The organism is Variovorax davisae (assembly GCF_030316845.1).
GTDB classification, from domain to species: domain Bacteria; phylum Pseudomonadota; class Gammaproteobacteria; order Burkholderiales; family Burkholderiaceae_C; genus Variovorax; species Variovorax davisae.
This window is the reverse complement of sequence record NZ_JASZYS010000026.1, coordinates 1-44,408: the sequence shown is the minus strand read 5'-3', so window position 1 is coordinate 44,408 and position 44,408 is coordinate 1. Positions and strand designations below refer to the sequence as shown.

The following is a 44,408-nucleotide window of genomic DNA, read 5'->3' as shown; positions in this document are numbered from 1 at the left end:
GGCGAAGATCAAGGTCGGCGACGCGCTGGCGCAGGGCACCGACATCGGTCCGGTGTCCTCGAAGTCGCAGCTCGAGCAGGACCTGGAATACATCGCGATCGGCCAGGGCGAGGGCGCCACGCTGGCCGCGGGCGGCGAGCGGCTCAAGCTCGAGACCGACGGCTACTACATGTCGCCGGCGCTGTTCAGCGAGTCGGCCGCGTCGATGCGCATCAACAAGGAAGAGATCTTCGGGCCGGTGGCGAGCGTGATCCGGGTGAAGAACTACGAGGAAGCGCTGGCCACGGCCAACGACACCGAGTTCGGGCTGTCGGCGGGCATCGCGACCACCTCGCTGAAGCACGCGACGCACTTCAAGCGCCACAGCCAGGCCGGCATGGTGATGGTCAACCTGCCGACGGCGGGGGTGGACTACCACGTGCCCTTCGGCGGGCGCAAGGGGTCGAGCTACGGGCCGCGGGAGCAGGGGCGGTATGCGCAGGAGTTCTTCACTGTCGTGAAGACGGCGTACACGCTCGCCTGAGGTCGACGGAATCAGGCTGCGGCCTGAGCCTGGCTACAGATAGTGCTGGCTCCAGGTCGCGATCAGGTTCGCGGCATAGACGGCGTCTTCCTTGCGGCTCAGCAGATGATCGGCCTTGTCCAGCGAGATGAAGCTCTTCGGATGCTTGGCCGCCAGGTAGATGCTGGTGGCGTTCGAGATGTCCACTGTCGTGTCGGATGGGGCATGCATCACCAGCAGGGCCTTGCGGAGCGCGGCCACCTTCTGGTCCAGGCTGTGTGCGGCCACGTCGACGAGAAAGTCGCGCTTGATCCGGAACGGCCGGCCCGCCAGTTGCACCTCGGCCTCGCCCTGGGACTGGATCGCATCGAGGCTCTGGCGAAACAGCCCCGTGACATGCGAAGGATCACTGGGCGCGCACAGGGTCGCCACGGCCCGCACTTCCGGCATCCGTGAGGCGCAAGCCAGCACGGCGGCGCCGCCCAGGCTGTGGCCGATCAACAGGCGGGGTGCCTCGTGCTGTTGCCGCAGGTGCTCGGCCGCCGCGACCAGATCGGCGATGTTGGAAGAGAAATTGGTGTTCGCGAACTCACCCTCGCTCGCGCCGAGGCCGGTGAAGTCGAAGCGCATCACGCCGATGCCATGCTCCGTCAAGGTCTGCGCGATGCGACTTGCAGCGAAGATGTCCTTGCCGCAAGTAAAGCAATGGGCGAAGAGCGCGAAGGCCCGCACGGGGCCGTCCGGGGTGTCGAGCCGCGCTGCCAGGCGTTGGCCGTCGGCGCCGGGAAAGTCCTCGCGCTGTATTTGCATGGGCATCGCTCCGAGTTGATCGGACCCATGTTGCGCGCGCGGCGAGCGTCGCGTCAAGCGCCCGGCAGCGCGCGCGCCTCGCTCTCATACCCCGGGAAGGACGCCTTCATCACCGCCCCGTTCAGGATCATCTCGGCCACCAGCACGCGCGTGGCCGCGTCGTACACGCGGGTGCGCACCCAGACCGATTCGGTGCGGGCGCTTTCGCTGAGCGCGATGATCTCGCGCTCGAGTTCGTAGTCCTGGTCGACGAAAAGCGGACCGTTCACCAGCCGGATCTCCTGGCCGGCGAACAGGCCGACCGCCGGCTTGCGTCCGCTCAGGCCCGACTGCGCCGAGGTGGCGCCGAGCAGCACGCTGATCATTTCGGTCGGGATGATCGGCCGGCCCCAGGGCGACTCGCCGCCCGACTCCCGCGTGTACCAAGGGCTCGGCTCGGTGATGACCTTCAGCTTGTCGGCCAGCGTGAAGGGATAGTGGTCGCCCATGTGGGTGTCGAAGCCCATGCGAACTTTCTCGACCACCGCCCCGCGCTGCCCGACCCGGAGGTCGCGGTTGATGACCAGCGCCGTCGGCGGCCGGAGCTTGGCGATGCGCAACTGCAGCTCGTGGGGCAGGCCCGTGGCGTCGCCGATGGACGCGGTGCCGGTCAGCACCGGCGTGCCGTCGCGCTTCTCCGCATGCAGGCGCACGAAGCGCTGCTGCGAGGGGTCGCGCTCGACGAAGGCCCGCACCTCCTCGCCTTCGACCACCATGTTCTGGTAGTGCGCGCTGATGCATCCGCTTTCGAACCAGGCCTGGCCGAACACGTGGTGCAGCAGGGGGTCGAACTGGCTGAAATGGGTCGGCCCTTCGATCGGACCGGCGCGCAGCCCCAGCCCCTCGGCCATGGCATCGTCGTGGATCGACTTGTGGCCGTCGTAGCGCTGCTCGGCGAGCATCTGTCGCGGCTGGCGCCACGGCCCGCAAAGGGCGGGGGCTTGGGTGAAGGCTTCGGTCATCGGTCGGGCCCTGGCTGGAGGTCGGCGATTCTAGGACGCCAGACCCCGCAGCCGAAGTCGCCCGCGAGACCGGGCCGCTCAGCCCCGGGCGCGCGCTGCGTTGCGCAGGTCGCGGATCTGGTCGTGGTTGCGCTGCGCGCCCGCAGCCTGCCGTTCGACCAGGGTGCGAACGTCGGGCGGCAGGTTCTGCTTCAACGCCTTGCGGTAGCGCGCGATGGCCGTGTCCTCGCCCCGCTCGCAGGACTCCAGGATCGACAACTCGCTGTTGGCGCCGAGCGATCCCTTCACGTGGACCCAACCGCGATGCAGCGCACCGGCGGCGGTGCCGCCATCGGCCGGCGTGCCGCCATAGGCGGCGATCATCTGCAGCAGTTCCGCCTCGGCCTGGCGGCAACCTTCGGCGCGGCTCGCGAACAGTTGCTTGGCCGCCGGAGATTCGACCTCCTCGGCGCAGGCCAGGAAGCCGTAGCCGCCATCGCGCGTGTTCTCCAGCAGATCGTTGAGGACATCGACGACCTCGTCGTTGGCCAGGGGTTCGCCGCGGGTGTCGAGCATGTCGTTGTCGAGTGCCATGGTGTCGTTCCTTTCAGGAGCCTTCACTTCAGTGAGCGAAGGCCGGTTGGGGACTCGAGGAGACTTCCTCGAGACATGGACTCACCATCGCCGCAATCCCGGGCCCGGGCCGTCAGCCGCGGGGCCCGGCGCGTGTAGAGCCATCCCCTACAGCGTCTTGGTCAGCATCAGGATGAAGCGGGTCTTGTTGGGCGAGAAGGTGCTCTGGCCGAAGGTGACGCCGTTGACGTCCACGCCCGGGTTGGTGACCACGTTGAACGCGCTCTGCTCGCTGCCGCCCTGGATGTAGCCGCCCAGCGTCAGGCCGCTGCCGAAGTCGTAGGCGGCGCCGACGTTGTAGTCGAGGTAGTCCTTGTAGCCCAGGCTGCGGATGTCGCTGGTGAAGAAGGTGTAGCCGACCGCCGCCTTGAACGTCACCTTGGGAACGATCTCCTTGGTGTAGGCCAGGTTCAGGTAGCCGGTGTTGGTGCCGTCCAGGCCCGAGCCGCCCTTGTTGCCGGCGTAGTTGAAGTAGTCCTTGGACACGGTCCACGAATACTTCGCGGTGAAGGCGCCGAAGGACTCGTTGGCCCAGGTGCCCGCGCCGTAGATCTCGGTCGTGTTGCCGGCGGTGCTGCCCGGGTAGACATAGGTCAGGACGCCGACGTCCCAGTCAATCGGGCCGCCCTTGAACTTGTAGCCGCCGTAAAAGTCCATCTCGATCGAGTTGCCCTTCATCCAGTTGACGCTGGAGTTCCAGTTGCCGACATAGAAGCCGCTGTCGCCGAAGGCGTAGTCCAGGCCGCCCTGGATCGCCGGCTTGAAGTAGCTGTCCTTGGCGAAGTCGTTGTTGCCGATCATGTCCTGGTCCTGGCCACGGAACTTGTAGTTGGTCGTCAGCGCGACGTTGCCCGCGAGCTGGGCGCTCGCGAGCATCGGCAGGCTCATCAGGGCGGCGATCGAAAGGATTCTGGCTGTCACGTGGTGCATGGCTCGAAGAGCGAATTGAAGAAGCAGCGAGCCTACGATCGCGCGCATCAAAACCGCGTAAAGAACGAGGCCCTCCGCGTAAGGATTCCTTCGGGAAAATCCGGGTGTCTCGCACACGACGAAGCGGCGACGCCGCCTCGAAAGAAGGAGTACAAATGCGTCGAGGGAAGAGGAAAGACGCAGACGCCTCTTCAGCGCAGGGTCCAGTGAAAGGAGGGCAGTCATGGCCAGACATCTCGCGGTCGGGGATTCATCCGGACCGCTTGCCATCGCGAGCGCCAGCTACTACAACCCGACCGGCGTGCTGCTGACGCCCGGCGAGACCTACGAGATCGCCGCCGACGACAGCCGATGGGTCGACTGGCACCTGGCCTCCAGCGCCGACGGCCGCATCGAGCCCAGCCTGATCCAGTCGATGGCGCATTGGGCGCTGCGTTGCAAGGAGGGCCGCTGGTTCCAGCTGATCGGCGCCGTCGGGCGCTCCGACGCCTGCATGTTTCCGATCGGCATGCATGCCGCCTGGACCTACACCGGGCAGAGCGGCGACGCCGACCCCGAGCTGTGCCTGTTCGCCAACGACGCCTGGTTCGCCTACCTCAACAACCACGGCTCGGTGAAGGTGACGATCAAGCGCGTCGGCTAGGACGTGGCCTCGGTCGGAAGCGCGGGTCCGGCGACGGCCGACCGATCGATAGAATCCAGCCGGCTTCTTTCCATTCAACGGACCGGAGGATTCGAACATGACCGTGCGCCAGGGGGGCAGATTGCTGGTGGTGGCCGTCGCGGTGCTTGCCGCGGCGTCGACGCAGGCGAGGCCGTTGAATCTGTTCAACGCGATGCGTGACACGCCCATCACCCGATTCAGCAGCGCCGATGTCGACCTCATGACCCGCACGGTCCACCAGGCGCTCGACAGCGGCGCGGACGGCGTGGCGGTCACCTGGGAAAACCCGCGCGGCAGCAGCGGCGGCAGCGTCACGCCGGGCAAGGACCCCCAGGACAGGGCGAATTGCCGGGTGGCGCGGATCGAGAACCGGCACCGAAGCCTGCAGAACGCCGGCAGCTATCTGTTCTGCAGGAGCAAGGGCCAGCCCCAAGGGGCGTGGCAGGTGGTCGAACTCTTGCCCCGCTGAGGCACCGGCGCCGGGCGCCCGGCCGGCGGTCCGAGTTGCTTGAAGACGACTCCATTGCCAATTTTTCATCCGAATTGAGGATGGGTGTCCTGTTCCGTATTGCGCTGCGGACCGGAGCGTCTTAACTTGTCATCATGGCCGGCAATGCCGCCGGCTGCGACAGTCACGTTTGCAGCGAGGCTCCGTCATGATGATTGCAATGCTGGTTTTGATGGCCTTGGCCCTGCGCGCTTTCTACCTGGAAGCCTGGCTGGCCAGTTCGGTCCCGATCCGCAAGGACCGACGGGGCTGCCTCGGCGTCGAGGTCCGGCGCCGGGTGGGCATGCACGAGATACCGGGCCATGTCTCGGAATTCCCGGTGCCGCGCGAAGAGCGAATTCGGGTATCTCGCCTGCTCGGGATCGCGCTCTGGCACGACGAAATGAGCGTCGCCTTGCCGAGCACGGCTTGCGAGTGCTTCGAGAACATCGCCCCGCAGGACTTCGACCGCCAATTCCCCGACTGGCTGCGGCTGGCGCGCCATTCGGCCTAGGCGCATACTGGTGCGGCGCGGCGCCATGGCCGCCATGGCGCGCGTCGACCGTCCGAGGATTCACATGCCGCTCTTCATCATCGAACGCAATTTCGCCGAGCAGCTCGAGATCGACGACGACGGCGTGGTCGCCATCACGAGGATCAATGGCGACGTCGGCGTCAACTGGCTGTTCTCGTTCCTGAGCGCCGACAAGCGCAAGACCTACTGCCTCTACGAAGCCAAGGATCCCGAGGCGATCCGCGAGGCCGCCCGGCGCGCCAACGTGCCGGCCGACGTGATCGTCGAGGTCTCGCAGGCCTACGGCGCGGCGATCGGCGGGCTGCGGGCGCAGGCCGCGGCGGGCGCCGCGGGCTGATAGTCAATCCGGCCGCGGCCGATGGTCAGGTCTGACTATTTGCGTGCGGCCCGGCGGAGCCTACAACGGAGCCCGTGGTTCACGTTCCTCCGGACGTGCCACCCACCGGAGATCCGCCATGCTGAACCCAGAGCAACTGACCCCGTTTTCCGCCTCCCTGCGCGGGCGCATCGTGCAGCCCGGGGACGCCGACTACGATGCCTCGCGCCGCGTCTACAACGCGATGATCGATCGCCGCCCGCGCCTGATCGTCCATTGCCGCGACGTCGCCGACGTGATGCACAGCGTCGACTTTGCCCGCGAGCAGTCGCTGCTGCTGGCCGTGCGCGGGGGCGGCCACAACGGCGGCGGCCTGGGCACCTGCGACGACGGGCTGGTGATCGACCTGTCGGGGCTGAACGGCATCCGCGTCGATGCCGCGGCCCGCACCGTGCGGGTCGAGGGCGGCTGCACCTGGGCCGACGTGGACCACGCCACCCACGCCTTCGGCATGGCCACCCCCTCCGGCATCATCGGCACCACCGGCGTGGGCGGGCTGACGCTGGGCGGTGGCCTCGGCCACCTGACGCGCCGCTGCGGCCTGTCGGTGGACAACCTGCTCGAGGCCGACGTGGTGCTGGCCGACGGCACGCTGGTCACCGCCAATGCCGAGCAGCATTCCGAGCTCTATTGGGCGCTGCGCGGCGGCGGCGGCAACTTCGGCGTCGTGACCTCCTTCCTGTTCCGGCTCCACCCCATCGACACGGTGGTCGCCGGGCCGACCTTCTGGGCGCTGGAGCAGGCCGGCGACGTGATGCGCTGGTACCGCGACTTCATCCTGGCGGCGCCGGAGACGCTGAACGGCTTCTTCGCCTACCTGACGGTGCCGCCGGTCGATCCCTTCCCCGCTGCGCTGCAGGGCCGCAAGGTGTGCGGTGTCGTCTGGTGCTTCACGGGCGACCTGGCGGAGGCCGACGCCGTGTTCAGGCCGGTCGCCGAATTCGGGCCGCCGCTGATGCACGGCGTCCAGCCGATGCCGTTTCCGGCGCTGCAGGGGGCCTTCGACGCCTTGTTCCCGCCCGGCGACCAATGGTATTGGCGCGCCGATTTCGTCAACCAGCTGAGCGATGCGGCGATCGCCGAGCACCAGCGCTTCGGCCCCGAGATGCCGACCCCGCAGTCGACCATGCACCTCTATCCGATCGACGGCGCGGCACACCGGCCGAAGGCCGGCGACACGCCGTTCGCCTACCGCGAAGCGAACTGGGCCGAAGTCATCGTCGGCGTCAGCCCGGATCCGAAGGATGCCGCGCGCATCACGGCCTGGACCAAGGACTACTGGAACGCCCTGCATCCCCATTCGGCCGGCGGGGCCTACGTGAACATGATGATGGACGAAGGCGACGAGCGGATCCGCGCCTCGTACCGCGACAACTACCCGCGGCTGGTGGCCGCCAAGCGTCGCTACGACCCGAAGAACTTGTTCCGCGTGAACCAGAACATCCGCCCCGAGTAGGCGGCTACGGCTTCAGCAGGCCCTCGCGGTTGGCGAAGGCCGCCGCCTCGGTCCGGTTGGCGGTGTAGGTCTTCTCGAGGATGCTGCGCACGTGGTTGGCCACGGTGTTCGGGCTGATCCCCAGCACCTGGCCGATCTCGCGGTTGTTGCGGCCCATCGCGATCAGGCGCAGCACGCCGACCTCGCGCTCGGTGAGCCCGCAGGGATGGCCGGCGGCGGGGATGGCCACCGCTTCGTCCAGCGCCTGCGCCAGCGCCTCGATGCGCGGCGTCAGCGCGTTCATCCCCAGGGCCACGCTGTCGGCGAGCGCATCGGCGAGCAGGGCGCGCGCCTGCTCCCGGTCGCCGGGTTCGGCCCGCCGATGCAGCATCTGCGCGTAGTCGTGGCGGCCGTGGGCGAGCCAGACGCGCGCGCCGGTCTGGCGGTCCATCGACAAGGCGGCCTCGAAATGGAGCTGGGCGAGGTCCCACTGCCCCATCACCGAGGCCAGGCCGCCGAGCAGCCGGTCGGTCGAACCCATGCAGGGACCGCTGGAGTCGCCGAGCAGGTTGGCGCCCGCGTGGCCGCGCAGCTGGCCGTACATCAGCGCGGCATGCTCGGCATGGCCCAGGTGGACGCAGAGCTCGGCCGCGAAGATGACCAAGGTCAGCGTGCCGCCATCGGTGGGCGGGCGCGACAGGCGGGCCCAGGGGAGGGTGTCGAACACGGCCTGGCACTCGTCGCGCATGCCGAGCTCGGCATACAACAGCGCCAGGCCGGGCAGCCAGGTCTGCGAGGCCGGCGTTTCGCGCACGAACTGCTGCAGCATCGGCAGCGCCTCGCGCAGCCGGCCCTGCTCGCGCCGCAGGCAGAACATCTGCATGCCGAAGGCGCCGACGGCCTTGTCCTCGGCGACGCGTCTCCCGACCTCCAGTGCCTGGACGGCCCAGCGCTCGGCATCTTCGAAACGCCCCTCGTTGAGGGCCACCAGCACCTCGATGTGCCGGCAGAGCGAGAGCCAGTAATGGGCGCGCCACTGCGCCGACAGCAGCAGGCCCTGGTCGCGCACGCGGCCGAGCGCGGCGACGTCGCCGACCCGGATCAGGTCGCACAGGTAGAACGCCAGCAGGCTCGGGATGCGCTCCGGCATCGCCAGCTCTTCCGCGATCGCCCAGGCCTCGGCCGCCGCCGCGATGCGCTCGGCCAGCAACTCGGGCCAGTAGCCGGCCGCGGCGATCGCCGAGAGGGCCAGATAGAGGCTGCGCATGTCGTCGATCTGGCGCGCCAGTTCGACCGCACGCCGGTGCGCCTCCTTGGCCTCGGCGGCGCGATCGCAGTAGATGTAGGCCACGCACAGCCGGCTCAGCAATTCGACCCGGGTCGCGTCGTTGCCCTGGTGCAGGGCGATCGCCTCCAGCAGCAGGGCCACGGCAGCCTCCCCCGACTGGCCCGCCTGCGTGCTGCTGTTGGAAAAGCCGATGGCGGCGCGGGCGAACTGGGCGCTCAGTCCGCATTGGCGCGCCAGCTCGGCGGCCTGCCGGTAGGAAGCCACCGCCGTCTCCGGCACGGCGCACCAGAGCTCGGCATCGCCGAGCGCCGCCATCACGTCGCAGCGCTGCACCAGGTCGTGCGGCAGATGCCGGTCCAGCAGCTGCAGCGCCAGCCGCAGCAGGCGTGCCGCTTCCTCGAAGGCCAGCAGCCGCGCCGCATGGCCGGCGGCGCGCCGGGCGTAGGCGAGGGCCTTGGTCGCGGCGCTGCCCGGGCCGGCCTCGCTGAAGTGATAGGCCAGCTGCGACCACACCATGACGTCTTCGTCGCCGTGGTCCTGCTCCAGCGTCTCGCCGATGCGCAGGTGCAGGCGCGCGCGGCGCATGGCCAGCATCTCGTCGTAGAGCGCATCGCGGATCAGGGCATGGCCGAAGCGGAACTGCTGGGTGTCCGGCACCGCTTCGATGATCTGTTCGCCCATGGCCTCTTCCAGCGCCTGCAGCAGTTCGTCCTCGGACTTGTCGGCTTCGAGCCGGGCCAGCAGGGGCAGGTCGAAACTGCGGCCGATGCAGGCCGCGGTCGACAGCAGCCGGGCCGCCGGGGTCGACAGGCGGTTCAGCCGCCGGCCGATCACTTCACGGACGCCGGTCGGGACCCGGGTCAGCAGCCGCGCGTCGTCGACCGCCGCATGGCCTTCGTGCGGCGCCCGGGCCGAGATCATGTAGCGCAGCATTTCCTCGAGGAACAGCGGGTGCCCTTCGGTGCGGGCGTGGAGTGCATCCACCAGCTTGGCGCTGGCCGTGCCGCCGCTGGCGGCGACCGCGAACTCCGCGGTCTCGCGCGCGCTCAGGCCCTGGAGCTCGATGCGCTGGCAGGCCGGCGAGCGGGCGAGCTCGGCCAGGGTCTCGAACAGCGGATGCTGGCGCGACAGCTCGGTGTCCCGGTAGGTGCCGACCATCAGCATGGCGCAGTCCTCCAGTTCGCCCGCCACGAAGGAGAACAGCCGCAGCGAGGTGGCGTCGGCCCAGTGCAGGTCTTCGAAGATCAAGAGGATGGGCTGACGCTGCGCCGCCCGGCGCCAGAACCCGGCGATCGCATCGAACAAACGAAAGCGCGATTGCGCCGAATCGACGACGGAGGCGTCGCCCGGCGGGGTGGCGAACTGCTCGGCCACCTCGGGTGCGATGCTGGCGATGTCGGCCAGCCCGGCCCCGAGCGTCTGGGCCATGACGGGGTCGCCGCTGCCGCGCAGGTAGCCGCGGATCAGTTGCCGCCACGGCCAGTAGGGCGGCGCGCCGGCTTCCTCCAGACAGCGGCCCCAGAGCACCAGCGTGCCGCCGTCCTGGGCGTGCAGGGCCAGTTGCTGGGTCAGGCTGGTCTTGCCCATGCCGCTGGAGCCGGCCAGCAGGACGATCCGGCCGAATCCCTTGCGAGCGCCCCTGAGCGCGCTCTGGAGCTGCGCCAACTCGGCCCGGCGGCCCACGAACAGGCCGGATGGGCGCGGGCTGGCGCGGGGCGGGGGCGCGGTCGCCGGCGCGTCCGCGCCGCGGCCCGGATGGACCGCGAAGGCGTGGATCGGCCGCGCGATGTTCTTGAGCGGCTGTTCGCCCCGGTCGGCGAAGCTCGCGTCGACCCGGCTGCCGACGGCACCGCGCACCGCGTCCGAGACCACGATGCCGCCGGGTTCGGCCAGCGCCTGGAGCCGTGCGGCGACGTTGACGCCGTCGCCGTAGACCGTGCCGTCCTGCTTCTCGATGACGTCGCCCAGGTGGACGCCGATGCGAAACGGCAGCCGCGGCCCGTGTGCGCCAGGTGCTGCGGTCTGGGCGAGGTCCTGCTGGATCGCGATCGCCGCGGCGACCGCGCCGGTGGCGGTTTCGAACACGGCGAGGATGGAATCCCCCGCCATGTCGATGACCCGGCCCTGGTTGGATTCGATCCGGGCCCTGAAGCGCCCGCGGGCGGCGTCGAGCGCCGCCAGCGTGGCGTGCTCGTCGCCGGCCATCAGCCGCGAAAAGCCGGCGGCATCGGCGCAGAGGATGGCGATGAGTCGCTGCCTGACCGATGTTTCGTCCATGGCTGTGCGGCCTTCGTCGTTGCAAACGGGAACTGCGGTATTGAAGCACGCCAGCCCGCCCTTGCGGCGGTGATTCCCGGCGCCTTCCCTGTGAGAAGATTTCCGGCCTCGCCATTGCCCTACACGGCCCGCCTCCTCAGGCTCACAGCCCGTGCCGGCGAAGGCATCGACAGTGCAGGGAACGCAACAAAGGAGCGACGCCATGGAATCAGACAACGTGAAGACCCCCGCGCAACTGGCGGACGAGGCGCGCCAGGTCGGCCGCGATGCGGTCGAGGCGGCGCAGGGCTATGCCGCCGAAGCCCGGCGGGTCGGTGCCGACGCGATGCAGTCGATCCGTCCGAGCATCGAGGACGCCAAGGCCACCGGCCGCGAGGGCTTCGACACCATGCGGGGCATCGCCGGCGACGCGCGGGACATCGCGGGCGACGCCGCCGCCACCGGCCGCGCCTATGCCAAGGATGCGGTCAACGCCGCCGGCAAGAAGCTCCACGACGCCCAGGGACGCGTGCAGCGCAGCCGGGAAGCCTGCGCGCAGTTCATTGCCGACGAGCCCGTGAAGGCGACGCTGATCGCGGCCGCCTCCGGGGCGGTGCTGACCACCTTGCTGATGTCGGCGCTGCGCGGCCGGCGCCGCTACTAGGCTGCTACTGCACCGGCACCAGGATCGCGTCGCCGGTCGCCACCAGCTTGCGCGCGGCGCCGGGGGCTTCTTCCGCGAACAGTTCGGCGCAGGTGAACACCTGCGTGCGCCCGGCCTTGACCACCCGCGCCCGGGCCACGAAGCGCTGGCCGATGGCGGGCCGCAGGCAGTTCACCGAGAAATGCGAGGCCATCACCCGGCCGGCCAAAGTGCTGGCGGCGAAGCCGCAGGCGGTGTCGATCAGCGCGCCGATCAGTCCGGCATGCAGGAAGCCGCTGTACTGGCCGGCCTCCTCGCGCCACGGCATCCCCAATTCGACGTCGCCGGGGCTGGCGCTGAGCACCTCGAAACCGGCCCAGCAGTTGAATTTCGCGCTGGCGTTCACGGCCTGGATGGCGGCCAGCAGCGCCGGCCCGGTGGCGGGAGGGGGCAGGCTTGCGTGGACAAAAATCCGTTGACACGCGGGAACGGCTAAGCCGTTGATTTTAATAGGTCGGCCAAGATGCGGACATAACAATGTATACAACACCCCAGACAACACTTTGTTTGCACTGTGCGAGAAGCCGACGGAAGGTAACAACTGCATCAACAGCTTATTGACATCCTCCAATGGCGGGTCGAAGTTGAACGCCCATCTCCGGCGAGACGCGCAACGTGCAAGACATAGGCGGCATGGCAGCTGAGGGGTGCACTCGGTTTTCACGGGCCGGCGGGCGACGTTCTGGAACTCCTATCCAACGCTGCTGTGGAACGATACCCGCGGCGGAGAAGACGCTAGGGCAACCAAAAACGCGGACAGCATCCGGCGATCCGGTTTTTCTGCACGAACGCGCGGTCCTCGTGATGCGTATCACGGGGAATCAGCGGGGGCGCTCTCATTGTTCCTTCGCTGCGCCAATGTCTCTCGCACACGCCTCCGGACAAAAACTGCATGGTATCGATCGGCCCCATAGGAGTTCCACGGAGGAGGGATCGCTGGCGTCCTGGACCAGTACTCAAGAATGGTCTTGCCGTCTTCGGGTCTGCCTATAACCGTAGGTGCCTGCAAATCGCGCAACTCAACGAATACTCCCGACGATGCGGTTCCGCCGACTAATCGCTGCTCCCAGCGATAGAGAAACCATTCCGCCTCATGCATTCGAACCGCGAAATCTGCGAGTTGCGAAGGGGTGACGGGGGGGCTCTCTACCGTCTCGGGCTTTGTCGAAAGGGTGGAACGCTCCAGCAATCGTCCAGAAAGGTCTGGTCTTGTTTGTGCTCTCCGACGGTCAGCTTCGCGTTTGTACTCCTCAAGCAAGCGCCTGAACATGCCCACCGTATGGAGTCTCTTGCAACCGCAAATCTGTTTTTCCCCTCGCTGGCCGTGGAGCGATCTAAGAAAATAGTCTGCCATTCCGAATCGAATTCATCACGAAGACACGCGACCGTTTCAGCGCACTGAGTATGGCCATCCTCCATTCGGGCCAAAAGAGATTCAATTCTGCCGTCGGGATCAATTTCTTTTGGGTCGTGGCCATACTTCAAGAGATGGGAATTCAGCGTATTGTGCCGAGGAAAATCTTCAGTTTCTAGGAGCGTGAGCTTCTTGGTGTGTTCGATACCAGATACTTCTTCTGAAAAGTAGCTCTCAATCCCACACGATACCCGGAGTGCGGCATTGTCCATCGGTAAGATTAACTTGGGTCTGCGTTTGTTAGTAACGCAACTCATCATCTTTTTAAACGCTACGATTGGTGCATCTGCCTGCATCAGCGCAAACTTTCCGTTAAAGGGCGAGGCGCCGGCGTTGTTGAATTGACGATATAGCATTCGACTGAGTAGGCGTCCCTCACGCTGTTTTGCGAGTCTATTCAACTCGATAAGTCTCTCCTTCGGATGAAGAAAGCATCGATCAAGCCATGGCACCGTATGTAGCCATGAGTGGTAGTTCAAATCAAGACAAACTTGGCACACGCACCCGAACTTAGGCATCCTTTGAGTTTCATCGCGAGCGAACATCAGCTGAGAATCACCCACAAATGGCAACGGTCGGTCCTCGAGGGTTTTTGTCACCGATGCTGGTTCTCCCAGGATTTTTGAAAGATTTGAGTTTGGTGTAAGCAATAAAAAACTGAAATAAGTGTCGATTGACACGAAATTGCATATGGCTAGCTTCGCTGCCACCGAAGACCGTGACTCAAAATGTCGAAGCGTACCCGGCAGCCAATTACTCCACATTGGATTTTTCCTTCCTTTGTCCTTTTTTCTCCTCTTTTCCATTCATTTTGACGCCGGCTACAACACCCTCGCCATTTTTTGTATATACAAATTCGTAGTATCCGCATTGTTCGACCGCCAGCGTCGCAAACTCCGGAGCAACGACAGCAATTTCTTTATCTGTGTTTGCCAAGGTTGTCAGAAATGTCGTTGTCGCCGCCGCCACATGATGCATCGGCACCGTTATGGAGTCGGACTTATCCACGCGAATTTCATTCCAGATCTCTTGAAACGTCGTCCACATGGTAGCGGCGTGAGCTTGCAAACTGAACTCAGGATCATCAACAAATTGAGAAACAAGAGGCAGGCGTTCTCGTTGCGGAAAGATGACCTCGTCGAATCCCTTTAAGCAGCCTCTAAACTCGTCGAGCGTTGTAATTCCTTGAAATACTGCCTCTGATGATAGAAAGCGGTCCACAATTTGATTGTGGGATCTCTTCATCAGTTCTTCCTTTGTCTTCTGAAGTTCAGGCTGTCCAAAAAAATAAAAAATACTCTAACCTTGTTTTCAATGGCTTCGTTCGCGACGTCTATAACCCATCGCCAATGGAAAAGCTTGAACGCTTGCGCTTCATCAAATGAAACGATGACCATATGCAAGGGGCTTCTTTTTGCCATGAGTATCAACATGGTGTTGAGCTTGTCCCGTTTCTCATACGCCGTCCCCGAAAGCGCATCCGTATGCTTACCAATCACTAGTAGATGTTGAAAAAAATCTTTCTCTCCAGGATGGTCTTGCGATCTCATTGGCACGTGCAAGTATGGGATCGATGTGCCGTAAAACTTCCCAATCGCCTTAACGCACCATTTAATGGCACACGTTTTTCCCAATCTTGGGAGGCCTGTGATCATGCCTCCTTTCGATCCCCGCATGATCCATCCAAGAATAATTTTAAATAAGGCTTGAGTCGGCGCGGTCGAAAGATGAAAGGCAACGCCATCCATTATTTGAGCGCTGATTCTTGCTAGCTTTCGTCGGCGAGCTTGTTCGAGGGCTGTCATAGCGTTCCTATATCTTTCAAGAAATCATCAACCGCCAATGACGGTACCGATGGGAGGGAGTGCAGGCGTTGATAAGTTTCTGCGCGCAGCTCGTTCGAATCTGCCTCGCTTGCGGATCTGGCAATGTCACGAGCGATCACGGCCTTTTTGCGCGCTTGAGGCGCCGACTTTGAAGGCTCGGAGGCGTGGAGGAGCAGTGCTCTCGTTATGTCCGAGGCGCGGGAGGTCAAGGTCTTTATGTCCTCGTCCACAAAGGTCCATCCCCGCGTGGCCAGATGATGCGGCGCGTGGCTCCATCGTGACTCAATTCTGACTGCCCCTAGAATCTCCCCTGTTGCCAGAAGAATGAGTTCAAGCGTGCGGGGATCATCCGCAGAGCCCATTGCCATTGCCTCTTTGCCGACAATGGAAGGAATGCGATTAAGACAACCACCGTAATAGCGGGCGTTTTGCCAGCGCACGACTGGAGACTTCCCGTCTTGAGAAATTGTCACGGTTTCAAACAAGTCGTATTTGAAAACGGTTCCGTGCAAACCTTGCGGAACTCGACGAAGCTCACAACCTCGAGCTCCCGCGAGCTCAACGAGTAGTTCAAGTCGCGTGCAGTTATAGCCCGTTGCCTTGGCGTTGTTGTGAGCTGCGAGGAGCACATCAACTGCGTCTTCAATATGATTCAAACTGAGAACTGGTTTGCTTTTCCAATGATTGAAGGCTGCCTTTTGCAATATTCCAAACAAACCTTCCACGGATGCCCGATAGTTCGGTGAAGAAATCGGGCCAAAAATTGGGGCAGCATTGACCCCATTCTCTAGTGTAGACAGGGTCAAGTTTGCGAGGTTTGCCTTGGCGTTGTCGACATGAAATTCATCGAAACAAACGTAGGCGAGGCCTGGAAGTGCAGCGGGGAAAGTTTCTCCTGGTTCGTATTCAAGACCAAGAAGAGTAAGCGATCTGCGCTGGTTGGGAACGAGCGCATGACGCACAGCCCGAAGCACATCCGATGCGGAATAGTTCGCTCCTAGCGCGATTGAATATCCAAGAACGGTCTGCGTAACTCTTTCGACTATGGCGATAAGCCATATCCTTTTTGCTCGAATTCTTGTAAACGAATTCGGAATCCTTCCCGGAATTTCGATGTAGTAATCAATGTCGATCGAATAGCCGTCGCATTCGACTTGAGCATATACTTCGGCGATGTCCTTCACTAGATCTGATCTTGTCTCGATCCATCCGTCTCGTGTCGCTTGCTCCTGATGCTCCTTTTTTTCCCGCAGCTTGGCGACATATCTGTTCAAAGTTTTTCTACTTGGCAGATCGTTTGGATGTATTTGTTCACGCGCAACAGCGGCGTCGAATTCTGAATAAATAAGAACTGCCGGTATGGGAGTCTCCACCTTTTCACCAGTAGAATAGGTTTGATGAAGAACCAAGTCCTCAAGTATTCTGCGCAGGCGAGGGTGGCTTTGTATCAGTCGGCTGAAGCTCCCAGGCTTGCCACCTCCTGCGCCCGGCGCAAACAATGTCCTGACCTTATTCTCGGTCTCTAGGCGCTCGTGTTTCTTGGCAACTCGATGCCCGAAATACTTACCATCACGAAGGGTGATCGCGCGTTTGATAAGCGTATGGAACCTGACCCTTGACAATTTCGCTCGCTTCGCCGCTGCCTCGACAGTCCCTCCCGTAGCGTAAACTTTTAAAGCGGATTGGATCCTGTTAAAACGTGTCTTGTGCTCGCCCTTCAGATTTAGTTGCTCTGCGGGTGGCCATTGTTTCAGAATCTCCTGAATTATTTTTCTGCTCATCGCAAAAAGATGTTTGATTTTGAAAATTCGGTTGACGGACTGAAGGGTTTTGCATCGATGTCCGCGTGCAAATTTCCCATGTAGAGCATATGGGCCAGAGATGTCTTTAGCAGAGTTGGGTCTATCTGTGGAAATAAATGGACTAGTTCGGTGAGATTCCGCTTTTGTACAATGCTGAAAGATTTAAAAATTGCTTGCTCCAATGCAACGTTCGGCCCATGTCCGGGGACGCAGATGTATCGGAGGAGCTTTTCTCTGCTAATCTGACCCGTGGCGTTGCGATCGAGTTCATTTGTACGCCATTGGCGGATTTGTAGCTCGAGCCTTTCCACCCATTCACGCACCGCGACATCCTTGGGCGCGGCAATCAGTGGGGTGAAGTGCAACGTGACCCTTCCGTCTTCAGCCGAAGACGCCGCTGCCGCTTGAACGCAGGTGTTCTGTTCGTTCGGCAGATAGAGCGGTGGCGGTTCGAAGTTGTATTTGATCACTTTTCGATCGAATTCAAATTTCGCCCAAAGAACGTATCGTTCGTCTCGATAAACGTACACTCTGTCTTGCATTTTGAAGGAGTAGGGTATTGCGACGAGGGCAGTCGCGTACTTCCGTTCATGAGTTGGGCGTCGCAGCATCTCGGCTACCAAACTAGTTCTCGGCTGCAATAACGCACCGGCGTCCTCCTCACGGCTGTCACGCTCGCTCATTCCCGGGACCACGTTCTGTGGCTCCGCGAACTTGCGACATCGGTTTCTCTATCTATTGCCATTTCTGCTTCTCGAGTCGGGTGATCTATTTTTTCTGAGGCCGGCCGATTGGGTAATGCGAGTAAACCCTAGAGGATATGTCACGAGGCTGCGCGCATAAGGTTATGAACCGAATATTGTGAAAACAACAATAATTGATTGAATAAAACCGTTCCGCTCCTGTGGTGCTTCGAAAGTTCTTTCAAGAGAGGCTTGTATTTGGTCTTTTGGACAAGAATTGAATATTGGATCCCTTGCAGAGTTAGAGTTGGCGAGCGCGGCGTTGCGGTGCGCCACAGTTTGCTGCTCGTGTTTTTCGGCTGCGCTGATACCGTCTCGCCGGCTTTGCCGTCAGGTAGCCGATGCGGGCGAGCCGGTGCGCGGGATGCTCATCGAAGCCGTGGGCGCCGCTTCGGGGCGGTGGAGGCGGTTCCTGCAGGCTACGAACTGGAGTTCCTGAGCGACCACGGTGGTGACTACATCGCGGTGGAGACGCGGGCGCTGGCACGCTCGCTGGGCCTGAAGCCCATCAACACGCCCGTATGCAGCCCGCACTGCAACGGCATGGCCGATAGCTTCGTGATTGCCTTCACGCTCGACTACGTGGCACGCATGGATCTGCGTGAAGCACTGTACTGGCGCAGTTGCCGGCGGCCTTCGACCACTTCAACGAGGTGCATCCGCACTCGTCGTTCAAATCGCGCTCGCCTCGGGAGTTCAGGCGGCAGCAGGCCGCGGTGACTGACTAGGCGCTTTGTTGCGAACAGGGCGGGGCCGGGAATACGGGGGCAACATCAGACGCCAATGGCGATAACTGGCCGCTTACCGACCCCGATCGTCGCGTTGGCGCAACGTGCGTACCCAGGAGCCCCGTCTTCAAGACATCGACGTGTGGCTTGCTGCGGCCGTTACGCGATCCGTCGGGTTTGACCGTGCCTTGACACCCGTCGCGCGAAGTGGCCATTCCGTGACCGTCGGCGCCGATGGCTTGACAAGTTGATCCTTCAGTAGTTCGCCGCCGCCAGACGTGCCTCAATGAACGTTGCGACCTACCTACGAGAGTCGCAGCTAGCCTTGGGGTCCGTCGCCACCATCGACTTGCCGCCGTGGTTTCGCGTGGGCACGCATGGTGGATTTGCGCTGCCCTTTAGGAACAGCCACTTTCTCCGCTCTCTCCACTCTCTCCTGCGCCGCAGGAGGATGCAGTCGAACGTGTCGGAAAAACTTGGAGGGCTCCAATTGAAGACCTCCCAGGATCCGCATCACCACTGCGAACGAGGGGTTCTGCTTGCCCTGTTCCAGAGAAAGAACATAGGTTCTGGTCAGTTCAACCTCGTTCGCAAAATCCTCTTGCGAATATTCCAGTCGCTGGCGCTCGTAGCGAACGGCCGCACCAAACATCTCGCTGTAGCTCGCTGTTTCGTTGACAACCAGATGGGGTAGTCGGCGCCTACTGGGCGTGCTCGCGCCCACCATCTCGGCAGCGCTTCTGGGTTTGAGATGAAGCTTTCGGAAAAACGACTCGGGTGCCGTTTCGAGGCCTTCCAGAATCGCCATCAGACTGCCCAGCGTCACGTTCTTTGCGCCGCGTTCCACGTGTCCGACATAGGCGCGGCCCAAGCCCACCTGCGCCGCGAACCGCTCCTGAGAGATCTTTGCGTGCTCCCGTGCTTCACGCACCAGTTCACCCAGCATTTGCAGGTAGTCGTCATGTGGCGTGCTCGGCGAGGCTGTTTCCATCGGAGCGGCATGCTCCATCCCTGTGCTCGGCAAGGCCACTCTAAACAGGACGGTTCTTGTCAAGACGACGTCCTAGAGATAACATATTGTCAGCACGATTTGCCCTGCCTTCACTGGAGCGATCTGTTCCCAATTGGAGTCGCGAGGCCAATCAGGATGAAGTGAATTTTTGGCGAAAAGACAAAAAGTGAAGCGGATTATCAGAATCACCATCGGTCAATCGAACGAGATGTCGTTTCCGAAGGGATGCCGCGGCGCAGAGGTCGCGCGCAACTCGCCGACCCATGGATCGAGATTCGAACCGGCGCTGAGCGCCGAACGCCCGGCGGGAGGAACGCACTGCGACGCCGAACACGGCACAGATGCCGGGCAACCAATCGTGACCGGTGTCGCAGCAGATTTTTTGGACTGGGCAAGTGCGCCAGAACCCTCGATGCGCTTTCAACGCTGCTTCGCAAGATCGAACGGGCATTGCCGCCGCAAGCTCCGCAATGACAAGGGAAGTCGAACGATGAGGGATCTCAGGTGAAAGAGGTCGAAAGCGACCACGACCCCGAGGGGGTGCCCACGGCCGGCTTTTCGAAGTGCTGGTACGGAACCTACGGGGAGGGGCGCCAACCCTTCGAGCTTTTCCTTCCTACCTCCATCATTGCAACGGTAGAGGAAGAGGTACAGCGGCGTGAAGCGCAGGTGAGAGAGCGTCATCGTGCCGCGGCCATTGCTGAGCGGCTGCGCGAGGCCGAGGAGCGGAAGGCTTCGAGCGCGCGCGCCAAGGAAATGGATGAAAGTCCAAGCGAGGTTGACGGGGCCGCTTTCATTGCTGCGTTTGACCGACTTCCTTCAGACTACGACCCTGCTCGCATGCACCGGGTGCTCTGCGGGCCAGAGCTCCGAGGTGCGGCATCGCGAGCGCGCGCAATGCGTGACGGCGACTTCAAAAAGCACGACGCCGATGTTCTGCAACGCATGACCAAGTCCGGGGCCTTTCGAAAGGTCGCCAACCCTGGGTTTGATCCGGAGCAATGGGCTCGGGACCTGGCGTTCCTGATGGATGCACACCCGCAGATGCGAGAGGTCACGCAGTTCGTTGCAAGCCGCGTCACGTTGTCCCTGCACAGCCAAGGCCCGCTGATGGTCCCGCCCATGCACCTGTTCGGCCCGCCCGGCGTCGGCAAAACGCACTACGCCAAGGACTTGGCCCAGGCATTGGGCGCGCCCATTCGTATCCAGTCGATGGAGAACGCCCAGTCGACTGCACTCTGGCATGGCACGGAACGCCATTGGTCCACGGCGTCGCATGGCATCGTCTTCGAGCAGATCGTCCTCGGCGACGTGGCCAACCCGATCTTCCTGGTCGACGAGATCGACAAGGCGCCGCAGGAGGCTCGATACAACCCGCTGGCGGGGTTCCATTCGCTGCTGGAACCAGCGACCGCGTGCGCCGTGCGGGACGCCGGGCTCGACATCATCTTCGACGCCAGCCTAGCCATCTACATCGCCACCTCCAATGAGCCACGCAAGTTGCCTGAATCGTTGCGCTCGCGATTTCGCGAATTTGCAATCCAGCCCCCACATGGCGAGCAGGCGCTGCGAGCAGCCCACGTGGTCGCCACCGCAGCCGCCCTGAAGGTGAGCGTGCCCAACTTCGCCCCCCCTGAACCCGCGCTATCGCGAATGCTCGCCCACCTGAGCGCGCGCGAGATCTACCAAGTCGTGCAGGACGGTGTGGCGCGCGCCGTCCAAGGCGGAAGACTGCGCTTGATCCTCTCTGACCTACCTGCGGAGGTGGTCGGTGACGACGACGAGATGTCCCCGATGCTGCATTGACGAGTTGCTGTTCCGCGGATATTGAACCCCTGTTTCGAGGACTCCACACATGGCCATGCCACAACAACGAATGGATGCGTTCATCCGGGCCGGGGAGATCCTTTGGAGCATCGCCAAGACCACCGAGCACATCAAGGAATGGGGCGCTGCGCTGCCAGAGAGCCTCGTAGACGAAGCCCGAACGACACTATGCGACTACCCAAGTTCCCAGGAGCTCGAGTGGTGGACGGTAGATGGGCAAGGGACCATGCACACATGGATGGCCGGCGAGATTCGGGGCATCGAGCAACAGGACAGTGTGTTTGATCGCTTGAAAGTGGCCGTCGGGCAAGTCGTCGCAGAGATGGCATCCGACGGCTCGCCATTCGACGGCGACGCGTTTCTGCACGCGTGGCTTACTACCCGGCACCCCGCGCTCGGCTATCACAAGCCGGCTGTGCTCTTGGACCCTGAAATGTTCGTCCGGCTCATCTTGGCCGAACTGTCCGTGTCACGCGAAGCAAGACGAGTCTTCCAAAGCGAAGAGAAGGCTCATCGGTGGCTTCGCAGAGTCAATCGCTCGCTGTGGGCCATCCCGCTTGAGATGCTCGGCACCGGTGCTGGGCAGCGCACGGTCATGGAAAAGTTGCGTCAGATAGCCCGTTCCGAGTCGGCGAATCGATGAGCAACCCCGGTGCATCTGCGTTTGATACCTCAAGGCGAGGACGTCACTTGACACCACTCGAGCAACCCAAGGCGCTCATTTCCCCAAGTGCTCAACGACGAGAGCATCAGCTTTGCGACGACGACGATCCGCGGGTCGCCTGGCTGTTGAGACGCTAAATGATCACGCTGTTTGAAAGGAAAATCAGCATGACGATGGCACACGAAGGGCGCTGGGCCCTCGAATGGGCTGGCGAGTTGATGGGGGAGCTCGCCCTTTCACCCGAAAAGCACGAGGAGCTTCGGGGCGGGCAGGTTTCGCCCCAGCTGCTGCAACTCGCCCACCGAGTCCTGGGCATTGCCCGGAGCCGTGGCAAATTGAAGCAGCGGCCAAGAACTGCGGGCCTCTTTGTTGGGGGATCGGCGAAGAGCCTTCGCGATAGGTTCGGCGCTTCAATCGAATCGATCTCCCGCAACGCGCGGAAGGGGCCGGAAATGATGACTCGGTACACGTTCCACGATCACGTGAGCCTCGCACTGCACAGGGCGGCGGTGCAGATGTTGAACGAGGATCCCTCGCTTGTCGCCACGGCGCAGGCGACGCTCGAGCGTTGGATCCAGAGGGGCGATCCGCACACGCTTGTGCTTTGGGAAGAGTGGAGGGCCATCTTGAACAAGAGCGATTGGATGCGTGCCCTCGCGGAGACAGAGAGGGGACAGCAGCTGCGCAGCGCCTCTCCCTTGCCGACCTTGCTTCCCAAAGCCATTCGCCTCGATGTCCTGGCGCTGGCGCAGGCGCGGCGCGACGCAAAGAAGTAGGTCGGCTTAGGGCCAACCTCTGAGATGTACGAATCAGAGCGGCAACGGTCGGCGGCTCGGCAGCGAGATAGGTTGTGTTGAACGCGCGGACGGAAAGGGGCTTACATGAAAATGAGGAAGAGCTCGAGGGCGAAGTTGAAACGTCGGACGTCCGGCAGTGGAACAGCGGTGGTTGGCCGTCTTTCGCGGGGTACATCGGTCCACAAACTCATTCCGTTAGATTTGGACTTCGGCCCCGCCTTCTTGAACGTCGAGCTGTTGACTGTTGGCTCGGCGCGTATCTGTTGGGCAAGGTTGATCCGGGAGTCCACGAAGCACGGGCGAGCGTTTCTGATTCAGGAGGCCACTAGCGCCGGAGCGCCGTGCGCGTTGCTGATAAATCCGGATGTTCTGAACGAGCGGCTTAAGCAGATGACGAGGCCAACGCGAACAGGCGCCCAGATCCTGGAGAGCTTGCCGTTCAAGCGTCGTGGTTCGCCTCGACTGACGGTTGAGATCGAGGACGACGTCTCTCCGGCGCTGATCGTCAGGACGCGAGGCGGTGCGGTGATCGTGTCACCTGAGGGTGGCGAAGACTAGGCGGCCTCTTGGCCATTCTCATATCGACCTGACCGGTGGGTCACTCGACGAGACGCTCAGTCTGCGAAAGGTCGGGTCGACAGCCAGCGAAAAGCTACAACCTGTTGGCGACGGCTGAACTTTGACCCGGGGATGGATGCCGGCATCGTGGATGCCGACTGCGGATAACTGTAGCTCTTTCCTCCTTTCTTGCTTTGTTTGTTGATGCTCGCTCGATCGCTCCAAGAGGGCGCGGAGGGCGAAGCCAGTAGCGTATCGCCGAGCAAAAGTGCACGCACTCCGAGCGCGACACGATGGCGAAGACCCGCATCGACGTCATTTGGTTGGCCACCGAATGCATCGGCATGCGCGCCGGCGCTGTGGTCGCCGAGATCGGACCTCTTCTCAAGACAACCATAGTGTTCCAAAATCATCACCGTGACCTCCAATATTCCTTTCGACTTTCCGAGTGAAATCGGAGGTGCGGTGCCAGGCGCTCAACCCAAGTTGCTTGTCCGAAAGATCGGCGACAGATACGTCTCGGAACGGAGCGAAGAGGAACGAGCAGAGCGCTACGCGATCTGCGTCGACATGGTTGAGCAGTTGAAGCCGCGCGCCCAACGCCACCACGATGAACATCCTGACTGGGGACGTCAGGGTGTTCAGCAGCGGCTGCACGCGGCAATACGCGCAAAAGGCTGGGATTTCACCGAAGCCGAGATTCAATGGATCGTCAGAAGCGCGTGCCTCACACTTTGAGCTGCGGGCCCTCAGGAATTAACGCGACATGCCTCTCGTCCCAGATCGTGACGTGCCTTGCCTGCGAGCTCTGTATATAGGGCCAGTGGACAAGGCGCTGTCGCCTGTGTGCGACGAAGGCACGATCGTCTTGCGATTCAAATCGCGCCGCCGTTTCTTGGCTGGTCCCCGTCGGGGAATTGGCGTAGGCTTCGCTGCATGGCGATGCTCATTCTCAGTCTGATGCTCACCTTGTTGGTGATCTCAAGCGTCGTGGGCGTCAGACTGCTGATGGACAAGGCCCACAAAAAGCCCGATGGGTGTGGCAGGAAAGGCGACCAGCCCGCCCGGCCTCAGTGAAAATCCCGCGACACCGTCGGCAACCTGCCGAGCAGCGGCGTCAGGTCTTCAAGCTGGTGCGCGACCAGGCTGCGCAGTTCGCCCTCGCGCTGCCAGGTCCCGTGCACGGCCAGCAGTCGGGCATTCAGCAACTCCTGGCGTTGCGTTTCCCGCAGGCTCCTCCACGCGATCACCTGCACGACCCCTGTTTCGTCCTCGAGCGAGACGAAGATGACACCCTTGGCCGTTTCCGGCTGCTGCCTCAATGTCACGAGTCCGCAGTAGCTGACGTCCTCGCCATTGGGCAGGTCCTGCAGGTCTGCGGCCGCCATGAGCCCCCGCTTCGACAGCGCCGGGCGAAGCAAGGCCAACGGGTGCCGGCGCAGCGTCAGGCCCGTCGCCGCGTAGTCGAACATGATCTCTTCACCCACAGGCGCCGGAGGGAGTTCCAGAAGATCCTCGTCCACCGGGGCATCGCGAAGCAGCCGGGGCGTCGCGCGCAGGGCGGTTGCGTCCCACACCGCGTTCCGGCGATGCCCGCTCAGGCTCTTCAATGCATCGGCGCCGGCCAGCAGCTTCAATTCGTGGAGTTCGAGCGCGGCCCGTCGCGCGAGGTCCTCGGCGTTGTCGAACAGGCTTTCATGCCGGGCCTCGACGATCCGCTGCGCCGATTCCCAGCGAAGGCCCGAGAGCATGCGCAGGCCCAGGCGAACCGCGGGCCGGTTCGGCAGGTTCTCGAGCGTGCAATCCAGGTCGCTGTGCAGGACGTCGGCCGGCCGGACCTCCACGCCGTGGCGCTTGGCGTCCTGCACGAGTTGGCTCGGGCTGTAGAAGCCGAGCGGCTGCGAGTTGAGCATGGCCGCCAGGAACTCGGCCGGGTGGTGGCACTTGATCCAACAGCTGGCGTAGACGAGCAGGGCGAACGAGGCCGCGTGGCTCTCGGGGAAGCCGTACTCGGAGAACCCTTTGATCTGCTCGAAGATCTGCTCGGCGAAAGCCTTCTCGTAGCCACGCTCGGTCATGCCGTTGACGATCTTGGCGTAGTACCGCTCGAGGCCGCCCTTGCGCTTCCACGCCGCCATGGCTCGCCGCAGCCCGTCCGCCTCGCCCGGGGTGAATCCCGCCGCGATCATGGCAATCTGCATCACCTGCTCCTGGAACACCGGGACACCGAGCGTGCGGCCCAGCGCTTCCTTCAGCGCCTCGCTGGGGTAGCTCACAGGCTCCAGCCCCTGCCGCCGGCGCAGGTAGGGATGCACCATGCCGCCGACGATCGGCCCCGGCCGCACGAGCGCCACCTCCACCACGAGGTCGTAGAAGCATTGCGGCTTTAGCCGCGGGAGCATGCTCATCTGCGCGCGGCTTTCGATCTGGAACACCCCGACGGTGTCCGCGCGTGAAATCATCTCGTAGGTGACCGCGTCCTCTGGAGGGATGTCCTGCATCCCGAACAGGTAGCCCTTGCGCTGGCCGATGAACTCCAACGACTTGCGGATGGCAGTCAGCATGCCCAGCGCCAAGCAGTCCACTTTCAGGAACCCGAGCGCATCGAGGTCGTCCTTGTCCCATTCCAGGACCGTCCGGTCGCGCATGCTCGCGTTCTCGATAGGAATCATGCGCGACAGCGGCCCGCGCGTGAGGACGAAGCCGCCTGTGTGCTGGCTCAGATGGCGCGGGAACCCGAGCAGCTGGCCCGTCAGCAGCATCAGCTGCCGAACCTTCAGGTCGTTCAGCGAAAGCCCGATCTCGACCAGCCGTTCCGGCATGACCGTCTTTCCGTCGAACCACTTGTGGTCCTTCGCCAGCTGCTCCACCATCTCCAGCTCGAAGCCCAGGGCCTTGCCGACGTCGCGGATGGCGCTCTTCGGGCGGTAGCTGATGACGACGCCGGTGATGGCCGCGCGGTCCCGGCCGTAGCGCTGGTAGAGGTACTGGAGGACTTCTTCCCGGCGTTCGTGCTCGAAATCGATGTCGATGTCCGGCGGCTCGTTCCTTTCCTTGGAGATGAACCGCTCGAACAGGACGCTCATGCGTGCCGGATCCACCTCGGTGACCCCGACGCAGTAGCAGACCACGCTGTTGGCGGCGCTGCCGCGGCCCTGGCACAGGATGTGGCGCGAGCGGGCGAACTGGACGATGTCAGCAACGGTCAGGAAGTAGTGTTCGTATCGGAGGTCGGCGATGAGGTCGAGTTCGTGCTCGATCTGGAGCTGAACCTTCGCCGGCATGCCCTCGGGCCAGCGCCGCCCGGCGCCCTCGTAGGTGATGCGGCGAAGGTAGGAAGAGGTCGTCTCGCCCTCCGGCACCACTTCGTCGGGATACTGGTAGCGCAGTTCCTCCAGGCTGAAATGACACCGCGCCGAGACATTGAGCGTCTCGGCCAGCAAATCTTCCGGGTACGTCTGGGCCAGCCGAAGGCGCGTCCGCAGGTGCCGCTCCGCGTTCGGCTGCAAGTCGAGTCCGCACTCGGTCAACGGCCGGCCCACGCGTGTGGCCGCGAGGACGTCGTGCAGCGGCTTTCGCGATCGCACGTGGAACTGCACGTCGCCGGTGGCGACCAGGGGAATGGCGGTGTGCTCGCTGATCTGCCGCAATCGATAGAGCCACATCTCGTCATCGATGAACCGCAGCAGATCCACGCCGAGCCAGCACCGTCCCCTGAAGTGGGCGAGCAGCCAGAGCCCGACCGCCTCGAGCTGCTCAGGCGAAGACATGCGTTTCGGGCAGGCGACGACGACGCAGTCCCCGAGCGCTGCCGCGGACAGGTCGTCGAACGGCAGTTCGTACTTTCCCTTTTCCGACTTGCGCCGCAGTTTCGTGATGAACTCGCACAGGTTGCCGTAGCCATTGAGGTTGCAGGCGTACACGACAAGCGTGAAGGGGTGGTCGCAGTCGACCTGAAACTGGCTGCCGACGAGCAGTTTCAGGCCGTGCTCCTTGGCCGCAACATGGGCACGAACGATGCCGGCCAGGCTGCACTCGTCGGTGAGGGCCAGGCCCTGGTAGCCGAGCTTGGACGCCCGCTCGACCAGCTCGTCGGGTTGGCTGGCACCGCGAAGGAACGTGAAGTTCGAGATGCAGCGCAGCTCGACGTAATCGGGGAGGGTGACCATGGCTCAGGCGAAGACGCCGTGGAGGAACCAGGCGCTTTCCTCGTTGGCCAAGCGCGTCTGGAAGATCCACAGCACGCCGGCGTGTTCGCTGAGGGCAACAAAGTAGTCCCGTGAAACGTGTCGGGTCCCCGACGACGTCGGGAGTGTCGCCGCGTCGACTTGACGGTCACAGGGGCGCTCGCCCACACGGTCGAACCAGCCGTACTCGATCCGGTGCGGTCCCGCCAGCAACTGCAGCGGCCCCTGGTAGAGCGGATGCGACTCCCGGGACGCCAGTCGCAGCGGCTTGGGCAGGATAAACGTGGGCTGGGGGCAATCCAGGCGACGCGCTATCTGTCGTGGCCGCTTCTCCGGTGCTGGTTGCCAGTGACACATCCACTCCGGGCGATGGTCTTCGGCCACGACAGGTCGAAGCACGCGTTCAGGGCCCAGCCTCGCGGCGATGCGTTCCAGCACCAGCGCCAGCCCCTCGCCACCCGGCACGGTCTCCGGCAGCAAGGAAAAGCTGGCTTCTTTGAGCGGTTGCACGTCGTCCGCGGTCATGGCTAGGTCGCCGACCGGCGCGAGCAGTTCGACCTTGGCCAGGGTTTCGGCCAGGAGCCTGCTCAGGTGTTCGATGTTCCTAGTCGGCTCCGCGGTTCGGACGGTCAGCTCGCCCCCGTCGCCGGCCGTCTTGGCCCGCATGGCGTCGTGGCACCACTTCAGCGTGAAGGCGGTGACCCCGGAGCGCCGGGCCGCCAGCCAGGCGCACAGCTGCAAGAGCAACCGGCGCGCACCGAACAGCATCGCCGGCGCGAGTTCGATGCGCGACATCAGTTCCAACTTGGCTTCGAAGCGGTCGGGCAGGGTGGCCCAGGCGTGCGCTTCGGGTTTGAGGCCATAGGCCTGGTCGAGCGCACCGACCAACGCCTTGTCGAAACGTCGGCTCAGCCCGCCGCGGGGCAGGGCGCGCACCTGGCCCAGCGTCTGGCAGCCCACGCGCGCGAGGATCGCGGCGTGCGCTGCGACCGGCGCCAGGACCTCGATGGGCAGGTCGTCGAGCAGCGCCTCGAGCGGTTTGGCAAACCCGTTTGACTGACCATTGCGGGCCACGGCCACCGCCGCCAGGCTGGTCGGGGCCCAGGCCAACTGGCCCACGCCCAACTCCTGCGTTTCCACCTTCACCCGCTCCACGAGCTTCCGCTTGCCCCCGAACAGGCGCACGCTCGCCTCGAGCTCCATCACGACCGCCGAAGACAGCGAAGCCGCGTCGATGACGCTAACGCGCGGGGTGAACTGGAGGCACCAGATCGACAGGCCGCGAATGGCTTCAGTACGCTGGGAGTCGGTGAGCAGGCGGTCGGGAAGTAGCGCTGCCCAGAGCATGGGAAGTCTCTGTTGAGGTGGCGCGCGGTTTGCGCGCGGCCAGGAGCACGCTCGGCTTCGACAGCCGGGGCGTGATGAGTGGCGCGAGGCCGCGCGGAATCGAGGGAAGGTGAAGCACGCCGTCATGCACGCCGCCCTTTCGCTTCAACAGGTGAACCCGAAGCTCCCAATCGATGCCCACGCTGACCTGCAGCCGCAGCGGCGCCGCGGATGGTTCGTGCACCGCGGCCGCCGGGCGACAGAGGAACACCGGGCTATCGCAACTTTGTGCGCACACCTGCAGCCGCCGGATTTGTTCCTGACGCGCCTGCGGGAGCCAGGACACCACCATGCCGGCTGCGTTGGCCTTCACCAACTGTTCGGTGACCCACAGGCGTTCCGCCGGGTTCGCAGCCTGAATCCAGACCAGGCGGCGTTCGTCGATGCCTTCGTCGCGCAGGCCGGGCAGGTGCGGGGCCTTGGGGGGTCCGACGATGACGATGTCTTCGCCCTGGGCGACCACCTCGCGCATGGCCGGCGCCAGGAGTCGCCACTCGAGCACTGTCGGCTGGGCTTGGAGCACCTCGGTGAGGGAGCGAGCAGGCCAACCTCCACCGGGAAGTTCGGCGTCCAAGGCCCGATAGCCGCTGGCGACCACCCGCGTGACCGGCGAGCCCAGCTGATCGCCGCGCCAGATCGCGGCCTCGACGGACGCAGGAAGCTCGCCGGGTCGAAGGACGGGCTTTAAAGGACGGGGCGGCGGGGCCGGCGCGTCGTCATCGTCGGCCCAGTCCAGTAGGGCGGCCATGTCGGGCTCCGAGGCTGTATGGATATACAGTATCTATCAAATCAGCTGCGAAATGGCTTGGCCCCTGATCGAAGTCGGATTTGGGCGACGAACGGCGCTATCCGCGGGCCGTCCCAGGGACGCGCTGACGCCGTGGCGGCCTGAGTTCGTTGGCCCCGGACTCGGTCATAGCCAAGTGGGGGAGGCAAGCCGGCCCGCAAGTCGGACTCCAGCAAAATGCGCGGATGTGCAGCCATTACCAAGCCGAGAAGCGCCGCAAGCAGATCGAAAAGCACTTCGGCATCCAGCTGCCTCCAAGCTGGGAGCCACCGCCGGGCGCCCTGCACATCTATCCGACGCAGATGGCGCCGTTCATCCGCCGGCCGCCCGAGCGCGAGTCGGGCGACGAGGCGGTGCCCGACTTTGAGCTGGTCGAGGGCCATTTTGGTTTGCTGCCCGGCTTCGCCAAAGAAGTCAAATACGGCCTCAAGACGTACAACGCCCGCACAGAGACGGTCCGCGACCTGCCGAGCTTCAAGAACGCCTGGGCCAAGCCTCGGCACTGCATCGTGCCGTGCGAGGCGATCTACGAGCCGGACTGGCGCTCGGGCAAGTTTGTCCCGACGCGATTCACTGCAGCCAACGACGAGACGCTTGGCGTCGCCGGGCTGTGGTCGCCCTGGAAGAACCCCGAGAGCGCCGAGTGGGAGCTGAGTTTCGCGATGCTAACGGTCAATGCCGACGCACATCCCCTCTTCAAACTGATGCACCGGCCGGATCCGAAGCGCCCGCCGGAGCAGCAGGACAAGCGCATGGTCGTGATCCTGCCGCAGGCGCAATACGGCGAGTGGCTCGACGCGCCGCCGGAGCGCTCGATGGAGTTCATGAGGCAGTTCCCGGCCGAGCGACTTGCGATGGTGGCTGAGCCGGCGCCGCCGAAGGCGTCCAAGGCGAGCGCCACGCCTGCCAACCCGCCGCCCGCTCAGCCCCCGCTCTTGTAAGGCCAGCGCGATGGCGATTGACCCCTCGCTACTTTGGCGGCGAGAACCCGATTCTCTTCATCGCAGCCGCCAGCGGCTGGCGAGCCGTCCAATAGTCGGCCCATGGATCTGTCGTCTGAAACGACAGGTGCTCGCGCGCCGTGGCGATGGTCCACTGCGCACCGCTCTTCAGCTTGGTCAGCTCATCCCAGGCCACGGGCATCGAGACGCCGAGCCCGGGGCGCGCACGGGCAGAAAACGCGACCGCCGTGGTGGCGCCGTGCCCATTGCGCAGGAAGTCGACAAACAGCTTGCCGACCCGGTTCGAGGGACCACTCTTCGCCACGAAGCGTGCGGGGATGGTGCGCGCGAGGTGCTGCACCACCGCCTGCGAGAAGCCCTTGACCGCCTCGTAGTTGAAGCGCGGTGCGATCGGCACCACGACATGCAGGCCCTTGCCTCCGCTGGTCTTCAGCCAGGCAGGAGGCCTAGTTCCGCCAGCAGAGCGCACCAGGATCGCCGCCTCCTGGACGTGTTGCCAGGACGTGCCTTCGCCGGGGTCGAGGTCGAAGATCATGCGATCCGGCTTGTCGATGCTCTTCGCCGTGGAGTTCCAGGTGTGGAATTCGATGACGTTCATCTGCGCCGCCGATGCCAGTGCTTGCGCGCTGCCAACTTCCAGCAGTGCGCCGTGACCCGGCCACAGCCGGGGGTCCAGTTCCTTGATGCCGGGGATGCTGATCTTCTCGTCGTGTTTCTGAAAAAAGAGCTCGCCCGTCACGCCGGTCGGCCCGCGCACCAGCGAGCACGGCCGGCTCTTCAGGTGCGGCAGGATCCAGTCCGCCACCGACTCGTAGTAGCGCACCAGGTCCAGCTTGGTGAGGCCCGAGCCGGGGTCGATCACGCGCTCGGCGTTGCTCACCTTGATCCTCCCGGTGGCCGTCCTGCCTGCCGACTTCACCGGCCCGGCCTCCGCAAGCGTCCTGGCAGTCTCGCGCACGATCGCGCTGGCCGGTTTGTCGGTGCGCAGCGAAACGTAGGACGCATGCCGGATCTGCCCCTCGGGCGTCCATTCGGCGAAGGCCACCTCGGCGACCAGGCGCGGCGCCACCCAACGCTCGCTGCCCGGGGCGCGCCTGGACCACCGCCCGGGCTTCCCCGCGCCCGCAGGGAAGGGCGGCTCGGCGACCTCGATCTTGACCAGCTTGCGCTTCAACGCCGCGGCCTCGTCCGAGTCCCAACCGGTGCCGACGCTGCCGACCGACACCAGCGTGCCGTCCGGCGCATGCACGCCGAGCAGCAGACTGCCGATCTGCGGTGAGCCGTCCGACCGGTCGGTGTAGCCGGCGACCACGAACTCCTGGCGCTGCTGGCACTTGAGCTTGAGCCAGGTCTCGGTGCGACGCGAGGCGTAGGGCGCGTCGGCGCGCTTGGCGATCACGCCCTCGAGGTTCATGCGGCAGGCCGAACTCAACACCGACGCCGCGTCGGCTTCGAAGGCGGCGCTGAAGCGGACGTGATCGGTCGCCTTCTCGTCGAGCAGTGCCTTGAGCTACTGCCGGCGCGACACCAGCGGGGCCTCGCGCAGGTCGTAGCCCTCGAAGTAGGGCACATCGAACACGAAGTAGACGATCTGGGCATTTCCCTCGCCGAGGTCGAAGGCCTTCTGCAATGCGTTGAAGCTGGGCAGGCCGTTGTCGTCCAGGACCACGATCTCGCCATCCAGCCAGGTTGACTTGAGGCCCAGGTTTTCCAGCTCGCGCGTCAGCCCGGGCATTTTGGCCGACCAATCGTGGCCGCCGCGCGTCACGAGCGCGGCCTTGCCGCTGTCGATACGGGTCATGATCCGGTAGCCATCGAACTTGATCTCGTAGAGCCATTGGCCGGCCGCCGGGACGCCGGTGGCCAGGGTTGCGAGCTGGGGACTCATCTTGGCGGGGGGCGGTGCCTTCACGGCCCCCCGTACCGTGTCGTTCGCGCTGCGGGCGCGATTGGCTGAAGTAGCACGGGCGCCAGCGACCTTGGGCTCCGAAGGCGCCGGGCGCAACGGCTTGGCGACCACGCTGTCGGGCAGGGCCGAGACGACGTCGTAGTCCGCCTTCGGTCGCGCGAACGCGTCTTTCTTTTTGAACAGGATCCAGGGCTCCTGCTTCTCGCCGCCCTTGGCGATCTTGACCAGCTCCCACAAGCCGGCCAGCTTCTGGCCGTGCAGGTGGAAGAGCAGCTTGCCTTTCGCCAGGCTGTCCCGCGGGTCGCCCACGGGCTCCCAAGTGCCGTTGTCCCAGACGATCACCGTGCCAGCGCCGTATTGCTTGGGTGGAATCGTGCCCTCGAACGATCCGTAGGACAGCGGGTGGTCCTCGACATGGATCGCCATGCGCTTGTTGGCGGGGTCGAAGCTGGGCCCTTTCGGCACAGCCCAGGAAAGCAGGACCCCATCCAACTCGAGGCGGAAGTTGTAGTGCAGCCGGCTGGCCGCGTGCTTCTGGATGACGAAAGAAAGCGCCTTGCCTTCGCGCGGCGCATGTTCGCCACGCGGTTCGGAAGTGACCGCAAAGTCGCGCTTCGACCAGTATTTTTCGAGCGGATCCAGGCGACTTTCGCGGGCGGCCATGCCGAAATCTACAAGGCCCGCCTGGCCGCGCCGAGTGACGCGCTCGCCCGTCGCGCGCGCTTCGCGGGCTTGCGTGGCCCGAAGGGCGAAAGCAGGGACGAAGGCCCGGGGACTGTCGCTGGCGGCTTGGTGATGGTGGTCATCCCATCGGCAAACGCCCGGCACCCGCGCTCGAACTCCGCTACTGCCTCAAGGTATTCACGTCGGGCGGACTTCGAGCTCACGAGCCCAGCCCTCTGGTTCGTATGTACGTCTGTAGCACGTGCCACGCCCTCAAAAGTGCAAGGAGAATCATGAAGACCTCTTCGAAGTCGACCGGGCCGCCGGTTTCTTGGGAGCAGATTTTGCGCCTGTGCGTCCTTGGGAGGTCGATTTCGCGCGAGGTGCGGATCTGTTAGTGCCAGGAGCGGGGGCCGGCTTTGCAACCCGCGACAACGATGCGATCAGTCGTGCCTTGTCGTCCTCGAACGCCTTCGGGAGGCGGGGCATGGCGGCCTCGTCTGGCTACTTCTTTTTGAGATAGGCGCGGACAGCCTCGGCACTGCTGCCGACGGCTCGCACCGCTTCCTTGAGCTGCTCGGCGGTGCACCCGAGCGATTGGGTCCAACTCTGAACCTCATGCGGTTCGGTCAAGGAAATCAACTTCCGGTCGAGGCCGGTTTTCTTCGGATCGTCTTCCATCTTGAACTCCTGGAGGTGCGGGCGGACCAGCCTTTCAACGCCGGTTAGCGCTTCAGATGTTCTCTCCGTGTCAGGGAAAGAAAGTGGGCGCATGGCGCCATGCGCTGCCAGTCAACTTCCATGCCTGTCGCGCTCAACGACCAACTCGCAGCGCTGTTCGGTGCTTTTTACAGTAGAGACACCAGCCCATCCCCTCAGGGCAGACGGGCTTTCCGCTTCAAATGAACGATTGCCGCCGGCTGAACTCCTGCGCTGACGACGGCGACCGTTCAGAGCTGACGCTCGCGCTTTTCATTCGCGACCGACTGCTCCACGTTGAAGCTTCAGCGGCGGGGCGATCTCACCCGGCGAGGCGTAGAGATCACACATCAGTGCATTCTGCCGCGTCCCGTTGGGGACGCCTACTGATCGATGAAGGGTGAAGCACGCTCCGCTCGCGTGATGTCCCAGTCATCGATGAACGCGCGCGATCTCTGGGCGAGTGCCGCGATGGCGCTCGCACGATCACCGTACTTCCCGGCGAGGGCAATGCGACATCGGTGCCCGTTCTTCCAGTGCAGGTCGGCATGCCCTGAGGACACGCCATCCAAGCCTGCTCCATCCAACTCAATCACCACAAACCAACCGTCGTATTCGAACCGATGAAGAGCAGCGTCGGGCGACATTGCCAAGACCTCCAACCGTAAGCCTCACTCTCTCCCTTCCAACTGAAAAATATAGCTTGGCGGCTCGCCGTTGTCAGCTATTAGACCGATGAGTCAAGCGGTCTCAACCAATCGATGGCATCCGCCTTGGCTCCATGGCTCGCTCGTCGCACCACCGTCCAGTCTGCAAGCTGACGTTGTAGGTCAGGTTCCGGCGCAGGCCTTGGCATTCATCGACGCAGAAGCTCAGCGAAGAGAATGGAAATCATTCTCATGAACCTGTCGGATCGACCTCGCTGACCTCATCCAGAGACTCGCCAGGGAGGAGGGCGCTCGGCAGCTGACGGCGGGTGAGTGGCTGGCCGACCTGGACAGACAGGATGTCGCCGGTGTGCCGCAGCAGATTGTCGAGCGCACGGAGGAGCGTCCCTCGGACGACGCCGGAAAGGATGGGTCCTCATAGCGGGGGCACATTGGGGCGTCCGATACCATGACATGAGGCGAGCCGCCTGTCCTGAGCTTAAGAGTTCCTCTTCGGGCCGACCGCCTAACGTCAGGAACATCGGTCCCCGTATCGTGTGGAGGCGCTCGTCGCGAGGCCTTTCGATCGAGCGATAACGCGCTGGTTATCGGGCCTGATATGCGCGCTAGGACAGACAGAAAAGTCCCAAATGGAGAGAATTGGGCCTTTCGAACTGATCGCCTGGAAAGCGATTCTGGGCACGTTGCAGGCGCACGGCTGAACAAGCTTGCCGTCTGAAGTTTGGAGTGCCGAGCGCAGGCGGGTCGTTGCAGGATCATGCAATTCTCTCAAGCTGTGCCTTGAACGTGGCCCCTCGAGGGCCCGAACTCCCATTTCGATGGCGGACGGAGCGGACGCCCGACTCGTCGAAGGCAAGGTCCCTAGATAGCAAGCAGGGGCTATGACTGCAATGCCTTGGGACCGGCCGTCCATACCGAGGTGTCCTCGGCACTGGATGACTGGACGGGCCCGACGGCGTAAGTTCGCCGGTCCAGCCGGGAACGACCGCATCGCTGCACCTGAGACATTCGCGGTCAATATCGCCGAGGCAACTGAAAAGATGATGATCCGGAGGCCGCCTACTGCGCTTTGACTGAAAACTAGATCGCTTGACTGAAAAGTTCGATGAGTTCCTACACGCGCTGTAGGGACTCAGCGAAGATTTCAGTAGCTCGCTGGGAACGGTCGTCCGGTTCGACACTACTTTTCAGTAGTTTCGTTCAGCGAAGATTTCAGTTTCCTAAGGGGGCCGCTCCGCCGCTCCGTCAAACCGCGACGTAGGTGGCGGCAGCGCGCCGTTTAGCAGGTCCAATTTGTGTTCCCGTCAAGGGTAGTCCGATACCTGCCCTTGCGAGGCGCAACGCCGAACACTGCAGCGGCCTGAGGGCAGGTGTTGGACAAGCCTCGAGGGAGGAAACCGCGGAATGCCCCACGGGAGCATAGGTAGGCCGGCACCGCTTCGGGGCCGGCGCACGGGCGCTTGGCATTAACGCGATCCATTCATTGGCGGAGGTGCGAGCCAGGCGGCGAAGGCGTGCGCGTCGGCCAGTGCGGCGAACTCGGCGAAGAACCGCAGGCGGGCACAACGAACGCGCTCGAGTTCTTCGAGGAAGCGCCGCCGGAACAGCCGCGAGAGCACGCTCACCGACAGGAGGAGCCGGGCCTGCAAGCAGAACTCGCCGTCCGGTGACAGCCCCCGCCTGGAGCAATGCCATGCACGAGAGGAAGATGCGTCAGCGCCGATCCCCAGGTGTGCAGCACCAGGGTCGCTCCGATGCTGGCACCCATCATCTAGTGGCGGCCTTGTCGCCGAGTCCGCCGCGCGCGGTGTTCATGACGATGACGCCAGCCTTGCACTGCGCTGGCGTGTCGTAGGAAAGCAAACCACGGAGCCGAACGATCAGGGCGCGAGGGGATCGGGCCGGGTCGTGCAAGTGAATGAAGACGCCGCATTTATGTCGCCACTTCCCTTGTACTGTGCGTACATTGGATAGCGGCAGGCCGGCATGGAGCGCAGCAACTTGGCATCGGTGACGCTCTTGTAGTAGGCGATCGGGGCGTCCGGGGGAAGCTCATTGTTCAACACCCATTTCTCCAGAATGCTCAGTGCGTCGATCTGCGTGGTGCCTCCAACGTTGTGGCTTCCACCAGGACCCACGTACACGCGCATGACTTGATCCGTCGTTGCCTGGCCCAGCTTGGAGACCACGCTTCGATAGTATTCGCCTGTGACCGTGAGCGGTGTCGCGTTGTCTGCCGACGGATGCATGATGATCACCTTTCCTCCCTTGGCGGCAAGGCCCGAGAGGTCCGGATTTGTCGCATCGAAGAGGGACGAGAGATACTGGAGCCGTCCAGCGTACGGCTTGGCATCAAACAGGTACGGGTTGAAGGTTTCGTCCTGCACGACGGCGTGCCGAATCCAGTACGTCGCGAAGTTGAGGATGCCGCCGCGCCCGGCCTCGTTGCCGCGTCCCGCAGGAAGGGTCTGGGATGGCGCAACTGTTCCCACTGGGTAGAAAGCGTACTGGAATCCTGTGCCGTCTTCGTCGCCGGTCACACCAAATCCCGGGAAGCGTGATATGCCGTTGGAAAGTGTGAAAGGCAGTTGAAATGGGTCACGAATGGCGTTGACAGATGCAATCTGCGAATCTGACAGACAACCTGAGCCGGCATTGCCATCCGGGCAGCGCAGACTTGCGGCATCGTTCGGGCAGGACAGGTACTTGGCAATGACACCATCCACTAAGCCGTCCTGCGCGTCACAAGAGGCGCGTGTTTTGTCTGCAATCAACTTGATGGCTGACTTGTCCAGGAAGCCGGTTGTCAGTTTGTCGCGGAGATTGTTGTCTGAGATATGAATGGCATTCCAACTCAAGACAGGAGACGTCGCGATGATGCCGTCGTAATCCGCATGGAAGCGCTGCGCCGCAATCAATGCTTCACGTCCTCCTGCCGATTCGCCGCTGAAGAAGATTTTGGAAGGCGCGGCACCGTATGCCGACTTCACCACGGCCACCGCCACGTCGCGAGTCTTCTTGACTTCATCGCCGCCCCAGTTGCGCATCGCTTCATCGTTCTTCGTAAACTGATAGTCGCTGGAGGCGTGGCCCCCGTCACTGCCGAAAGTCACGTAACCCAGAGTGATGGGGTAGGGAGCGTCCACCGGATTGGGGTCGAAACGTCCTGAGCCCTTGTTGCCCGGCGCTGAGATCAGTTGGCCGCCCAACCCTCCGCCCCCGGACTGAAGCAAACGCCGGTTCCAATTCTTCAAAGGTAGATTGATGTTGAACTTGATCGGCGGCGCTGCAGCGTCCACCGACGAGATGTATCCCTGAACGACGCAACGGGCAGGCGTCTCGAGCAAATGCTCGCCTTCTGAGTCCGGGAAAGGAGCAACTGCGGCTGTCGAGACTGCAGTTTGAACCAGCGCCCCCTTGGTCGGAAGCCCAATTTGGTCAGCTGGAATGGTCATGCCGGCCAAGCTCTCACAACTCTTGAGTTCCACTGTTTGCGGTGCAACAGGTTGAGAAGGGGATGGGTTTGCCGCGGAGGAATTGGGTGGAGGAACGAAGGCGGGGTTCCAGCCGTTGCCTCCTCCCCCGCAGGCCGCCAAAACCGTGCAAGCGCTCGCGGCGAGCAGCTGTACTCCGTGCAAGGGTGTTCTCGACTTCAAGTAGCGCATCTGTGGTCTCCAGCTTGTTATAGAACAGACCCAGAATATGACTTGGTAGTTGGAACGTCAATTGGTTGCAACATCAACGATACAAATCATTGTTCGGTGTTTACCCGAGTCAGTCGATGGATGCTCGGTTTGGAAAAACTGCGGTGGATCTTTCCAATGCCGGCCGGCAGGGTCGGTTCGACCTTCATGCACTGGTGGCCTGGTGGCATCAGCCATGAAGCAAGACTAGGGCACCTGTGTTCCTCAATTTAAAGCTCGGTGTAGCCCTGGGTGCTGAGTGCTACGTGCTCCACGCTAAGTGCTTATCGCGTTGAACCGGAGAATGCAGGAGCTGCGTGAATCCTCACTCCACTGGCTGTAGGCCGGTCAAGATCTTAGAGCGACGTTGAGCAGACCTGCCTCGCGTTTCGAGGTCCTCGGCCCGACGTTCAGCCGTCCGAATGCCGGTTCACGAAATTTGGGCATGCAAGGACTTGCTCGGATTGTTGCGAAAAGATGGTCTGACCTGCGGCTGTTGGTCTGCTGAGGAGCCCTCCAGCCGATGGGTCCTTGGCTTGGTGGGCAGCGACGCCGGTTTTGGATTGCCGGTGCCTTGGACTGATACTCGGCTCGCTGCCATCCGACAGGTGGTGTCACGGTGCGACGTCGAGGGGATAGCGAGCAGCTGGACTTACACCCTCTGTACACCTTAAGAAAGAGACCGAGGTTCCGTGTTCTTCTTGCGCTGCAACGCATGGGGGTGATGCCGACCCAGGTGATCGCGCGTCGCGATCTCAACAGCTGGCAGGTTCTCATGCAGCCGGCGAAGCAAGTCGAGAAGCACTTTGCGCTCGGCCGCCGTCAGTACCGACAGAAATGCTCGTTCGCGCGCGATGGCGATGTCGCGGATTTGGTCGTGCATCTTTCGGCCCATCGGCGTTAAAGTCGCGATTCGTGCTCGGCCGTCCTGTGGGTCGAGCGCGAGCTCAATGAAGCCGCGTGCCTGCATGCTCTTAAAGCAGCGACTCATCGACGCTTTGTCCATGCCGATAATCCCGCAGGCCTTCTGCGCCGAAATCGACCCTTCGATCGCCAGCAGCACTAGGACGCGCCAGCTCTCGATGCCGACTTCGAATGCAGCCAAATAGGCCTGGGACGCCCCGCTTGAAAGTTTGTTGGCTATCCAGGTGAAGTAAGCAGGAGCGTAGTTGTCGAGATTGATGACTTCACGAGCCCGCACGCTGCGATCTGACTGACGAGCGGACTTGGTAGCTGGGAGGGTGTTGGTACGTGGCATCACATTGAGGACGGCAGTTGATACGCCAACTTTAACTCCCTGAACGCCTCCGAGAAACGTCCCTCCGTGTGCATCTACACAAGTCGTCCTATTTGCCGATCTGGCCGTGAGGATCGATGACGAACTTGGTAGGCGCCCCGGCGTCGAACTGGGCATAGCCCTCCGGCGCCTCGTCCAGGGAGATCAGCTTGACGCCGACCACACTGGCGATGTCCATGCGGTTCCAGAGGATGGCCTGCATCAGCGCCCGGTTGTACTGCATGACCGGCGTCTGTCCGGTCATGAAACTGTGCGACTTGGCCCACCCCAGCCCCAGGCGGATGCTCAGCGAACCCGTCTTGGCCGCCTTGTCGACGCCACCAGGGTCGTCCGTCACGTACAGGCCCGGGATACCGATCTTGCCGGCCGCCCGAGTGACTTCCATCAGGGAATTCAAAACGGTGGCCGGCGCCTCGTGCTGCGCACCTTCGTGGCCATGACCGCGCGCCTCGAAACCCACGGCGTCCACCGCGCTGTCCACTTCGGGAACGCCCAGGATGGCGGCGATCTGGTCGCCCAGCGGGGTGTCGATCGACAGGTCGGCGGTCTCGAAGCCGACGGCCCTGGCGTGCGCGAGTCGGGCGGGGTTGACGTCGCCGACGATGACCACGGCAGCGCCTAAGAGGCGCGCGGAGGCCGCAGCCGCCAACCCCACCGGCCCTGCACCGGCCACGTATACCGTGCTGCCCGGACCCACGCCTGCCGTGACGGCGCCGTGGTAGCCGGTGGGCAGGATGTCCGAGAGGCAGGTGAGGTCGCGGATCTTCTCGATCGCCTGCTCGCGGTCCGGGAACTTCAACAGGTTGAAGTCGGCATAAGGCACCATCACGTACTCGGCTTGTCCGCCGACCCAGCCGCCCATGTCCACGTAGCCGTAGGCACCGCCTGGACGCGATTCGTTGACCGTCAGGCACACACCGGTCTGGCGTTCCTTGCACAGGCGGCAGCGTCCGCAGGCGACGTTGAAAGGCACCGAGACGATGTCGCCCACGGACAGCGTTTCGACGTCCTTGCCCGCCTCGATGACCTCGCCGGTGATCTCGTGACCCAGAACCAGTCCGGCAGGCGCGGTGGTTCGCCCGCGCACCATGTGCTGGTCGGAGCCGCAGATGTTGGTGGTCAGCACCTTGAGGATCACGCCGTGGTTGGCGGTTCTTCCATGGGGGTTCAGCAACTTGGGAAAGTCTATCGGACGCACTTCTACCTTGCCCTGCGATACGTAAACGACACCTCGGTTTGCAGCCATGCTATATCTCCTTGTTTTCTGGGTTTTAGGAATCGGACTGCTCTACAGTTGCCTGCTTTTTTAGAAGCTCCGCGACAATGCGACGGGCACGGTTGGCGCCGGCGTCGACATGGATATCGATCCAGCTGGCCTTGTCGCCGAACTCCAGCATGTTCCGGTATTGCGCCTCGATGATGGTGCGATCCTCATCGAACGTGAACGCGGTCTGCTGGATTACGGCGTCGATGTTTTCGGGCATGTCGGGATGCTTAGTACTCGACATGCTCCAAAAATAGTGACACGTCTCTTCGGTTTCGGGCGTGATGCCGTGAAAGCCGCGCATGTGGAAGCCGCCACGGTCTGGGTCATCGATCGCGTCCGTGCCGGGTTCCACCGCGCCGGTCCAGATTCGCAAGTGGGTGACGTCGAATTCGATCTCCTGCCAGCGCTCACATTTGTCACCGAAAGGCCAGGCCGCACGGTAGGTGGGCGGCGGCGACGAGTTTGGCATCAGGCGCACGACCTTGACCTGGTCGCCTTCCGAGCTCACCTTCATCGGCGCGTTCATGTGCAACTTCGCGTCGCCACCGATGGTGTGCAGGTGCACGTAGCCGAGGTGGCTGAGGTCCAGTAGGTTGTCGTGGATGAGTTGCCAGGGCGACTGGTAGTGGTAGTTGCCGCTGCCAAACTTGTAGCGCGGGTCGTCGTGGAATGGGTAGTCGGGCGGCGCGCGGTTCGGCTCGGCCGCCGCGTCGCGCGGCATCCAGATCCAGATGATCTTGTTCTTCTCGAGCACGTGGTAGGCCTTCACTTTGGCCTTGGACGGAATGCGCTCCTGACCCGGAATCTCGATGCATTGCCCATTTGGTGCGTAGAGGAGGCCGTGGTAGCCGCAACGCACGCCGGTTTCCTCGACGGTGCCGCAAGAAAGTGGCAGCGAGCGGTGGCAGCAACGGTCTTCCAATGCCGCCACCTGGCCTTCGCCGGTACGGAAAAGAACGACCTTCTGATTCAGGAAGGTGCGCGCGATGGGCTTGTCCATGAGTTCGGAGGAGAAGCCGGCCACGTACCACTGGTCGAGCGGGAAACGGCTCTCGGCCGCAGCGGCGGCGACGTTCTTGATGGGGATGCAGGTCGTAGTCATCGGGGGATCTCCTTGAGGGGAAAGGGAACGGGTCAGAGGTCGAGCACCAGCAGCGGCGAAAGCGCGCGCGAGCAGCACGGCGTGAACTGGTCGTTGGCGGCGCGTTCGGCGTCTGTGAGGAAGCTGTCGCGGTGGTCGGGCTTGCCTTCGAGAACGCGGGTCAGGCAGGTGCCGCAGACGCCCGCCTCGCAGGAGGTCGGGATTTCCACGCCATGAGCCGCCAGCACCTCGATGACCGTCTTGCCGCTCGGGATCTGGCAGCTCAAGCCCGTGCTCGCGACGCGGACCTCGAAGCTGCCGTCCGACGCCAGCGCCGTCGCCACGCCTGCAAAGTACTCTCGATGCAGGTTCGTGTCCGGCCAGCCGAGCCGCCTCGCGGTATCGAGTACGTGGTTCATGAAGCCGTTCGGACCGCACACGTAGAGGTGAGTGTCTGCCGCCGGTTCTGCGAGCACCCGCTCGGCATCGAACTTCTGCGCGGGCACGTCATCGGCGTGGAGGACGACGTTGCCCGCAAACTCCGCCGCTGCAAGCTCCTCAAGAAATGCCATCCTCCCTGCGGAGCGGCCGCAGTAGTGCATCTCGAAGCTTCGTTCCTGCGCGTGCAGGGCGCGAGCCATGGCAAGGATAGGCGTCACGCCGATGCCGCCCGCGAGCAGAAGGCTGTGCGGCGCATCGACCAGCGGGAAGTGGTTGCGCGGTGCACTCACGTGCAAGACATCGCCCGGCTGCACGCCGTCGTGCATGCCGGCAGATCCGCCGCGGGAGGCCGATTCGCGCAGAACGGCGATGCGCCAGCGGTGGCGCTCTGCGGGATCGTTGCTGAGCGAGTATTGGCGGATGACGCCGGGCGCGACGTGGACGTCGATGTGCGCCCCGGCCGAGAAAGGGGGCAGGGCACTGCCGTCATGGGGCAGCAGTTCGAAGCTGCACACGCCGTCGGCTTCTTCAATGCGTCGGGCGACGCGGACCTTCAGTTCATTGGTCATGGTGTCTCACTGGCCTTCGATCTCAGCGCATCGGCGGCATGCGGAAAGCGCTCGCGCACATAGGCCTGGGTCGAGGCTTCGACAGCTGGCAGGTTGGCGTGCAGCCGGCGCATCAGGCCGAGCAGCACCTCGACCTCGTCTTCGTCAAGCACGGAAAGGAAGGCACGCTCGCGCTCGAGCGCCATGCCCATGATCTGGTCATGCAAGTGGCGGCCCTCGGGGGTTAGCACGGCGATGCGAAGACGGCCGTCGGAGCCATCGAGTTCGGTCCGGATCAGGCCGCTTTCCTGCATGCGCTTGAAGCAGCGGCTGATCGATCCCTTGTCCATGCCGATCACGGCCGACACCTGCTGCGCCGAAGTTGTCCCCTCGACCGCAAGCAGGACGAGGCAGCGCCACGTCTCGATGCCGACATCGAAGGTGCTCAGGTAGTGCTGCGAGGCGCCGCGCGAGAGCTTGTTCGCGATCCAGGTCAGGTAGGCCGGGACATACCGGTCCAGATCCACGGTGTGGGGCGCGGCGCCGCCCTGCGGATCGGCGGCTGCGTGGAGCTGGCCGTCGGCCATGGCTTTGCGCATTGCCATCAGTGCACGGCCATCCCGACCCAACGCTCGAGCGTCTCGGGATCGTCGAGCAGCGCCGCGGCACGGCCGCTGTGGACCACCGTGCCATGGTCGAGGACGAGCGCGCGCTCCGCGTAGCCGAGCGCCTCGTCGACCTGCTGCTCGACGATCACGACGGCGATTCCGGTCTGCTGGCTCAGGTTGCGGAAGGCGTTCAGAAGTTCCAGCCGGATCAACGGAGCGAGACCTTCGAGCGGCTCATCGAGCAGCAGCAGCGAGGGCTGGCCGAGCAACGCCCGCGCGACCGACAGCATCTGTTGCTCCCCGCCCGAGAGTTGGGCGCCGCCATTGCGGCGTCGCTCGGCGAGTCTCGGAAACAGGGCATAGGCCTCGTCCAGCGCGCCGCGCGACCGACGCTTGAGCCCGGCCAGCAGGTTCTCCTCCACGGTGAGCGAAGGAAAGATGTCGCGGGTCTGCGGCACGTAGCCCAGGCCGAGCGCTGCTCGCTGGTGCGGCGCGAGTGCCGAGACGTCCTGGCCCTTGAACCACACACGACCGCTGCGCAGCGGCACGAGACCCATGATGGCCCGCAACGCGGTCGTCTTGCCGACGCCGTTGCGTCCGACCATGGCCAGCCGCTCCTGGGCGGCCATCTCGAACGTGAGACCGTTGAGCACGGTGGTCGGGCCGTAGCCGGCAACCGCGGCCTCGAGCTGGAGAATGGGTTCTGCCATGTCAGTTTCCCAGGTAGGCGGCGCGAACCTTGGGGTCGCGGCGGATGTCGTCGGGAGAGCCGTCGGCGAGCACGGCGCCTTCGGCCAGCACCACGATCCGGTTGGCGAAGCGGAACACGAGGTCCATGTCGTGCTCGATGATCAGGACGGCCAGGTCGCTTGGGAGTGCGTCCAGCGCGTCCAGCAGACGCTGGCCATCGCCCTTGGGCACACCGGCCATGGGCTCGTCGAGCAGCAGGACCTTCGGGCGCAGCGCGAGTGCCAACGCCATCTCGATCAGGCGCTGTTCGCCGTAGGCGAGATCCTGTGTGGCCGTGGCTGCATGCGCTCGCAGCCCGAAGCGGGTCAGGATGCCCTGGGCTTCCGTCTGCAGGACCGGGTACGCATCGACGTTGCGCCACATCCTGCCTGTCAGGCCTTCGCGCTCGAAGAGTGCGAGCTCGATCTGCCGCTGCACCGCGAAATGCGGCGCCAGCGTAGTGATCTGGAAGGTCCGCGCGAGGCCGGCGCGCACTCGCCTGGCCTGGCTGAGCTGCGTGACG

41 protein-coding genes and 2 pseudogenes are annotated in these 44,408 nt (G+C 63.5%); 14 read left to right on the top strand and 29 right to left on the bottom strand.

Annotation, left to right across the window (positions count from 1 at the left end):
• Positions 1–523, top strand: a 523-nt coding sequence (locus QTI33_RS34385; RefSeq protein WP_286511106.1) for an aldehyde dehydrogenase family protein, incomplete at its 5' end; no start/stop codon positions are given.
• A gap of 33 nt (positions 524–556) precedes the next feature.
• On the opposite strand, the gene QTI33_RS34380 is transcribed toward QTI33_RS34385, so the two are convergent.
• The 4 genes from QTI33_RS34380 to QTI33_RS34365 all read right to left on the bottom strand — a co-directional run bounded on the left by QTI33_RS34380 (position 557) and on the right by QTI33_RS34365 (position 3,855).
• A complete protein-coding gene (locus tag QTI33_RS34380) occupies positions 557–1,312 on the bottom strand; it encodes an alpha/beta hydrolase family protein (RefSeq protein WP_286511104.1) in 756 nt (251 codons plus the stop codon).
• A gap of 53 nt (positions 1,313–1,365) precedes the next feature.
• Positions 1,366–2,313, bottom strand: coding sequence for a hypothetical protein (locus tag QTI33_RS34375; protein WP_286511102.1), 948 nt, complete (start codon positions 2,311–2,313; stop codon positions 1,366–1,368).
• A gap of 78 nt (positions 2,314–2,391) precedes the next feature.
• Positions 2,392–2,886 (bottom strand): ferritin-like domain-containing protein, encoded by a 495-nt coding sequence (locus QTI33_RS34370; RefSeq protein WP_286511100.1) that lies wholly within the window; start codon positions 2,884–2,886, stop codon positions 2,392–2,394.
• Positions 2,887–3,033: 147 nt separating this feature from the next.
• Complete coding sequence (locus QTI33_RS34365) at positions 3,034–3,855, bottom strand: TorF family putative porin (protein ID WP_286511098.1); 822 nt, start codon at positions 3,853–3,855, stop codon at positions 3,034–3,036.
• A 223-nt stretch (positions 3,856–4,078) separates the two neighbouring features.
• Between QTI33_RS34365 and QTI33_RS34360 the strand changes: the two genes are divergently transcribed.
• The 5 genes from QTI33_RS34360 (at position 4,079) to QTI33_RS34340 (ending at position 7,373) form a co-directional block, all read left to right on the top strand.
• The gene (locus QTI33_RS34360) at positions 4,079–4,498 is read left to right on the top strand and encodes a hypothetical protein (protein ID WP_286511096.1); all 420 of its coding nucleotides are present in this window, start codon (positions 4,079–4,081) and stop codon (positions 4,496–4,498) included.
• A gap of 97 nt (positions 4,499–4,595) precedes the next feature.
• Positions 4,596–4,988 (top strand): hypothetical protein, encoded by a 393-nt coding sequence (locus tag QTI33_RS34355; RefSeq protein ID WP_286511094.1) that lies wholly within the window; start codon positions 4,596–4,598, stop codon positions 4,986–4,988.
• 199 nt (positions 4,989–5,187) lie between these two features.
• Positions 5,188–5,520, top strand: coding sequence for a hypothetical protein (locus tag QTI33_RS34350; RefSeq protein ID WP_286511093.1), 333 nt, complete (start codon positions 5,188–5,190; stop codon positions 5,518–5,520).
• 64 nt (positions 5,521–5,584) lie between these two features.
• Positions 5,585–5,878, top strand: coding sequence for a DUF4242 domain-containing protein (locus QTI33_RS34345; RefSeq protein ID WP_286511092.1), 294 nt, complete (start codon positions 5,585–5,587; stop codon positions 5,876–5,878).
• A 118-nt stretch (positions 5,879–5,996) separates the two neighbouring features.
• The gene (locus tag QTI33_RS34340) at positions 5,997–7,373 is read left to right on the top strand and encodes an FAD-binding oxidoreductase (RefSeq protein WP_286511091.1); all 1,377 of its coding nucleotides are present in this window, start codon (positions 5,997–5,999) and stop codon (positions 7,371–7,373) included.
• Between the two features lie 4 nt (positions 7,374–7,377).
• Here the strand turns inward: QTI33_RS34340 and QTI33_RS34335 are convergent, their stop codons facing one another.
• Positions 7,378–10,917: a helix-turn-helix transcriptional regulator gene (locus tag QTI33_RS34335; RefSeq protein WP_286511089.1), complete on the bottom strand. Its 3,540-nt coding sequence runs from the start codon at positions 10,915–10,917 to the stop codon at positions 7,378–7,380.
• 202 nt (positions 10,918–11,119) lie between these two features.
• On the opposite strand from QTI33_RS34335, the gene QTI33_RS34330 reads away from it, so the two are divergent.
• Positions 11,120–11,560 carry a hypothetical protein gene (locus tag QTI33_RS34330; protein WP_286511088.1) on the top strand — a complete coding sequence of 147 codons (441 nt, stop codon included), beginning with the start codon at positions 11,120–11,122 and terminating at the stop codon, positions 11,558–11,560.
• Positions 11,561–11,564: 4 nt separating this feature from the next.
• Here QTI33_RS34330 and QTI33_RS34325 read toward each other — a convergent pair whose 3' ends face one another.
• From QTI33_RS34325 to QTI33_RS34300, 6 genes are all read right to left on the bottom strand, one after another.
• Positions 11,565–11,966: a PaaI family thioesterase gene (locus QTI33_RS34325; RefSeq protein ID WP_286511111.1), complete on the bottom strand. Its 402-nt coding sequence runs from the start codon at positions 11,964–11,966 to the stop codon at positions 11,565–11,567.
• A gap of 779 nt (positions 11,967–12,745) precedes the next feature.
• Positions 12,746–13,693, bottom strand: coding sequence for a hypothetical protein (locus QTI33_RS34320; protein ID WP_286511086.1), 948 nt, complete (start codon positions 13,691–13,693; stop codon positions 12,746–12,748).
• A gap of 73 nt (positions 13,694–13,766) precedes the next feature.
• Positions 13,767–14,258, bottom strand: a complete 492-nt coding sequence (locus tag QTI33_RS34315) for a hypothetical protein (protein ID WP_286511084.1) — start codon at positions 14,256–14,258, stop codon at positions 13,767–13,769.
• Entirely contained in the window at positions 14,258–14,818 is a 561-nt protein-coding gene (locus tag QTI33_RS34310) for a P-loop NTPase family protein (protein ID WP_286511083.1), read from the bottom strand. Before QTI33_RS34310 ends, QTI33_RS34315 begins: the two co-directional genes overlap by 1 nt.
• Positions 14,815–16,620: a hypothetical protein gene (locus QTI33_RS34305; protein WP_286511082.1), complete on the bottom strand. Its 1,806-nt coding sequence runs from the start codon at positions 16,618–16,620 to the stop codon at positions 14,815–14,817. The genes QTI33_RS34310 and QTI33_RS34305 overlap by 4 nt, the downstream gene beginning before the upstream one ends.
• Positions 16,617–17,324: a hypothetical protein gene (locus QTI33_RS34300; protein ID WP_286511080.1), complete on the bottom strand. Its 708-nt coding sequence runs from the start codon at positions 17,322–17,324 to the stop codon at positions 16,617–16,619. The genes QTI33_RS34305 and QTI33_RS34300 overlap by 4 nt, the downstream gene beginning before the upstream one ends.
• 406 nt (positions 17,325–17,730) lie before the next feature.
• Here QTI33_RS34300 and QTI33_RS34295 point away from each other — a divergent pair.
• Positions 17,731–18,112, top strand: a pseudogene (locus QTI33_RS34295) (integrase core domain-containing protein); the annotation flags it as partial.
• A gap of 319 nt (positions 18,113–18,431) precedes the next feature.
• On the opposite strand, the gene QTI33_RS34290 reads toward QTI33_RS34295, so the two are convergent.
• Positions 18,432–19,166 (bottom strand): helix-turn-helix domain-containing protein, encoded by a 735-nt coding sequence (locus QTI33_RS34290; protein WP_286511079.1) that lies wholly within the window; start codon positions 19,164–19,166, stop codon positions 18,432–18,434.
• A 106-nt stretch (positions 19,167–19,272) separates the two neighbouring features.
• Here QTI33_RS34290 and QTI33_RS34285 point away from each other — a divergent pair, with 106 nt between their 5' ends.
• The 4 genes from QTI33_RS34285 to QTI33_RS34270 all read left to right on the top strand — a co-directional run bounded on the left by QTI33_RS34285 (position 19,273) and on the right by QTI33_RS34270 (position 22,391).
• On the top strand, positions 19,273–19,632 hold the full coding sequence (locus tag QTI33_RS34285; protein ID WP_286511078.1) for a hypothetical protein: 360 nt from the start codon (positions 19,273–19,275) through the stop codon (positions 19,630–19,632).
• Positions 19,629–20,930 carry an AAA family ATPase gene (locus QTI33_RS34280; RefSeq protein WP_286511077.1) on the top strand — a complete coding sequence of 434 codons (1,302 nt, stop codon included), beginning with the start codon at positions 19,629–19,631 and terminating at the stop codon, positions 20,928–20,930. Before QTI33_RS34285 ends, QTI33_RS34280 begins: the two co-directional genes overlap by 4 nt.
• 49 nt (positions 20,931–20,979) lie before the next feature.
• Positions 20,980–21,594 carry an MbcA/ParS/Xre antitoxin family protein gene (locus QTI33_RS34275; RefSeq protein WP_286511076.1) on the top strand — a complete coding sequence of 205 codons (615 nt, stop codon included), beginning with the start codon at positions 20,980–20,982 and terminating at the stop codon, positions 21,592–21,594.
• A gap of 158 nt (positions 21,595–21,752) precedes the next feature.
• Positions 21,753–22,391, top strand: coding sequence for a hypothetical protein (locus QTI33_RS34270; protein WP_286511075.1), 639 nt, complete (start codon positions 21,753–21,755; stop codon positions 22,389–22,391).
• A 635-nt stretch (positions 22,392–23,026) separates the two neighbouring features.
• On the opposite strand, the gene QTI33_RS34265 is transcribed toward QTI33_RS34270, so the two are convergent.
• Positions 23,027–23,383, bottom strand: a complete 357-nt coding sequence (locus tag QTI33_RS34265) for a hypothetical protein (protein WP_286511074.1) — start codon at positions 23,381–23,383, stop codon at positions 23,027–23,029.
• A gap of 4 nt (positions 23,384–23,387) precedes the next feature.
• Here QTI33_RS34265 and QTI33_RS34260 point away from each other — a divergent pair, with 4 nt between their 5' ends.
• Positions 23,388–23,708, top strand: coding sequence for a hypothetical protein (locus tag QTI33_RS34260; protein ID WP_286511073.1), 321 nt, complete (start codon positions 23,388–23,390; stop codon positions 23,706–23,708).
• Positions 23,709–24,040: 332 nt separating this feature from the next.
• Here QTI33_RS34260 and QTI33_RS34255 read toward each other — a convergent pair whose 3' ends face one another.
• The 3 genes from QTI33_RS34255 to imuA are packed head-to-tail and all read right to left on the bottom strand — an operon-like array spanning position 24,041 to position 29,291.
• On the bottom strand, positions 24,041–27,139 hold the full coding sequence (locus tag QTI33_RS34255) for an error-prone DNA polymerase (protein WP_286511072.1): 3,099 nt from the start codon (positions 27,137–27,139) through the stop codon (positions 24,041–24,043).
• Between the two features lie 3 nt (positions 27,140–27,142).
• Positions 27,143–28,504, bottom strand: a complete 1,362-nt coding sequence (locus QTI33_RS34250) for a Y-family DNA polymerase (RefSeq protein ID WP_286511071.1) — start codon at positions 28,502–28,504, stop codon at positions 27,143–27,145.
• Entirely contained in the window at positions 28,449–29,291 is an 843-nt protein-coding gene (gene imuA / locus QTI33_RS34245) for a translesion DNA synthesis-associated protein ImuA (RefSeq protein ID WP_286511068.1), read from the bottom strand. Before imuA ends, QTI33_RS34250 begins: the two co-directional genes overlap by 56 nt.
• A gap of 224 nt (positions 29,292–29,515) precedes the next feature.
• On the opposite strand from imuA, the gene QTI33_RS34240 reads away from it, so the two are divergent.
• On the top strand, positions 29,516–30,271 hold the full coding sequence (locus QTI33_RS34240; RefSeq protein WP_286511066.1) for an SOS response-associated peptidase: 756 nt from the start codon (positions 29,516–29,518) through the stop codon (positions 30,269–30,271).
• Between the two features lie 28 nt (positions 30,272–30,299).
• On the opposite strand, the gene ligD is transcribed toward QTI33_RS34240, so the two are convergent.
• From ligD to QTI33_RS34175, 13 genes and pseudogenes are all read right to left on the bottom strand, one after another.
• Positions 30,300–31,793 (bottom strand): DNA ligase D, encoded by a 1,494-nt coding sequence (gene ligD / locus QTI33_RS35245; protein WP_353506376.1) that lies wholly within the window; start codon positions 31,791–31,793, stop codon positions 30,300–30,302.
• A 9-nt stretch (positions 31,794–31,802) separates the two neighbouring features.
• Entirely contained in the window at positions 31,803–32,864 is a 1,062-nt protein-coding gene (locus QTI33_RS35240; protein ID WP_353506375.1) for a DNA polymerase ligase N-terminal domain-containing protein, read from the bottom strand.
• A 504-nt stretch (positions 32,865–33,368) separates the two neighbouring features.
• Positions 33,369–33,545 (bottom strand): DUF3606 domain-containing protein, encoded by a 177-nt coding sequence (locus QTI33_RS34230; protein ID WP_286511065.1) that lies wholly within the window; start codon positions 33,543–33,545, stop codon positions 33,369–33,371.
• Positions 33,546–33,946: 401 nt separating this feature from the next.
• Positions 33,947–34,210 carry a hypothetical protein gene (locus QTI33_RS34225; RefSeq protein ID WP_286511064.1) on the bottom strand — a complete coding sequence of 88 codons (264 nt, stop codon included), beginning with the start codon at positions 34,208–34,210 and terminating at the stop codon, positions 33,947–33,949.
• A 1,441-nt stretch (positions 34,211–35,651) separates the two neighbouring features.
• Positions 35,652–35,999 (bottom strand): annotated as a pseudogene (locus QTI33_RS34220) (transposase); the annotation flags it as partial.
• Positions 36,000–36,111: 112 nt separating this feature from the next.
• A complete protein-coding gene (locus QTI33_RS34210) occupies positions 36,112–37,896 on the bottom strand; it encodes a tannase/feruloyl esterase family alpha/beta hydrolase (protein ID WP_286511062.1) in 1,785 nt (594 codons plus the stop codon).
• A gap of 688 nt (positions 37,897–38,584) precedes the next feature.
• Positions 38,585–39,172 carry a MarR family winged helix-turn-helix transcriptional regulator gene (locus QTI33_RS34205; protein WP_286511060.1) on the bottom strand — a complete coding sequence of 196 codons (588 nt, stop codon included), beginning with the start codon at positions 39,170–39,172 and terminating at the stop codon, positions 38,585–38,587.
• 88 nt (positions 39,173–39,260) lie between these two features.
• Positions 39,261–40,457: a formaldehyde dehydrogenase, glutathione-independent gene (gene fdhA / locus QTI33_RS34200; protein ID WP_286511059.1), complete on the bottom strand. Its 1,197-nt coding sequence runs from the start codon at positions 40,455–40,457 to the stop codon at positions 39,261–39,263.
• A gap of 25 nt (positions 40,458–40,482) precedes the next feature.
• Positions 40,483–41,580 carry a Rieske 2Fe-2S domain-containing protein gene (locus tag QTI33_RS34195; RefSeq protein WP_286511058.1) on the bottom strand — a complete coding sequence of 366 codons (1,098 nt, stop codon included), beginning with the start codon at positions 41,578–41,580 and terminating at the stop codon, positions 40,483–40,485.
• A gap of 32 nt (positions 41,581–41,612) precedes the next feature.
• Positions 41,613–42,569, bottom strand: a complete 957-nt coding sequence (locus tag QTI33_RS34190; RefSeq protein WP_286511057.1) for a PDR/VanB family oxidoreductase — start codon at positions 42,567–42,569, stop codon at positions 41,613–41,615.
• Positions 42,566–43,135 carry a MarR family winged helix-turn-helix transcriptional regulator gene (locus QTI33_RS34185; RefSeq protein ID WP_286511056.1) on the bottom strand — a complete coding sequence of 190 codons (570 nt, stop codon included), beginning with the start codon at positions 43,133–43,135 and terminating at the stop codon, positions 42,566–42,568. The genes QTI33_RS34190 and QTI33_RS34185 overlap by 4 nt, the downstream gene beginning before the upstream one ends.
• Positions 43,136–43,152: 17 nt before the next feature.
• Positions 43,153–43,866 (bottom strand): ABC transporter ATP-binding protein, encoded by a 714-nt coding sequence (locus QTI33_RS34180; protein WP_286511054.1) that lies wholly within the window; start codon positions 43,864–43,866, stop codon positions 43,153–43,155.
• A 1-nt stretch (position 43,867) separates the two neighbouring features.
• Positions 43,868–44,408: ABC transporter ATP-binding protein C-terminal domain-containing protein (locus tag QTI33_RS34175; RefSeq protein ID WP_286511053.1), on the bottom strand; the 541-nt coding region annotated here is incomplete at its 5' end.

What these genes read in the sequence shown, in the direction of transcription:
- QTI33_RS34255 (WP_286511072.1), bottom strand. Translation starts at nt 27,139, where the DNA reads ATGGTCACCCTCCCCGATTACGTCGAGCTGCGCTGCATCTCGAACTTC.
- QTI33_RS34335 (WP_286511089.1), bottom strand. Translation starts at nt 10,917, where the DNA reads ATGGACGAAACATCGGTCAGGCAGCGACTCATCGCCATCCTCTGCGCC.
- QTI33_RS34180 (WP_286511054.1), bottom strand. Translation starts at nt 43,866, where the DNA reads ATGGCAGAACCCATTCTCCAGCTCGAGGCCGCGGTTGCCGGCTACGGC.
- QTI33_RS34350 (WP_286511093.1), top strand. Translation starts at nt 5,188, where the DNA reads ATGCTGGTTTTGATGGCCTTGGCCCTGCGCGCTTTCTACCTGGAAGCC.
- QTI33_RS34355 (WP_286511094.1), top strand. Translation starts at nt 4,596, where the DNA reads ATGACCGTGCGCCAGGGGGGCAGATTGCTGGTGGTGGCCGTCGCGGTG.
- QTI33_RS34195 (WP_286511058.1), bottom strand. Translation starts at nt 41,580, where the DNA reads ATGACTACGACCTGCATCCCCATCAAGAACGTCGCCGCCGCTGCGGCC.
- QTI33_RS34190 (WP_286511057.1), bottom strand. Translation starts at nt 42,569, where the DNA reads ATGACCAATGAACTGAAGGTCCGCGTCGCCCGACGCATTGAAGAAGCC.
- QTI33_RS34365 (WP_286511098.1), bottom strand. Translation starts at nt 3,855, where the DNA reads ATGCACCACGTGACAGCCAGAATCCTTTCGATCGCCGCCCTGATGAGC.
- QTI33_RS34265 (WP_286511074.1), bottom strand. Translation starts at nt 23,383, where the DNA reads ATGATTTTGGAACACTATGGTTGTCTTGAGAAGAGGTCCGATCTCGGC.
- QTI33_RS34315 (WP_286511084.1), bottom strand. Translation starts at nt 14,258, where the DNA reads ATGAAGAGATCCCACAATCAAATTGTGGACCGCTTTCTATCATCAGAG.
- QTI33_RS34305 (WP_286511082.1), bottom strand. Translation starts at nt 16,620, where the DNA reads ATGAGCAGAAAAATAATTCAGGAGATTCTGAAACAATGGCCACCCGCA.
- QTI33_RS34250 (WP_286511071.1), bottom strand. Translation starts at nt 28,504, where the DNA reads ATGCTCTGGGCAGCGCTACTTCCCGACCGCCTGCTCACCGACTCCCAG.
- QTI33_RS34225 (WP_286511064.1), bottom strand. Translation starts at nt 34,210, where the DNA reads ATGTCGCCCGACGCTGCTCTTCATCGGTTCGAATACGACGGTTGGTTT.
- QTI33_RS35240 (WP_353506375.1), bottom strand. Translation starts at nt 32,864, where the DNA reads ATGGCCGCCCGCGAAAGTCGCCTGGATCCGCTCGAAAAATACTGGTCG.
- QTI33_RS34240 (WP_286511066.1), top strand. Translation starts at nt 29,516, where the DNA reads ATGTGCAGCCATTACCAAGCCGAGAAGCGCCGCAAGCAGATCGAAAAG.
- QTI33_RS34370 (WP_286511100.1), bottom strand. Translation starts at nt 2,886, where the DNA reads ATGGCACTCGACAACGACATGCTCGACACCCGCGGCGAACCCCTGGCC.
- QTI33_RS34185 (WP_286511056.1), bottom strand. Translation starts at nt 43,135, where the DNA reads ATGGCCGACGGCCAGCTCCACGCAGCCGCCGATCCGCAGGGCGGCGCC.
- QTI33_RS34330 (WP_286511088.1), top strand. Translation starts at nt 11,120, where the DNA reads ATGGAATCAGACAACGTGAAGACCCCCGCGCAACTGGCGGACGAGGCG.
- QTI33_RS34340 (WP_286511091.1), top strand. Translation starts at nt 5,997, where the DNA reads ATGCTGAACCCAGAGCAACTGACCCCGTTTTCCGCCTCCCTGCGCGGG.
- QTI33_RS34380 (WP_286511104.1), bottom strand. Translation starts at nt 1,312, where the DNA reads ATGCAAATACAGCGCGAGGACTTTCCCGGCGCCGACGGCCAACGCCTG.
- QTI33_RS34300 (WP_286511080.1), bottom strand. Translation starts at nt 17,324, where the DNA reads ATGAGCGAGCGTGACAGCCGTGAGGAGGACGCCGGTGCGTTATTGCAG.
- QTI33_RS34210 (WP_286511062.1), bottom strand. Translation starts at nt 37,896, where the DNA reads ATGCGCTACTTGAAGTCGAGAACACCCTTGCACGGAGTACAGCTGCTC.
- QTI33_RS34205 (WP_286511060.1), bottom strand. Translation starts at nt 39,172, where the DNA reads ATGCCACGTACCAACACCCTCCCAGCTACCAAGTCCGCTCGTCAGTCA.
- QTI33_RS34345 (WP_286511092.1), top strand. Translation starts at nt 5,585, where the DNA reads ATGCCGCTCTTCATCATCGAACGCAATTTCGCCGAGCAGCTCGAGATC.
- QTI33_RS34270 (WP_286511075.1), top strand. Translation starts at nt 21,753, where the DNA reads ATGATCACGCTGTTTGAAAGGAAAATCAGCATGACGATGGCACACGAA.
- QTI33_RS34230 (WP_286511065.1), bottom strand. Translation starts at nt 33,545, where the DNA reads ATGGAAGACGATCCGAAGAAAACCGGCCTCGACCGGAAGTTGATTTCC.
- QTI33_RS34375 (WP_286511102.1), bottom strand. Translation starts at nt 2,313, where the DNA reads ATGACCGAAGCCTTCACCCAAGCCCCCGCCCTTTGCGGGCCGTGGCGC.
- QTI33_RS34275 (WP_286511076.1), top strand. Translation starts at nt 20,980, where the DNA reads ATGGCCATGCCACAACAACGAATGGATGCGTTCATCCGGGCCGGGGAG.
- imuA (WP_286511068.1), bottom strand. Translation starts at nt 29,291, where the DNA reads ATGGCCGCCCTACTGGACTGGGCCGACGATGACGACGCGCCGGCCCCG.
- QTI33_RS34310 (WP_286511083.1), bottom strand. Translation starts at nt 14,818, where the DNA reads ATGACAGCCCTCGAACAAGCTCGCCGACGAAAGCTAGCAAGAATCAGC.
- QTI33_RS34360 (WP_286511096.1), top strand. Translation starts at nt 4,079, where the DNA reads ATGGCCAGACATCTCGCGGTCGGGGATTCATCCGGACCGCTTGCCATC.
- fdhA (WP_286511059.1), bottom strand. Translation starts at nt 40,457, where the DNA reads ATGGCTGCAAACCGAGGTGTCGTTTACGTATCGCAGGGCAAGGTAGAA.